This window comes from Magnetospirillum sp. LM-5 (genome assembly GCF_902729445.1).
GTDB lineage: Bacteria > Pseudomonadota > Alphaproteobacteria > Rhodospirillales > Magnetospirillaceae > Magnetospirillum.
In genome coordinates this window covers 1-48,253 of sequence record NZ_CACVCE010000017.1, presented here as the reverse complement: position 1 = coordinate 48,253, position 48,253 = coordinate 1, and the positions used below count along the sequence as shown (strand labels likewise).

Sequence of the window (48,253 nt, the reverse complement as noted above, 5' to 3'; positions counted from 1 at the left end):
TAGCTGTATAAGGCGGGGCTTCGGCCTCGCCGATCCGACACGCCGGCCCTTCGAAAGGGGGGCCGGCGGTTCGGTTGCAGGAGTGTAGCTCAACTGGTAGAGCACCGGTCTCCAAAACCGGGGGTTGGGGGTTCGAGCCCCTCCACTCCTGCCAAATTTTGAACAGGCGGCGTTTTGGACCCGCCTTAACCGAATTAAGAGAACGATGGCAAAAACGTCTCCAGGCCAATTCGTCAAGCAGGTGCGGCAGGAAGTGGCCAAGGTCACTTGGCCCAGCCGCAAGGAAACCAGCATCTCGACCATGATGGTGTTCGTCATGGTGGTGATCGCTGCCGTGTTCTTCCTGCTGGTCGATCAGGTGTTCGCCTGGATCGTCAAGCTGCTGTTCGGACTGGGAGGCTGAGATGGCGACCGCCCGCTGGTACGTGATCCACGTCTATTCCGGTTTCGAGAAGAAGGTCGCCCAGTCGATCCGCGAGCAGGCCGAGCAGAAGGCCATGGTCGATCTGTTCGAGCAGGTTCTGGTCCCCACCGAAGAGGTGGTCGAGGTCCGGCGCGGCTCGAAGGTCAATGCCGAGCGCAAGTTCTTCCCCGGCTACGTGCTGGTCAAGATGGTGCTGACCGACGACACCTGGCACCTGGTCAAGAACACCCCGAAGGTCACCGGCTTCCTGGGCGGCAAGGGCCGTCCGGTGCCGATCACCGAATCGGAAGCCGAACGCATCATCAAGCAGGTGCAGGAAGGCGTCGAGCGGCCCAAGCCCTCGATCGTGTTCGAGGTGGGCGAGCAGGTCCGCGTCGCCGACGGCCCCTTCACCTCGTTCAACGGCCTGGTCGAGGAAGTCGACGAGGAGCGCGCACGGCTCAAGGTCGCCGTGTCGATCTTCGGCCGCTCCACCCCGGTCGAGCTGGAATACTCGCAGGTCGAGAAACTGTAATCCCATTTGCCGGTTCGCCGGCGAAGCTTTGGGCGGGATGGTCCCGCCCGGGGCAAGAACGCGGAAGGCCAGCCATTGGCCGCACCGCGGGCTTCTGAACATCAGAGGTAAGAGATGGCAAAGAAAGTCATTGGCTATATCAAGCTGCAGGTGCCGGCCGGCAAGGCCAACCCGTCGCCGCCGATCGGTCCGGCGCTGGGTCAGCGCGGCCTGAACATCATGGAATTCTGCAAGGCGTTCAACGCCCAGACGCAGCAGCTGGAAGTCGGCATGCCGATTCCGGTGGTGATCACCGCCTATTCCGACCGCACCTTCACCTTCGTCACCAAGACGCCCCCGGTCACCTACTTCCTGAAGAAGGCCGCCGGCATCCAGAAGGGCACCACCACGCCGGGCAAGGCCACGGTGGGTCAGGTGACGATGGCGCAGATTCGCGAGATCGCCGAAAAGAAGATGGTCGATCTGAACGCCAACGACGTCGAAGGCGCGGCCAGCATGATCGTCGGCTCTGCCCGCTCGATGGGCCTCAAGGTGGTGGAGTAATCAAATGGCCAACCTCGGAAAGCGTCTGAAGGCCGGTTACGAAGGCATCGACCGCAACAAGTTCTATTCGATCGAAGACGCCGTCAAGATCATCAAAGGCGCCGCCAAGGCCAAGTTCGACGAGACCGTCGAGATCGCCTTGAACCTGGGCGTCGACCCCCGCCATGCCGACCAGATGGTCCGTGGCGTGATCGAGCTGCCGCACGGCACCGGCAAGACCGTTCGCGTCGCCGTGTTCGCCAAGGCCGACAAGGCCGAGGAAGCCCGCAAGGCCGGTGCCGACATCGTCGGCGCCGAAGACCTGGCGGAGCAGATCCAGGGCGGCATGATGGATTTCGAGCGCTGCATCGCCACCCCCGACATGATGGGTGTGGTCGGCCGCCTCGGTAAGGTCCTCGGCCCGCGCAACCTGATGCCCAACCCCAAGCTGGGCACCGTCACCCCGAACGTCACCGAAGCCATTCGCGCCGCCAAGGCCGGCCAGGTGCAGTTCCGTGTCGAGAAGGCCGGTATCGTCCATGCCGGCGTCGGCAAGGCCTCGTTCGACGAGACCAAGCTGGTGGCCAACATCAAGGCCTTCGTCGATGCCATCAACAAGGCCAAGCCGGCCGGCGCCAAGGGCACCTATCTGAAGAAGATCTCGCTGTCTTCGACGATGGGTCCGGGCGTCAAGCTGGACATCGCCAGCATCAGCGCGTAGAACTTAGCGCTTTTTCGAATTCCCCCATCCCGCAAGGGATGGGGGTACCGGAAGCTTCGCCGCAAGGCAGGCTTCCACCCTGTCCGAGACCGTAGGTGCCCGTTTGGGCTTGATGGGAGTTCCCGCCTGCGTAGACAGAAGAAGAATTCCGTTCGCTCCGGGTGATGCCCGGCGACGCGCGGCTTGAAGCTTCTGGGACAGGCCACCGGTCTTGGCCTTTGGTCGCAAGTGACCAAGGCAGGACCACTAGGGCAATGGACCGATGCCCGCCCCCCGCAAGGGAGCGTTCATCGGCTCGCTGTTTGGAGACGAACGTGGACCGGACACAAAAGAAGGAATGGGTCGGGTCGCTGCATGGAACGCTCGAAGGGGCGGGTCTGGTCGTCGTCACCCATTATTCGGGTCTGACGGTTGCCGAAATGACCAACCTTCGCGCCAAGATGCGTGCGGCTGGCGCCAGCTTCAAGGTGACCAAGAATCGTCTCACCAAGCTCGCCCTTGAGGGTACCGCTTACGAGAACATCGCCGACCTTTTCACCGGCCCCACCGCGATCGCCTATTCGGCGGACCCGGTTGCGGCCGCGAAGGTGGCGGCCGAATTCGCCAAGACCAACGACAAGCTCAAGATCCTGGGTGGTTCCCTGGGTGGCGAGCGTCTGGGCGAAGACGGTGTCAAGGCTCTGGCTACGCTGCCGTCGCTCGACGAACTGCGCGCCAAGCTGATCGGCATGATCTCGACCCCGGCTACCCGTATCGCCGGTGTGCTGCAAGCCCCCGCTGGCCAGTTGGCCCGGGTGCTCAAGGCCAAGGCGGACAAGGACGCTGCGTGAGCACGACTCGACTGTTAATCCCAGAACTCAAGCTTATCTAGGAGTACATTATGGCTGATCTCGCTAAGCTCGTTGACGAGCTCTCCGCTCTGACCGTTCTCGAAGCGGCCGAGCTGTCCAAGCTGCTGGAAGAGAAGTGGGGCGTTTCCGCCGCCGCTCCGGTTGCCGTCGCCGCCGTCGCCGCTGGCGCCGCTGCCCCGGCCGCTGAAGAGAAGACCGAATTCGACGTCGTCCTGACCGACGCCGGCGAAAAGAAGATCAACGTGATCAAGGAAGTCCGCGCCATCACCGGCCTGGGTCTGAAGGAAGCCAAGGACCTGGTCGAAGGCGCTCCGAAGACCGTCAAGGAAGCCGTGTCGAAGGACGAGGCCGAGAAGATCAAGAAGGTTCTCGAGGAAGCCGGCGCCAAGGTTGCCGTCAAGTAATCGAGACCCTTTGGGGTTTGCCCTGCGGGCCAGCAGCGGTGGCGGGAACGTCGCCGCTGCCTGGCCCAATGGTGCTTTCCCAAAGGGGTCGCGCTAAAGCCGGACCGGGCCATTTCGACCGGGCAGGGCTAGGAATGAAGTTTATTGGTTAGGTCATTTAACGGGGGACCTTTTCCGTCCCCCACCGGCCCGCAAGATCGCGGGCCGAAACCGAGATCGAGGACGAGGAGCGGCAATGGCTAAATCCTACACGGGTCGGAAGCGCGTTCGTAAGAGCTTCGGGCGTATCCCCACGGTGGCCCCGATGCCCAACCTGATCGAGGTGCAAAAGAGCTCCTACGATCATTTCCTTCAGATGGACGTCGCTTTCGAAAAGCGCGCCAATGTCGGCCTGCAGGAAGTCTTCAAGTCGGTGTTCCCGATCAAGGACTTCTCGGAGCGCGGCACCCTGGAGTTCGTGCGCTACGAGCTGGAGCAGCCCAAGTACGACGTCGAGGAATGCCAGCAGCGCGGCATGACCTTCGCGGCGCCCTTGAAGGTGACCCTGCGCCTGGTGGTGTGGGACATCGACGAGGACACCGGCGCCCGTTCGATCCGCGACATCAAGGAGCAGGACGTGTACATGGGCGACATGCCGCTCATGACCGCCAACGGCACCTTCGTCATCAACGGCACCGAACGCGTCATCGTTTCCCAGATGCACCGTTCGCCGGGCGTGTTCTTCGACCACGACAAGGGCAAGACCCATTCGTCGGGCAAGTACCTGTTCGCCGCCCGCGTCATCCCCTATCGCGGTTCCTGGCTGGACTTCGAATTCGACGCCAAGGATCTGGTCTATGTCCGCATCGACCGCCGCCGCAAGCTGCCGGTGACCACGCTGCTGTACGCGTTGGACAACAAGCCGACCGAAGCGCTGCGCGCTGCCCGCAAGGCCGACGGCCGCTCGGTCGAATTGTCCGAACTGAAGGGCATGAGCTCGGAAGACATCCTGTCGTACTTCTACGACAAGGTGGTCTATACCCGCGGCCCCAAGGGCTGGAAGACGGCCTTCGCGCCCGAGCGCATGAAGGGCGTCAAGCTGGTCTATGACCTGATCGATGCCAAGACCGGCGAGAAGGTCGCCGAGGCCGGCACCAAGATGACGCCGCGCCTGGGCAAGAAGCTGCGCGAGCAGGGCGTCGAGGACATCCTGGTCCTGCCCGAGGATCTGGTCGGCCAGTACGCCGCCGAGGACATCATCAACGAAGCCACCGGCGAGATTTATGTCGAAGCCGGCAACGAGCTGACCGTCGCCGTCCTGGCCGAACTGGAAAAGGCCGGCGTGACCGAGCTGCCGGCTTTGGCCATCGACCACATCAATGTCGGCCCGTACATCCGCAACACCCTGGCGGTCGATAAGAATTCCAGCCGCGAAGAAGCGCTGATCGACATCTACCGCGTCATGCGTCCCGGCGAGCCGCCGACCCTGGAGACCGCCGAAGCGCTGTTCCAGGGCCTGTTCTTCGACTCGGAACGCTATGACCTGTCGGCGGTCGGCCGCGTCAAGATGAACTCGCGCCTGAACTTCTCGGACAAGGAGGTGCCCGACACCACCCGCGTCCTGCGGCGCGACGACATCCTGGCCGTCATCAAGATCATGGTCGAGCTGAAGGACGGCAAGGGCGAGATCGACGATATCGATCACCTGGGCAACCGTCGTGTCCGCTCGGTCGGCGAGCTGATGGAAAATCAGTATCGCGTCGGCCTGCTGCGCATGGAGCGCGCCATCCGCGAGCGCATGAGCTCGGTGGATATCGACTCGGTGATGCCGCACGATCTGATCAACGCCAAGCCGGCCGCGGCGGCGGTGCGTGAATTCTTCGGCAGCTCGCAGCTGTCGCAGTTCATGGACCAGACCAACCCGCTGTCGGAAATCACCCACAAGCGCCGCCTGTCGGCGCTTGGCCCGGGCGGTCTGACCCGCGAGCGCGCCGGCTTCGAGGTGCGCGACGTGCACCCGACCCATTACGGCCGCATCTGCCCGATCGAGACGCCGGAAGGCCCGAATATCGGTCTGATCAACAGCCTTGCCACCTATGCCCGCGTCAACCAGTACGGCTTCATCGAGGCGCCCTATCGCCGCGTCGAGGCCGGCAAGGTCACCGACGACGTGCAGTACATGTCGGCGAACGAGGAAGGCCGCTACACCATCGCCCAGGCCAATTCGGAACTGGACGCGGAAGGCCGCTTCGTCCACGACCTGGTGTCGTGCCGTCAGGCCGGCGAATTCGTCATGGTTCCGCCCTCGGAAATCACCATGATCGACGTGTCGCCGAAGCAGCTGGTTTCGGTCGCCGCGGCGCTGATCCCGTTCCTGGAAAACGACGACGCCAACCGCGCCCTGATGGGGTCGAACATGCAGCGTCAGGCGGTTCCGCTGCTCAGGGCCGAGGCGCCGCTGGTCGGCACCGGCATGGAGCAGGCCGTCGCCCGTGACTCGGGTGCTGCCATCACCGCCAAGCGGACCGGCGTGGTCGATCAGGTCGACGCCACCCGCGTCGTGATCCGGGCCTCGGAAGACGTCGCCGCCCACGAATCGGGCGTCGATATCTACAATCTTCTGAAGTTCCAGCGTTCCAACCAGAACACCTGCATCACCCAGAAGCCGCTGGTGAAGGTGGGCGACCTGATCAAGAAGGGCGACATCATCGCCGACGGCCCGTCCACCCAGTTGGGCGAGCTGGCGTTGGGCCGCAACGTGCTGGTCGCCTTCATGCCGTGGAACGGCTACAACTTCGAAGATTCGATCCTGATCTCGGAACGCATCGTCCGCGACGACGTGTTCACCTCGATCCATATCGAAGAATTCGAGGTGATGGCCCGCGACACCAAGCTGGGTCAGGAAGAAATCACCCGCGACATCCCGAATGTCGGTGAAGAGGCCCTGAAGAACCTGGACGAGGCCGGCATCGTTTACATCGGTGCCGAGGTCAAGCCGGGCGACATCCTGGTCGGCAAGGTCACGCCCAAGGGCGAGTCCCCGATGACCCCGGAAGAGAAGCTGTTGCGCGCCATCTTCGGCGAAAAGGCCTCGGACGTTCGCGACACCAGCTTGCGTCTGCCCCCGGGCGTCGCCGGCACCATCGTCGAAGTTCGCGTCTTCTCGCGCCGTGGCGTCGAGAAGGACGAGCGCGCGCTGGCGATCGAGCGGGCCGAAATCGAGCGTCTGGCCAAGGACCGCGACGACGAGCGCGCCATCATCGAGCGGTCGTTCTATGCCCGTCTGAAGCAATTGCTGCTCGGCAAGAAGGTGGTTTCCGGTCCGAAGGGCCTGAAGTCCGGCGCCGTCCTGTCGGAAGAGATGTTCGCCGAGCTGCACAACAGCGCCTGGCGCAATGTCGCCGTCGATGACGATGCGGTGATGGGCGATGTCGAGCAGTTGAAGCGTGCCTTCGACGCCGCCGTCGAGCGTCTGCAGGACCGCTTCGAGAACAAGGTCGAGAAGCTGCAGCGCGGCGACGAGCTGCCGCCCGGCGTGATGAAGATGGTCAAGGTGTTCGTGGCGGTGAAGCGCAAGCTGCAGCCGGGCGACAAGATGGCCGGCCGTCACGGCAACAAGGGCGTCATTTCCCGCATCGTGCCGCTGGAAGACATGCCGTACCTGGAAGACGGCCAGCAGGTCGATATCGTGCTGAACCCGCTGGGCGTGCCCAGCCGCATGAATGTCGGTCAGATTCTGGAAACCCATCTGGGTTGGGCTTCGGCCGGCCTGGGTCAACAGATCGGCAAGCTGCTGGACGGCTATCGTCACAACACCGCGACCGTCGCCGACGTCCGCACCAAGCTGGCCGACTTCTATGGCCCCGAGGTGTTCCAGGACGAAATCGCCGATCTGGGCGACGGCGAGATCCTGGAACTGGCCGGCAATCTGCGCCCGGGCATTCCGTTCGCCTCGCCGGTGTTCGATGGTGCTCGTGAAAGCGACATCTGCGACATGCTGGAAAAGGCCGGCCGCCACCGTTCGGGTCAGGTCACCCTGTTCGACGGCCGCACCGGCGATCCGTTCGACCGCAAGGTCACCGTCGGCTACATCTACATGCTGAAGCTGCACCACCTGGTGGACGACAAGATCCACGCCCGCTCGATCGGCCCGTACTCGCTGGTCACCCAGCAGCCGCTGGGCGGTAAGGCGCAGTTCGGTGGTCAGCGCTTCGGTGAAATGGAAGTGTGGGCGCTGGAAGCTTACGGCGCGGCCTATACGCTGCAGGAAATGCTGACGGTGAAGTCGGACGACGTGTCCGGCCGCACCAAGGTCTACGAAGCGATCGTCCGCGGCGACGACAATTTCGAGGCCGGCATCCCCGAATCCTTCAACGTGCTGGTCAAGGAACTGCGCTCGCTCGGCCTCAATGTCGAGCTGACCCAGCGCAATTTCTAAGCCCTTTTGGTCAAGTGTGGCGGACGGGACCCATCCCGTCCGCCAAACCCCGAGATGATGCGGGAGCAGGTCATGAATGAATTGATGAAGATTTTCGGTCAGGCGAGCGGTACCCAGTCCTTCGACCAGATCCGGATTTCGATCGCCTCCCCCGAGCGGATCCGCTCGTGGTCGTATGGCGAGATCAAGAAGCCCGAAACCATCAACTACCGCACCTTCAAGCCGGAGCGCGACGGTCTGTTCTGCGCCCGCATCTTCGGCCCGATCAAGGATTACGAGTGCTTGTGCGGCAAGTACAAGCGCATGAAGTATCGCGGCATCATCTGCGAGAAGTGCGGCGTCGAAGTGACGCTGGCCAAGGTCCGGCGCGAGCGCATGGGCCATATCGAGCTGGCCAGCCCCGTCGCCCACATCTGGTTCCTGAAGTCGCTGCCCAGCCGTATCGGCCTCTTGTGCGACATGACGCTCAAGGACCTCGAGCGCATCTTGTATTTCGAGAACTACGTCGTGGTCGAGCCGGGCCTGACGCCTTTGAAGATCCGCGAACTGCTGACCGAAGAGCAGTATATGCGCGCGGTCGACGAGTATGGCGACGATGCCTTCACCGCCAAGATCGGCGCCGAGGCCATCCGTGACATGCTGGTCGCCATCGATCTGGAGTCCGAGAAGGACCGCCTGAAGATCGATTTGAAGGAAACCACCTCGGAAGCCAAGCGCAAGAAGCTGGTCAAGCGCATGAAGCTGGTCGAGGCCTTCCTCGAATCCGGCTCGCGTCCCGAATGGATGATCCTGGAAGTCATTCCGGTGATCCCGCCGGAACTGCGTCCGCTGGTGCCCCTGGATGGCGGCCGTTTCGCCACCTCGGACCTGAACGATCTGTATCGTCGCGTCATCAACCGTAACAACCGCCTGAAGCGGCTGATCGAACTGCGCGCCCCCGAGATCATCGTGCGCAACGAAAAGCGCATGCTGCAGGAGGCGGTCGACGCCCTGTTCGACAACGGCCGTCGCGGCCGCGCCATCACGGGTGCCAACAAGCGTCCGCTGAAGTCGCTGTCCGACATGCTGAAGGGCAAGCAGGGTCGCTTCCGTCAGAACCTGCTGGGCAAGCGCGTCGATTATTCCGGCCGTTCGGTCATCGTGGTCGGCCCGGAACTGAAGCTGCACCAGTGCGGCCTGCCCAAGAAGATGGCGCTCGAGCTGTTCAAGCCGTTCGTCTACGCCAAGCTGGAACTGTACGGCATGGCCACCACCATCAAGGCCGCCAAGCGGATGGTGGAAAAGGAGCGTCCCGAGGTGTGGGACATCCTGGAAGAGGTCATCCGCGAGCATCCGGTGATGCTGAACCGCGCGCCGACGCTGCACCGTCTGGGCATCCAGGCCTTCGAGCCGGTGCTGATCGAGGGTAAGGCCATCCAGCTGCACCCGCTGGTCTGCACCGCCTTCAACGCCGACTTCGACGGCGACCAGATGGCCGTGCACGTTCCGCTGAGCCTCGAGGCCCAGTTGGAAGCCCGCGTGCTGATGATGTCGACCAACAACATCCTGTCGCCCGCCAACGGCAAGCCGATCATCGTGCCCAGCCAGGACATCGTGCTGGGTATCTATTACATCACCATGGAACGCGACGAACTGCCGGGCATGGCCATGAAGGTCCACTCGGCCGACGAGCTGCGGACCGGCCTGGCCAACGGCACGCTGTTCCTTTACAACCGCACCAACCCGGCCCTGCCGATCGACACGTCCGACATGGAAGCGGTGGTCGATGCCCTGGTGCGCCGCGACATCACCGCCCACCGTGCCCTTCGGGTGTCCAGCCGCGAGGCGCTGGAAGCCGGTCTGGCCAAGGGCGAGATTCGGGTGTTCAACGTCGCCAAGCCCGGCACTCCGTTCGCCGCGACCGATGTCGCTTCGATCGAGAAGGCGGTCAAGGACGGTTCGGCCATCCTGTATCGCCTGCCGATCTTCCGCGACATGAACGAGATCAATGCCGCCCTGGCCGACAAGGTGCTGACGCTGCACCAGAAGATCAAGGCGCGGTACCACAATGTCGATAAGGACGGCCAGCCGATCATTGAGCTGCTGGAGACCACCGCCGGCCGCATGCTGCTGTCGGAAATCCTGCCGCGCAATCCGAACGTGCCGTTCGGTTCGATCAACCGCCTGCTGACCAAGAAGGATATCCAGAACGTCATCGATCTGGTCTATCGCCATTGCGGCCAGAAAGAGACGGTCATCTTCGCCGACCGCATCATGGGCCTGGGCTATTCCCACGCCTTCAAGGCCGGCATCTCGTTCGGCAAGGACGACATGGTCATCCCCGCCGCCAAGGACAAGCTGGTGGGCGAGACCGAAGAGAAGGCCAAGGAATACGAGCAGCAGTACCAGGACGGCCTGATCACCCAGGGCGAAAAGTACAACAAGGTGGTCGACGCCTGGTCGAAGTGCACCGACGACGTCGCCGACGCCATGATGAAGGAAATCAGCCGCGTCGAGCCCGGCATGCAGGTCAACTCGGTCTACATGATGGCCCACTCGGGCGCTCGTGGTTCGGCCGCCCAGATGAAGCAGCTGGCCGGCATGCGCGGCCTGATGGCCAAGCCGTCGGGCGAGATCATCGAGACCCCCATCATCTCGAACTTCAAGGAAGGCCTGACCGTGCTGGAGTACTTCAACTCCACCCACGGTGCCCGTAAGGGTCTGGCCGATACCGCGCTGAAGACCGCCAACTCGGGTTACCTGACCCGTCGTCTGGTCGACGTGGCGCAGGACGCCATCATCGTCGAGGAAGATTGCGGCACCATCAACGGCCTGACCGTCTCGGCGGTGGTCGAGGGCGGCGAAGTGATCAGCCCGCTGGCGGAACGCATCCTGGGCCGTTCGGCCGCCCGCGACATCACCCACCCGGTCACCGGCGAGGTCATCGTCGCCGCCGGCCACCTGATCTGCGAACCGGAAGTCGAGTTGATCGACGATGCCGGTATCGAGGTGGTGGCCATCCGGTCGGTGCTGACCTGCGAAGCCAAGGAAGGCGTGTGCGGCACCTGCTACGGCCGCGATCTGGCCCGCGGGACCCGCGTCAATGTCGGTGAAGCGGTCGGCGTCATCGCCGCCCAGTCGATCGGCGAGCCGGGCACCCAGCTGACCATGCGCACCTTCCACATCGGCGGCGCCGCCCAGCGTGGTGCGGAACAGTCGTCGATCGAAGCGGTCAGCGAGGCCACCGTCCAGCTGATCAACAAGAACGTCGTCACCAACTCGTCCGGCGCCAAGATCGTCATGAGCCGCAATTGCGAAGTGGCCCTGATCGACGGCAAGGGCCGCGAGCGCGCGCGTCACCGCGTGCCCTATGGTGCCAAGCTGCTGGTCGATGAAGGCCAGGCGGTCAACAAGGGCGTCAAGCTGGCCGAGTGGGACCCCTACACCCTGCCGATCATCACCGAGACCAACGGTGTCGCCCACTACATCGACCTGGTCGAAGGCCTGTCGATGCGCGAAGTGGTCGACGAGGCCACCGGCATCGCCAGCAAGGTGGTGGTCGATTGGAAGCAGCAGCCGCGCAGCTCGGAATTGCGTCCGCGCGTCGAACTGCGTGACGACAAGGGCCAGCCGGTGACCCTGCCCAACGGCATGGAAGCCCGCTATTTCCTGTCGGTGGACGCCATCTTGTCGGTCGAGAACCATTCGAAGCTGCATGCCGGCGACGTGTTGGCCCGCATCCCGCGCGAAGGGTCGAAGACCCGCGACATCACCGGCGGTCTGCCGCGTGTGGCGGAACTGTTCGAAGCCCGTAAGCCCAAGGATCACGCCATCATCGCCGACATCGACGGCCGCGTGGAATTCGGCAAGGACTACAAGTCCAAGCGCCGCATCCTGGTGGTCCCGGAAGATGGCGATCCGGTGGAATACCTGATCCCCAAGGGCAAGCACGTCTCGGTGCAGGAAGGCGACTATGTCCGCCGCGGCGATCCGCTGATGGACGGCAACCCGGTGCCGCACGACATCTTGCGCGTGCTGGGCGTCGAGGCGTTGTCCCAGTACCTGACCAACGAGATCCAGGAGGTCTATCGTCTGCAGGGCGTGAAGATCAACGACAAGCACATCGAGGTGATCGTTCGCCAGATGCTGCAGAAGGTCGAGATCACCGATCCCGGCGACACCACCTTCCTGGTCGGCGAGCAGATCGACCGTCAGGAGTTCGACCACGAGAACCGCAAGGCGATCCGCGAGCAGGGCCGCCCGGCTTCGGGCACCCCGGTCCTGCAGGGCATCACCAAGGCGTCGTTGCAGACCCACTCGTTCATCTCGGCGGCCTCGTTCCAGGAAACCACCCGCGTCCTGACCGAAGCTTCGGTGTCGGGCAAGGTGGACACCTTGCAGGGCCTGAAGGAGAACGTCATCGTCGGCCGTCTGATCCCCGCCGGTACCGGCGCGGTGATGAACCGCCTGCGCGAACTGGCCGCCAAGCGCGACCGCGAAATGCAGGTCGAGGATGGCGGTGGCGAAGCCGATACGCCGCCGGCACTGGAAGCCGGTGGCGACCAGCCTGCGGCCCCGGCCGAGTAAGCATAACAGCCCTCCGTCGGCAACGACGGAGGGCTTTTTTCTCTGTTTGGCTAGTTGCATGACTTTTCATGGTGTGCAACCCTGGCCTTGGGGATTGCGGAGTACGAGGATGGAACTCCTCCGAGTCGATTCGGAAGCTTCTCGGCTTGCGTCTTTCGAGGCGCCGCGCCGGTCGGTCGTCGTCATTCATCCCGACGCGCGCAGCCGCGACGCCGTCGGCCGGGAGCTCGCGTCCTTCTACGAAGTCTCGGATTACCCCGACATCGAATCGGCTGCGGTCCGCACCAAGGCGACGCCCGCCGCCGTGCTGGTCGCCGACACTGCCATCGCCAATTCCGACCGCCTGCAGGCCTTGCCGCGTCTGCGCGCCGAAAAGGTGTTTCATCAGGTTCCGATGATCCTGTGCACCTGGGCACAGAAGCAGGGGCGCCCCGGGGCGCCCATCGTTTCGGACGCCGATGCCGTGGTCGATTTCAACAACCGCGACCGCGACCTGATCGGCCTGATCTCCCGCCTGGTCGATCGCCGTGTCGAAGCCCGCTGGGAGGCTCTGGCCCCCTCGCCTCGCGAAGCGTTGAAGCGCACCCTGGTCGCCTTCGAGGGCATCACCGACCTGATCGCCACCGGCGACGCGCTGGATTTCCACAATATCGGCCAGGCCTGTGCCCCGGTTTTGGATGCGGTCAAGCAGAACGGCTACCACCAGATCTTCGAAGGCCTGGCCAACCACAACAGCTTCATCTACGTCCACTCGCTCCGCGTTTCGACCCTTTTGGTGCTGTTCGGCTACAAGCTCGGCTTGGGCGACGACGATCTGATGACGCTGGCGACCGCCGGATTGCTGCACGATATCGGCAAGACCGCCATGCCTCAGGCCCTGCTGAACAAGGTGTCGCCCCTGGATCCGACCGAGAAGATTCGCATGCGCGACCATGTCCTGCTGGGGGTGCGCTATCTGTCCAAGGCGCCGGACGTGCCATCCGGCGTCATGGCCATCGCCGGCCAGCACCACGAACGTCTGGACGGGACCGGCTATCCCGACGGATTGCAGGGCAGCCAGATCAACGATCTGGTCCGCATCGCCTCGGTGGTGGATGTCTTCGCCGCGCTCACCGAACGCCGGTCCTACCGCGCGCCCATGTCGGCGGCGCAGGCCCTGTCGGTGATGAGCAACAATATCCGCGAAAAGTTCGACCAGAAGTTCGTGGCGCTGTTCCGCGACATGCTCCTGAGCTCGGGGGGCTGATGAGGGCGGCCCCCGTTTGCACCCTGTCGGCTGACCAGGGGGCGCAGCCATGATCGGGCAAACACGGCCGCACCGGGTCTTGCTGGCGATGGCCAGCCTTTACGCCGTCCTGAGCGTGATCCTGGCGGCCCTGTTCATCTGGACAGACCATGACGAAAGCCTGAAGCGGATCGAGTCCGCCACCGCCGATATCGCCAATCTGCTGGACGAACACGCCTCGCGTACGCTCGACACCGCAGAGCTGGCCCTGGCCCGCGTCGCCGACCATGCCGGCGCCCTGGTTACACCCAACGCGAAGACCAGCGCCGAGGCGGCCAAGCCGCTGATCGACATGCTGGCCGGGTCGCCGCATTTGGGAAACATCTATATCGTCGATGCCGATGGCGCTTTGATTTCCGACCTTCGGGGGATGTTTCAGGCCGGCACCACCTTTCGCGACCGCGATTGGGTGAAGGCGCTGCGACGCGACGATGCCGGCAAGGTCTTCATCGGCCAGGCCGGCTTCGACGAAGCCACCCGTTCTTTCGTTTTCACCGTCGCCAGACGGCTGTATTCGGCCAATGGCGCCTGGATCGGCGCGGCTGCCGTGACCGTTCAGATCGACTATTTCAAGCGTTTCTATCAGAAGCTCGATTACGGTCCGGTCCCCGCCCTGGGCATCTATCGCCTGGATGGCGCCGTTCTGGTGCGCCAGCCGCTGAAGCCCGAGGATATCGGTCGCAACATGAGCGCCAACCCGATCTTCACCACCCATCTGCCGAATGCTCCGTCGGGGACCTATCAGGGCCGGTCCGCCGTGGATTCGGTGGTGCGGGTGGTGTCCTACCGGGTGGTCGAGCCGCGCTCGCTGGTGGTGTGGGTCAGCGTCGGCTCCCAAGAGGCTTTGGCGCAATGGCGCGAGCGGTCTTTCCGCATCGCCGCCTTGGTGGTGGTGTCTTGGCTGCTGATGGGGGCGCTGTGCGTCGTCTTGTACCGCGAATTGATGCGGGAGCACCGGATGACCGCCGACCTGGAGGCCGCCAACCGCGATCTGCAACGGTCCAACGCCGATCTTGAACAATTCGCCTATATCGCCTCGCACGACCTGAAGGAGCCGCTGCGCAATATCGCCAGCTATGTGCAATTGCTGCAACGGCGCTATCAGGGCCAGCTGGATTCCGACGCTGACGCCTTCATCGGTTATACCGTCGAAGGCGTCCAGCGCATGCAGACCATCATCAGCGAGCTTTTGTCCTATTCCCGTGTCGGCACCGGCGATCTGACCCCGGTCCCGGTGCAGGCCGGCATCCTGGTCAGCACCGCGCTCGCCCACCTGAAGGGCGTGATCAGCGAGGCGCAGGCGGTGGTCGAGGTCGATGGCCAATTGCCGGTGATCGAAGGGGACGCCGCCTTGCTGGGCAGCCTGTTCCAGAACCTGATCAGCAACGCCTTGAAGTACCGCCGCGAGGATGTCCGCGCCGAGGTGCGGGTGGGATGTCAGGATCGTGGCCGCGACTGGGCGTTCTATGTCGCCGACAACGGCATCGGCATCGAGACGGAATATCACCGCCAGATCTTCGACCTGTTCCGCCGCCTGCATCCCCGCGATCGCTTCGCCGGAACCGGCATCGGCCTGGCCATCTGCCAACGGGTGGTCGAGCGCCACGGCGGGCGCATTTGGGTCGAATCAGTGCCCGGCAAGGGCTCGACCTTCTGGTTCACCCTGCCGAAGCAGGCTTAGCCGCGACCTGAGTTGGCGGGATCGGAGTCTCCCATCGTCACCTTTGGGCACGGCAAAGGGTCCGACGGTGGTCTGGCAGGACACTTAAAGCGGGTCTGCCCCGGCTATCAGCGGATGACCGCGTAGATTCCGCGCTGCTCGGGCACCGGCTTGAACTTGTCGGAAATGCCCAACACCGTCTCGGCACCGCCCAGATACAGCAACCCATCGTCGGGCATGACCCGCGAGATGTTCTCCAGCACCCGGGTCTTGGTCGGCTGATCGAAATAGATCAAGACGTTGCGGCAGAACACCACGTCGAACTGGCCCAGCGTCTTCAAATCGTGCAGCAAATTGTATTCGCGGAACTGGACCATGGCACGGATCGAGGAATCGATCTGCCACATCTCGTTCGTCTTCTTGAAGTACTTGACCAGATACTGGATCGGCAGGCCACGCTGCACCTCGAATTGCGAGTAAAGGCCGGCCTTGGCCTTTTCCAGCATCTCGGTCGAAATGTCGGTTCCGACGATTTCGATTTTCCAGCCGGGCATCTTCGGCGCTTCTTCCTTCAGGATCATCGCCAGCGAATAGGCTTCCTGGCCCGAAGACGAGGCCGCCGACCAGACGCGGAAACTCTTTTTGGTCGCGCGCGAGGCCAACAATTGCGGCAGGACCAGCGCCTTGAACTGGTCAAACGGCTTGATGTCGCGGAAGAAGAACGATTCGTTGGTGGTCATCGCCTCGGTGACCTCGCGCAGGAGGTCCTCGCCCGAGGTGCGCAAGCTCGCCAGCAGGTCGTCCAACCCTTTCAGTCCGCGCTTGCGCGCCACCGGGGTCAGTCGGGATTCCAGCAGGTAAGCCTTGTCGCGCGTGATGACCAGACCGGAACGGTCTTTCAGCAACTTGGCAATGAAATCAAAATCCTCGGGCCGCATCCGTCAGCGCCTCGCTGCCAATTTCATCAGCCATGGGGCGATTTCCCCGATCGGCAGAATCGCCGAACAGATCCCAGCTTGCGCCGCTGCCCCCGGCATTCCCCACACCACGGAACTTGCCTCGTCCTGGGCAACCACGGTGCCGCCATTTTGTACAACCACCTGACCCCCTTTCGAGCCGTCGGCTCCCATTCCGGTCAGGATCGCCACCAGCACCCGCTTGCCATAGGCCGCCGAGATGCTGCGCAGCATCGGATCGACCGCAGGCCGGCAGAAATTTTCCGGCGCATCCTTGTTCAGGCGAATGATCTTGTCGGCACCACGGGTCTCGACCACCATGTGGAAGTCGCCCGGAGCGATATAGACCCGTCCGCCCTTGATCACTTCGCCGTCCTGGCCCTCGCGCGCGTCCCAGCCCGACACCCGGCTGATATGCTCGGCCAGGATGGTGGTGAAGGTCGCCGGCATATGCTGGGTGATCAGGATCGGCTGCTTGACGGTTCCGGCCCGCATGGTGCCCAGCAGGTTGAACAGCGCCTGCGGGCCGCCGGTCGACGAGCCGATGGCGATAATATCCGGCGGCTCGGGCGTATGGGTCCGCAAAGTCGGCGGTGTGGCAGGGTGCAGGGCGGAAATCTTCGGCGCGGCGGGCCGCGTCGGCGCCACCGTGCCCGATGGCGCGCGCAGCTTACGGTTCGGGTCGCGGCGCCGCGCATGTCCCAGGGCCTTGACCTTGCCCAGCAATTCGGTCTTGAAATCGACGCCGCCGGCCAGATCGCGGGTGGCGGTCGGCTTCGGAATGTAATCAGCCGCCCCCATTTCCAGGGCACGCAGGCTGATGGCCGCCCCCTTCGAGGTCAGCGTCGATTGCATGATCACCCGCACCGCCGGATCGACCTTCAGCAGCTTGGGCAGCGCGGTCATGCCGTCCATGACCGGCATTTCGATATCCAGCAAGATGACGTCGATGTCCTGGCGTTCCAACGCCGACAACGCCATCTGTCCGTTTCCGACCGAAACGACCACAGAGATATCCTGCTCCTCTTCGAGAATCCGAGTGACGAGACCACGCACGACCGCGGAATCGTCAACCAGCATCACCCGAATCCGATCGGCTGCGGTGGAGGCGGAAGAGGGGGTATCGGAAGCCATTAAACGGCGAGCCTTTTGAAAGGAGCAGCGATTACAGAAGGCCAACCTGGGAGAACTTGGCCTGCAGAATCTCGCTGTCGAACGGCTTCATGATGTACTCGTTGGCGCCGGCCGTGATCGCCTCCTGGATGTGCTCGATGTCATTTTCCGTGGTGCAGAAAACAACGACCGGCTTGTCGCCACCCGGCAGCTTGCGCAATTCCCGCAGGAAATCGATGCCGTTCATCACCGGCATATTCCAATCCAGCAGAACGGCGTCCGGCATGGTCGATTGGCAGTAGTTCAAAGCCTGCTGACCGTCTTCCGCTTCCGCGGTGGTGAAGGTCAACTCTTGCAGGATCTTCTTGGCCACCATGCGGATGACCTTCGAATCATCAACGATCAGACAGGACCTCATGCCCTTTCAAGCCTCCCCTAGGGTCGGGTGCGCCCTTGCACCCGCCTCTTATCATGCGGTGATACTATTCGTCTTTTTTGAAATCCAAAAGCTTGCCGACGTCCAGCACCACCATCAATTTGTCCTCGAGGCGATAAATTCCGGCCGAGAACTCGCGCCACATCGGGTCCAGCGTCGGCGGATTGCGTTCGAACTTGGCGGCGGGCAGGCTCAGGACTTCGCCGACCTGGTCGACCATCAGCGAATAGAGCTCGCCATTCTGATCGACGACCACGCTCATGCCCTTGTTATCCTCGGCGGCGTTGCGCAGGCCCAGACGCAGGCGCACATCGACGGCGGTGACGATGCGGCCACGCAGGTTCAGGCTGCCGGCCACCTCGCGCGGCGCCAACGGGATGCGGGTGATCTTCTGCGGTCCCAGCACGTCCTGGACGGTCAGCACCTGGATGCCGAACATCTGGCCGTCGATGAACATGGTGACGTAGTCCTGGGTCTCCGGCGCGGCCAACTCGGTGCCGGGACGCTTGCCGGCGGGTACGATCTGGTTCACTGCGTGACCCCCCTGTTCAGATGGATGTCGGTTGCTGCTGCGTGGTTGCTTCGAGTGGTCATGCGGCACCCTTCAGCGCGGCAAGCGTCGAAGCGATGGTGTTCAACAGCGAGTCGCGGTCGAACTTGGCGACGTAATCGTTGAAGCCGACCTGGCGGCCACGCTCGAAATCCTTTTCGGTGGCATGGCTCGACAGGGCGACCATCGGCAGGGTCTGCCAGCGGCCCTCGGCGCGCACCGCCTGGGCGAACTCGAACCCGCTCATCCCCGGCATTTCAATGTCGCTGATGATCATGTCGAAGTCGTGCCCCTGCTCGCGCAGGGCCAGGGCGCGATCCGGCCCCTCGACCGCGACCACGTCATAGCCGGCGACCGACAACAGCGGCGTCAGCAGATTGCGGAAGAACGGGCTGTCATCGACCAGCAGGATGCGCGGCGCGGCATGCTCGTCGGTGCCGTATTCCTTGTCGGCGCGGCCGAACCAATCGCCGAAGGCCTGCGGCAGGTAATAGCCGGCATCGATGATGGTGGTGGCCTTGCCGGCGATGACTGCGGTGCCGATGACGCCGGGATTGCTGGCCGACAGTTCGACCTTCAGGCGATCCTCGACGATATCGACGATTTCCTCGACGACCAGACCCATGGTGTGGTCGCGATCCGAGAACACCAGCACCGGCTGGCGACCCTCGGAACGGAAATCGGTGGCGCCGTCGATGGACACCAGCGGCATGAGGTGACCGCGATACTGCACCATCGGCTTGCCGTGGCTGTATTCGACGTCCTTGACGTCGATTTCTTCCAGACGGGCGACCAGGGCCAGCGGAACCGCCTTGAGGTCCTCGCTGCCGGCGCGGAACACCAGGAGGCTGGTCTTCGAGTCGCGGTGCAGATCGCGCACCACCTGGCCTTCGGTCGACTGACCGCCGCCCAGCATGCTCGATTCACCGGTGGCGCCGGCGATGCCGTTGGGATCCAGGATCATGATCACCGAACCGTCGCCCAGGATGGTGTTGCCCGAGAACATCGAGATGTGGCGCAGGATCGGCGCCACCGGCTTGACCACGATTTCTTCGGTGTCGAACACGCGATCGACGATGATGCCGAAGGTGTAGGTGCCGACTTGGGTGACGACGATGAAGGTTTCCTGGTCCTCGCCGTTATTGAGGCGCAGCAGCTTCTTCAAGGACACCAGCGGCAACAGGCGGTCGCGCAGGCGCAGCACCGGGGCGTTGTTGATGTTCTCGATGCCGTGCTCGGAATTGTTGGTGACACGCACCAGCTCCAGTACGCTGATCTGCGGAATGGCGAAGCGTTCGCCGGCGCATTCGACGATCAGCGCCGACACGATGGCCAGGGTCAGCGGGATCTTGATGACGAAGCTGGACCCCTTGCCCGGCTGGCTTTTCAGTTCGACGGTGCCGCCGATCTTTTCGATGTTGGTGCGCACCACGTCCATGCCGACGCCGCGGCCCGACACGCTGGTGACCTTCTCGGCGGTCGAGAAACCGGCCTTGAAGATGAACTGGTAGATCTGCTGCGGGTTCATCGTCTCAAGTTCGGACTCGCTGGCGAGCCCGCTGGAGATGGCCTTTTGCTTGATGCGGTCGAGGTTGAGGCCGCGCCCGTCGTCGGAAATCTCGATGATGATGTGACCGCCCTCGTGGTAGGCGTTCAGCACCACCTTGCCGATTTCCGGCTTGCCGGCCCGCTTGCGCTCTTCCGGGCCTTCCAGACCGTGGTCGGCCGAGTTGCGGACCATGTGGGTCAGCGGGTCCTTGATGAGTTCCAGGACCTGACGGTCCAACTCGGTCTCGGCGCCCAGCATCTGCAGGTCGACCTTCTTGTTCATTTCGACCGACAGATCGCGAACGATACGCGGCAGCTTGGCCCAGGCATTGCCGATCGGCTGCATGCGCGTCTTCATCACCCCTTCCTGCAGGTCGGTGGTGATGTGCGAGAGGCGCTGCAACGGCGCGGTGAATTCGGAATCGTCGCGCCCGCGCACCATCTGCAGCAGCTGGTTTCGGGTCAGCACCAGTTCCGACACCAGGGTCATCAGGTTTTCGAGAAGCTCGACATTGACGCGGATGGTCTGGGCGGCGACAGCCGATTCCTTGGGCTCGCCGGCCGCGTTGGTCAATTGCTCGGTCTGCTTGGTGACGGCCGGCGGCGAGGCGGCCGGAACCGGAACGGAAGGCGCCGGCTCGTGCTCGGGCTCGGGGTCGGCTTCGGGCGCGGCTGCCGCGGCGGCTTCCTTGGCGGCGGCGGCGGCGGCTTCCTTGGCGCGCTCCTTGGCCATCTCGGCCAGCACATCGGTGTCCGAGGCGGCCTTCTTGCCGGCGGCGTAGGCGGCCTCGACTTCGGCCAGCAGGTCGGCCGCGACCGGGAAGGATTGCTCGGCGGCGGGGGCAGCGGCGGCGGCGGGGGCAGCGACCGACGGGGTCTTGCCCTCGGCCATGTCGTTCAGCTTGGCGATCAGATCCTTGTCTTCGCCTTCCGGCTCGCACTCGTTCTGTTCGAGATGGCCCAGGATCAGCTTGATGCGGTCGATCGCCTGCAAGATCAGGGTCACCGCCGTCGGCGTCACTTCAAGTTCGCCGTCGCGGAACTTGCCCAGAACGTTTTCCGACGCATGGGCGACATGTTCCAGCCGGGGCAGACCAAGGAAGCCGCAGGTGCCCTTGATGGTATGCACCAACCGGAAGATGTTCTGCAGAATGCTCGGTTCCGGGTTCTGTTCCAGCTTCACCAGCTCGACGTCGAGAACGGAAAGGCTTTCCGAGGTCTCGGTCAAAAATTCGCTGAGGAGATCATCCATCTTCCGCTCCAGCTCCACGCCATCGAACCCACTGCCACGACGGGACAAATTCCCACCGTCCCCCAAATTTCTGGGGCGGCATTTCGAGTAATATCACGGCCGCGAGGGCTTTAGAAGAACCCTTGCCCCCAAAAAGTATTGGACACGAATCATTTGGAGGGCGCAACCGAGAAGCCAAGACCGCCGGGGAATAATTCGGCTTTCACCGCCAAGGTCATTTGATCCGCCAACAGTTGAGCGAGATAGGCCTGCGCCCCGCGCGGCGAGGTCGGAAAGGCACCGCCGTCAAGAATCGACCGGGCCTCGTCGGGCAGCGAGACAGGATCGCCCCACGCGGTGACACGCGGCCGGCCGGCACTGATCTCCACGGCGATGCGGCCGCCGCGCGGCAGGCTATCCTTGGCCAGCAGAACCAGATTGAGCAGCAGGCGCGCCGCCCCCCCGTCGATCGAGCCGTTCTCGCCGGTCCATTCCAGTCCCACCCCGGCCACCGCCGAGCTTTGGGTGTCGAGATAGGCCCGCACCTGGTCGCGCGTCGCCGCCACCGACACCAACCCGCCGACCGCCGGCCCCAGGGCCGAGCGGAAGAACTTCAGCCGCGCGGCGCCCGCCCCGGCACTGGCCGAAACCAGCGCCAAGGTCTCGGCATCGATGTCGCCCGCCATCTCGGCGATCAACTCGGCCCCGGCCGCCGCCGCCCCCACCGGCCCGGCCATGTCGTGACACAGCCTGGCACACAGCAATTCCGCCAAAACCAGCGAATCCATCCCCTACCCCCGGCTCTCGAACCACGCTTGGAACATCAGGGCGTGCCACAGTTCCGTCTGCCAATTCTTGGCGCCTAAGCGGTGGTCGCGCCAGCAGGCCGATACCATCGGGGCATTCAGCAGCCCCTGCGACCGAAGCCGCCCCTCGTCCAGCAGATCGTCGGCCCAGCCCTTCAAACGCCCGGTCAGCCAACGCCCGATCGGCACCTCGAACCCCATCTTGGGACGATCGACCAAGGCGCGCGGCACATAGCCGTACAACACGTCGCGCAACACCGCCTTGCCGATGTCGCCATCGATCTTGAGGCCCAAAGGCAGGCTCCAGGCAAATTCGACGATGGCATGGTCGAGGAACGGCAGACGCGCCTCGAGCGAATAGGCCATGGTGGCGCGATCGGTCTTGACGCACAGATCGTCGGGCAGATAGGTGCGGGCATCCATCACCATCACCGCCAGCGACGGATCGGCCAGCATGGCGGCAAGCCCGTCGTCGAAGGCCGTCATCGCCCGGCCAGCGCCCAGGACCGGGGCCGGCATGCCGCGCCAGCGGGCGTAATGCTGGCCGTGCAACTGGGCCAACGAGCCGGTCCGCACCTGTTCGAACGCCTTCTTGACGCGAAAGCCCGGATAGGACCGCCGCTTGCGCCCGACCAGATGGCCCAGACCGGCCGCGGCGTTCAGCATGGCCGACGGCATCAGGTCCAGCCCGCCGGCCAGTCGGCGCAGCCAGGCCGGAATGGCCTCCAGCCGGCGCCAGTCGGCGGGCAACGAGCGATAGATGCCGTAGCCGCCGAACAATTCGTCGGCGCCGTCGCCCGACAACGCCACGGTGACGTCTTGACGCGTCGCCCGCGCCAGCAGACAGGTCGGCAGTTGGGCCGGGTCGGCGAAAGGCTCGTCCCAGATCGACGGCAGGTCGGGGACCAGGGCCAGGGCGTCGTCGTCGGTGATCGGCACCTCGGTATGAACGCACCCCAGATGGTCCGCCACCGCCCGGGCGTGCGGGCTTTCGTCATAGCCCTTGTCGGCGAAGGCGATGGTGAAGGTGTGAACCGGCCGGGGCGACATATCCTGCATGATGGCGGCGGTGACCGAACTGTCGATGCCCCCCGACAGGAACACGCCGACCGGCACGTCGGCCTGCATGCGCAAGGACACCGAGGCCCGCAGCAACTGGTTCAGCCGCTCGGCCGCAGCGGCACGGCCGCCGCCGAAACTTCCCGCCACCGCCCGGGCCCGCTCGGCGGCCGACCAATAGGTCTGGCTGGCGACCTTGCCGCCACGCACCGACAAGATGGTGCCCGGCAACAGCTTGCGGGCGGCGCGGTAGATGGTATGCGGCGCGGCGATCCAGCCAAATTTCAGGAACAAGGCCAGGGCGTCGCGGTCGATGGAATCGTCGAAGGCCGGGTGGCGGACCAGCGCCTTCAATTCCGAGCCGAAACTGAACACCCCGCCGCATTCGGCCCAATAAAGCGGCTTTTCGCCGATCCGGTCGCGGGCCAGGTACAAGACCCGCTCGACCCGGTCCCACAGCGCGATGGCGAACATGCCGTCGCACTGGGCCAAGGCACGGTCCAGGCCCCAGCGGCTGATCGCTTCCAGCAGCACCTCGGTATCGGAATGGCCCAGCCAGTCGCTGCGCTCCAGGCGTCCGCGCAGGTCGGCATGGTTGTAGATCTCGCCGTTGAAAGCGATGGCCCAGCGGCCATCCTTGGACAGCATCGGCTGGTGCCCGTGGGGGCTGAGGTCCAGAATGGCCAGGCGCCGAAAGCCCAGCGCGATCCCGGCACGATCGTCGATCCACACGCCGCTGTCGTCCGGCCCGCGGTGGACCAAGGTGCCGGCCATGGCCGCGACGGTCGCCGCCCGGTCGGGCGTCTGGCTCGTCAGGTCAAGAAATCCGGCAAAGCCGCACATTCATCCACTCCGATCGACACACGATTCGACACAATCAGTAGCCCGGAATGGGAGCGCTGTCACGCAGCCGATGCGGCCGAAGGCTGGGCCTCGGGAACGGTGAAATGGAAGGTGACGCCCCGGCCCAGGCCTGCCGATTCCATCCAGATATTGCCGCCCATCTGGTCGACCAAACGACGGCACAGGGCCAGGCCAACCCCGGTTCCTTCATAAGCATCGGCGGGAACCAGGCGCTGGAAGACCTTGAACAGGCGCTCGCCGCCATCCTTGATGCCGATTCCGTCGTCGGCCACCGCGATGCACCACCCGGCCTGATGGCGCTCGGCGCGGATCTGGATGTTCGGGGTCCTCCCCTTCTGGCGATATTTGATGGCGTTGCCAATCAGGTTCAGCAGCACCCGCTCGAAGGCGTCGCGGGGCACCAGCAGGCGCGGCCAGGTGCCGGTGACCGATATCTTCGCCCCACACTCGGCAATCGCCGGTCCCAGGAACCGCAGAACCTGATCCAGCGAATCCTTGGATTCGATCCATTCACTGGCCTGCGCCTGATGGCCGACGCGGGAATATTTCAACAGCGACAGGATCATCCGATCCATTCGCTTGGCACCCTCGACGGCGAAGGCGACGAACGACCGGGCCTCGTCGTCCAGCCGGTCGCCCAATTGCCGGCCCAGCAGGGTGACGAAGTTGCTGACCATGCGCAAAGGCTGGCGCAGATCGTGCGAGATGGCATAGGCGAACTGTTCCAGCTCGGCGTTCGACGCCGCCAGTTCCTCGGTCCGTTCACGCACCCGGTCGGCCAGCATCGCCCGCTCGGCCGCCAACTCGGCCATCGCCCGCGCCCGAAGGCGGAGCGCCCGGGTCAGAAACGCCGACAGGATCGACAGCGCCAGGATGAACGACGCCACGACGGCGATATGCCAGCGGTACTGCTGCAATACACTGGGCTGACGGTTCAAGATCACCGCGTCGGGATTTTGCACCAGATCGCCCATCCCCCAGCGATCGACCTGACGCCAATCATAGGAAAAACGCTGCGCCGGCTTTTGCCCGGTCGGATGACCGGAACGTGCGATGGCCGCGGCGATGTTTTCGGCCAGGACTTCGACGCTGAGAACGTGGCCGCCGACGACACCGCTTCCCATCAGGGTTTCCCACGGCGAGAACACCGGCGCCGAACTTTTCTCGGTCAGCCGGCGGGCCAATTCGAACGGGGTTTGGCTGGCACCGTTCTCGTCGAAGAACAGCAGCAGATAAAAGAGCATGGTGTCTTTCGGCAGCGTCGCCGCCCGCTCGAGAACCTGGCCGAACGGCAGGTCGGCCCATTCCTCGATTTCGACCCTGGGGGCCACCTCTTTCATGCCCTGACGGAACCATTGCAAGCGGGTGGCGCCGATCGGGCTGGACTCGCCGACCGCCACCACCTTGGTTGCCTGGGTCAGGCGCAAGGCCTCGGCCAGCGAGGCGACGAAGTCGGCGGGAAAACCGTACCCGGTGGCATCCAGCAGGTTCAGCCGGCCCATCGCCGCCGGGGGCACCTCGGCCAGGTACAAAGCGGAATCGGCGAAACGGGGCCGAAGCGTCGATACCAGCGCCGCCGCCGGCTCGGCCCAGGCGACCACGGCGTCGAAGTGAATACCTTGATATTTGCCCTCGATCATTTGCGCCAGCGCCGGCTGGGATTGACCGAGCGGCAGACGCGGACTGTCGAGGAACTCGAAGAACACCCGGTTCTTGCCGGCACGGAAGGACAGCCCCTTGTCCAGCCCGCGCTCGAAGGCGGCTTGCGCCGGCAAGTCCTTGCCGAACGAGGAAATCACCAGCACCGTCCGCTCGAACGGATCGGCGGCGGCGGCCGGCCAAGCCCGCACCAAAGACACGGCCAGAAACAGCGCCAGCGCGGCCACCCGCGCCAGTCCCCTCGCCCACCCTGCTGAACCCGGCATCGCCTGCTCCGCCTTGGCCTTCCCGCCGACCGGCCCCCACCGATCCTATCTTGCTCAATATAGCCCCGATCCGACGAAGGAATAGAGGCCATTTCCGCCGTTTACGCCCGAAACGGCCCACTAACCGGTGGAGGGCGGCCTCATTCCAGCCGTTTTGGTCATGAGCCTTGTCACGCAACCGGCGGCAAGGCACCATCGCGCCAATCCGCGTCCGATCCATGGAACCGACGATGCCGCCGCCTAAAGGCCAACAGGAATTCTCGGACTGCACCGCCCTGGTGGTGGACGACACCCCGATCAATCGTGATCTGATGTCCGTCTTGCTGGAAACCCAGGGGATCGGCCACATCGACACCGCCGCCGACGGTGTGGAAGCACTGGACCGGGTGGCCCGGCAGATGCCGGACATCGTCTTGCTGGACATCATGATGCCACGCATGGACGGCTTCGAGTTCCTGACCCGCTTCCGCGCCAATCCAGACTGGGCCGACATTCCGGTGCTCGTCACCACCGCCTTGAATGATTCCGACGACCGGGCGCGGGCCTTCGATCGCGGCGCCACGGACTATGTCGCCAAACCCATCGACCGCCGCGAACTGACCGCCCGGGTCGGCGTGCATCTGCGCAACCGTCTCATGATGCAGAGCCTGAAGACCTATCGCGACCGCCTGCAGCAAGACCTTGCCATCGCCACCGCGATGCAGGCCGCCCTGCTGCCGACGGCCGACCAGCTGGAATCGTGCGTGCGTCGCTATGGCCGCCACCTTGCCGCCGTGACCCGCCCATCCTCGGAAGTCAGCGGCGATCTGTGGGGCTGGTTCCCGCTGGATTCCCAACGCTTCGCCGTGTGGTTGACCGACTTTTCCGGCCACGGCGTCGCCGCGGCCATCAATACCTTCCGCTTGCACGTCATCTTGGGCAGCGGCCCCGGCTCCGATCCGGCGGCGCTGCTGACCCGGCTGAACGAATCGCTGGTCGATGTCCTGCCGCGTGGCCAGTTCGCCACCATGCTGTACGCGGTGTGCGATACCGCGGCCGAGACTTTGGTCTTCAGTTCGGCCGGGGCCACCGCGCCGATCGTGACCACCCCCGACGGGCGCGCCCGCCTGCACCCGGCCTCGTCGCTGCCGCTGGGGGTGCGCCGGGCCACCGTTTACGGCAATGTCGACCTGGCCTTTCCGAAGGGCGCCGCCCTGATGCTGTACAGCGACGGACTGAGCGAGGCCGCCGACCCCACCGGCAAGCATCTGGGGGAAGACGGCGTGATGGAACTGGCCGCCGGATTGAAGACGGCCGGCGACGTTACGGGACTTCTGTCGGATCTGGCACAGCGCGGCGTCACCTTCGCCGACGACGTTTCCGCCCTGTGGCTGGGCGGCTGAGCCGCCGGATCAGTCCGGCCAGCGCTTGTGCAGCCACAGCCACTGTCCCGGATCGGCGCGGACCCAATCCTCGATGATGGCGTTGATGCGCGTCATGATCTCCAAGGTGTCGGCATGGGCGTCGCCACTGTCCGGCAGGTCCATCGGCGGCAGCACGATCAGGCGGAAATGGGCGCCGTCCAGGCGCTCGACCTTGGTCGGCACCACCGGGCATTTGAACTTCAGCGCGAAGCGGGCCACCGCCGAGGCGGTCATGGCGTCGCGTCCGAAGAACGGCACCTTGATGCCGTCATTCATCTTCTGATCGACCAGCATGGCGATATGGCCGCCGCCCTTCAGCACCGTCATGATCTCGCGCGCACCTTCCGACCCCTTCTGGATCTGGCCGGCCTGCGACGACACGGTGCGCCCCTTGCGATAGATGTCTTCCACCCACGGATTGTTGGCGGCGCGATAGACCAGGGTCAGCGGCAGACCCTGCCGGCCGGCGGCGCCGGTCCCCAGCTCCCAATTGCCGAAATGAGCTGAAAAGAACAGGCCGGGCAGGCCATCGTCGCGCCGTGCATGGATGTTCTCGACCCCGACGATTTCCAGGCGGTTGGCGATCAGATAATCGAGGTGGGGAAACTCTGCGGCAACCCGGCCCAGATTGTCCCATACCCGCACCACGGTCGCCTCGATGGCGGCCTGGTCCCAATCGGGGAAGGCCTGGGCCAGGTTGCGCCGGGCGATGTTGGAAACCTTGAGGCGCGGGCCGATCCAGCGCCCGACGGCGCCGCCGATCGCCGAGGCCGCATCGACCGGCAGCAGGCCGAACAGGGCGAAGACGAAACGGACCAGCAGCGCCTCGGCCCGCTGACGGGCGGTTTTCGATAACAATCTCACGATTGATGATCCAGCACGGGAGCCAACAGACGATCCACCGCCCCGGTATCGTACCAGACCAGCCGCACCGTCAACACCGTCAGCAAGGCGCGCAGATCTTCCGGCACCCGCACCGCATCCTTGGCGGTGGTTACCGCCAAGGCGTCCGCGGCCCGCGCGGCCTCCAACAATTCCTCGATGTCGGCGCGGCCATAGGGATGGTGGTCGGGGAAGGAATGGGCGGCGACGATCCGGCCGCCGCATCCTTCGACGGTGTCGAAGAACTTGTCGGGACGGCCGATGCCGGCAAAGGCGATCAGGTCGCGGCCGTGCAGCAGCGCCGCCTCGGGGCCGGGCACCAGCCGGGCACGCAGCAACGGCTTATCGCCCACCAGGCTGGCAGCGCCGGTGCGGTCGTCGCCGACCATCACCACGGCGTCGGCGCGGGCCAGGCCGGTGGCGATCGGCTCGCGGCAGGGGCCGGCCGGGATCACCCGGCGATTGCCGAAGCCATAGCCGCCATCGATCACCACCAAGGACAGATCCTTGACCAGCGTGCCGTTCTGGAAACCGTCATCCATCACCAGGATGTCGGCCCCCATGTCGGCGGCGGCGGCGGCGCCGTCTGGCCGCCACCGGGCCACCCAGGTCGGGGCCACACTCGATAGCAGCAGCGCCTCGTCGCCGACGCGGGTGGCGTCGTGACGCGTCGGATCGACGGCGCGCGGGCCGGCCTCGGTGCCGCCATAGCCGCGGGTCAGGATGTGGGGCCGGCGCCCGCGGGCCTTCAGCCGCTCGACCAGGGCGGCGACCACCGGGGTCTTGCCGGCCCCGCCGGCGACGATGTTGCCGACGCAGATCACCGGCATCTTGGCGCGCACCGGCTGGGCCCCGGCCAGCTTCTGGGCGCCGCCCCAGGCATAAACCGCCGACAGCGGCGACAACAATCGGGCCAGCGTCCCGTCGCGGTGCCAGAAATCAGGGGCGCGCATCGCCGGCCTCCACTGCCGCGATGAACGGCGCCAGGGCGCCCATCACCTGATCCAGGGAGCCGGCCTCGGCCTCGGCCCAGGCCAGGGCGCGCGCCCCCATCGCCCGCGCCGCCGCCGGGTCGGCCAGCAAGCGGCCGACCGCTTCGGCCAACTGGTCCTGGTCGGCGACCTGACAGGCCGCGTCGGCGGCCAGCATGGCCGGAGCCATGTCGGGAAAATTGCTCATGCGCGGGCCGAACAGCACCGCCGCCCCCAGCCTTGCCGGCTCGAACGGATTCTGGCCGCCCTCGACGGTCAGGCTTTTGCCCATGAACACCACCGGGGCCAGGCGGTAGAACAGCCCCAACTCGCCCATGGTGTCGGCGACCAGGATCGCCCGGTCGGGCGCCTCGCCGGCCGAGCGCAACGACGCCTGCAAACCCAGCGCCTTGACCTCGCCCAGCACCTCGGGGCCGCGCTCGGGGTGGCGCGGCACGATGATGGTCAACAGGCCGGGCAGCCGTTCGGCCAGCGTTCGGTGGACACGGGCGGCCACGGCTTCCTCGCCCGGATGGGTCGACGAGGCCAGCCACACCGGACGGTCGCCGATCTGGGCCTTCAGGGCGGCCAGTTCGGCGGGCTCGTACGGCAAGGGCGGCACGGCCAGCTTCAGGTTGCCCAGGCACCGGGCGTCGCGCGCTCCCAACTGAACCAGGCGCTGGACGTCGGCCGGGGTCTGGCCCAGGCAAAGGGTGAAGTCGGCCAAGACCCGGGCGATGAAGCCCGGCGCGCGGCTCCAGCCGGCGAAGGACCGTGCCGACATCCGGCCCTGGACCAGGATCAGCGGCACATGACGCTTGCCGATCTCGGCCAGCAGGTTCGGCCAGAAATCGGATTCGGCCCACAGCACCAGGCCGGGGCGCCAATGGTCGAGGAACCGGCGGACCCAGGCCGGGCGATCGACCGGGACGAACTGGTGAACGGCGCCGGCGGGCAGCCGCTCGGCCATCAGGCGGGCCGAGGTCACGGTGCCGGTGGTGACCAGCACCCTGAGACGGCCGCCATCCACAAGCCGCTCGATCAGCGGCAGCAAGGACAGTGATTCCCCGACCGAGGCGGCATGCAGCCACACCAACGGCCCGTCGGGACGATCCAGCGAGGCCAGGCCCCGTCGCTCGCCGGCCCGCGCCGGGTCTTCCTTGCCCCTCAACATCCGCCGCTTCAAGAAGACGTCGATCAGCGGGCCGCCGGCGATCGACAAGGCGCGGTAAAGGGCGTGGATCATGGCGCCGTCTCCGGCAACGGATCGGCGGGAGCCACCGGTTCGACGCCGGCCAGATGGTCGGCCTCGTCGGTCACCGCGATCATCCGGTCCTCCAGCAGGCGCCGACATTCCTCGATATCGGAATCGGCGGTGACATGCATCGGCTCGCCCCACACGAAGACACCGCCGGAAAACGGCCACGGAATCACAAAGCGGTCCCACGACCCTAGCAACTTGCGCCGCCTTGCCGAATAAGCGACCGGGATGATCGGACAGCCCGACAGCCGGGCGATGTTGATGAAGCCGGCACTGGCCCGCATGCGCGGCCCCTTGGGGCCATCGGGGGTGATGCCGATGCATTCGCCGCCCTTCAGCATCTTCAGCAGGCCGCGCAAAGCGTTGCCGCCGCCGCGCGTGGTCGAACCGGCCACGGTCTTGATGCCGAAATGGGCGACGGTGCGGGCGATCAGCAGCCCGTCGCGGTGCTGGCTGATCAGCATGCTGATGGGGACACCGGGCCGCCAGCACTTCATCATCATCAGGATGCGGCCGTGCCAGAAGGACAGGATGAACGGCTTGCCCTGGTCCCAGAAGGCGGCGGGGATATCGCCGCGAACCACCTGCCACGATCCCGAGGCATAGAGCAGACGGATGTAAAGCGAGACCAGCCAGCACAGTGTGCCGCGCAAGGTTTCGCTTTTCCCGATCTGCTTGGCCAGCCCCATCGCCGTCGCTCCCTAGGGCGTCCCGCCGCTATTTTCTTCGGCGAACTGCAGGGCGTAGAGCCGGGCATACAGGCCGCCCTGGGCCAACAGCGCGTTGTGGTCGCCGCTTTCCACCACCCGGCCGCGATCCATCACATGGATGACGTCGGCATTGACCACCGTCGACAGCCGATGGGCGATGACGATGGTGGTGCGCCCCTTCATCAGATGTTCCAGCGCCACCTGGACCTGGCGTTCGGATTCGGTGTCGAGCGCGCTGGTCGCCTCGTCCAGCAGCAGGATCGGCGCATTCTTCAGCATGGCGCGCGCGATGGCCAGACGCTGGCGCTGGCCGCCCGACAGATTCAGGCCGCGCTCGCCGACCACGGTATCGTAGCCGTCGGGCAGGGACAGGATGAAATCGTGGGCCGCCGCCGCCTTCGCCGCCGCCTCGATCTCCTCGTCGGTGGCGCCGAAGCGGCCATAGGCGATGTTGGCGCGGATCGAATCGTCGAACAGCACGATGTCCTGGCTGACCAGGGCGATCTTGGCCCGAAGCGAATCCATGCCGACCATGCGGATGTCCTGACCATCGACCAGGATGCGGCCGTCGGTGACGTCGTGGAAACGCGGCAGCAGGTTCAAGATGGTGGTCTTGCCGGCGCCCGACGGCCCGACCAGGGCCACCGTCTTGCCGCCCGGCACCTCGAGATCGACGCCGTCCAGCGCCGACTTGGCGCCGTCATAGGTGAAGAACACGCCTTCCAGCCGGACATTGCCTTCGCGCACCACCAGGTCGGTCGCATCCGGGCGGTCCTTGATGGCCGGCTCGGTGTCGATGATCTCGAAGCAGCGCGCGGCGGCGGCCAGGCCTTCCTGCAGATTGGTGTTCAGGCTGGCCAGCGCCTTCAAGGGCTTATAGGCCAGCATCAAGGCGGTGATGAACGAGAAGAAGGCGCCGGCCCGGTTGGGGTCGGCATCGGCCAGGGCGATGACCTGGCTGCCGCCATAGACGATCACCACGGTAATGGCGATGCCGCCCAGCATCTCCATGATCGGCGACGAGGCCGAGCGCACGCGGGCGGCACGATAGGTCAGCTCGTGCAGCGTCTCGACCAGATCGTGGACCTTGCGCTTCTCGTACTCCTCCATCCCATAGGCCTTGACCACGCGGATGCCCTGGATGGCCTGGTTCAGATAGGTCGACAGCAGGCCGTATTGTTCCTGGGTGTTGGCGGTGACCTTGCGCATGCGCTTGCCCAGCCGCGAGATCGGCAAGATCGCCAGCGGGAAGACAAAGAAGGTCAGGGATGACAGCACCCAGTCCTGGTAGAACATCAACCCGACCAGGAACAACACGCTGGACGCATCCTTGCCGGCGCCGGTCAGAGCGTTGGAGACGGCGAAGCGCATCGCCACCACGTCGTTGGTCATCCGGCTCATCAGCTTGCCGGTCTGGTTGACGCCGAAGAAGGCGACATCCAACGCCATCAGGCGCGAGAACAGGCGGTATTGCATGTCCGAGATGACCCGCAGGCCGACCCGGGACAGCAGCACCGCCTCGCCATAATCGGCCACCGCCTTGGCGGCGAAGGTGGTGATGATGGTGATGGCCAGGGGCCACAGATACTCGGCTTTGCGGGCGACGAAGATCTTGTTGATGATCGGGTCCATCAACCAGGCGTACATCGCGGTCGAGCCGGCCGACACCGCCATGCAGGCGACGGCGGCGATCACCATCCCCAGATAGGGGCGCATGCCTTCCTTCAGCAGGCGGCGCATCAGCGCAACCGTCGAATGATCCAGCGAAATCTTCTGTTTGCTCAAAGGTTTGCCCATGGTCTGGCGGTTTGGGCCGGGACCATAGCATGTGCGGATGTCCGGGCCAATGGCTTGCAAGGGGGCCGCCCCCTTCCAATATCCCTGCTTATCCCCACGCCAAGAGGGTCCTTTGCAGTTCGCCCGTTGCGCCCCCGCCCCCTTGACCGCTCGTTCGCGGCCCGTCGATCCGGTGACGGCGTGGCTGGCGGTCTGCGCGGCGATGGTGGCGGTGATGGTGGCGCTGGGCGGGTTGACCCGGCTGACCGGCTCGGGCCTGTCGATGGTGGAATGGAACCCGCACCACCTGCTGCCGCCCCTGTCGGCCGCCGAGTGGGAGGAAGCCTTCGCCCTGTATCGCGCCTCGCCGCAATTCCGTCTGGTCAACGCCACCATGGATCTGGCCGGCTTTCAGGGCATCTTCTGGCTGGAATACGTCCACCGCCTGTGGGGCCGGCTGATCGGCCTGGCCTTCGCGGCTCCGCTGGCCTGGTTCGCCTGGCGTGGTTTGCTGCCGGCACCCTTGACCCGCCGCCTGGCGCTGCTGCTGCTGCTGGGGGCGGCGCAAGGGGCCTTGGGCTGGTACATGGTGGCCAGCGGCCTGATCGACCGGCCCGAGGTCAGCCCGGCCCGGCTGGCCGCCCATCTGCTGCTGGCCCTGGCCCTGTTCGCCGCCCTGGTTTGGACCGTGCTGGACCGTCTGCCCGTGGCCGCCGCCGGGCCGGATCGGCGCACCGCCCGGCGCCTGGTGGGCGCCCTGACCATCCTGGCCGTCATCGTCGTCGGGTGGGGTGCGCTGGTGGCGGGACTGAAGGCCGGGCTGGTTCATCCGACCTTCCCGCTGATGGATGGCGGACTGTTTCCGTCCGATGGGCTGGTGCTGACCCCGGCCTGGGTCAACGCGGTGGAAAATCCGGCCGCCGTCCAATATGTCCACCGGGTGCTGGCGCTCACCTTGTTGGCCTGCCTGAACCTGGCGGCGGCCTGGGCCCACCTGGCGCGCCTGAGCCCCGCCGCCCGCCGCCCGATGTTCGCCGCCGCCGCCTGGGCCTGGGTCCAGGCCGGCCTGGGGATTTCGACGCTGCTGTCGGGGGTGGCGATTTCGCTGGCGGCACTGCATCAAACCGGCGCCCTTGTCCTGATCGGTCTGCTAACATGGTCGCTCCATCACTTGTCGGGCGAGCGTGAATGAAAGCGGTGTTTCTGGCGGCGGCCCTGGCCGTTTCCCTGCCGGCGGCGGCGGCGCACCTGAGCGGCCGCCTGGAACAAGGCGGCCTGGTGGTGGGGGTGACCCGTCCGGGCACCAAGGTCACCCTTGACGGCCGTCCGGTCCCGGTCGATGCCACCGGGCACTTCCTGTTGGGATTCGGCCGCGATGCCGCCCCCCACGCGATCCTGGCCGAGGACGGACGGACGCAAACCCTGTCCATCGCCAAGCGCGACTGGCCGGTCCAAAGGATCGACGGATTGCCGCCGGCCAAGGTCACCCCCGATCCGGCGCAACTGGCCCGCATCAAGGCGGAAAACCAATTGGTCGCAGACCGGCGCGCCATCATCGGGCCGCGGGCCGACTATCTGGGCGGCACGGTAGCCCCGGCCGAGGGCATCGTCTCGGGCGTCTTCGGCAGCCAGCGCATTCTGAACGGCGAGCCCCGCGCCCCCCATTCCGGCACCGACATCGCCGCCGGCATCGGCGCGCCGGTGCGCGCCGTCGCGGCAGGCCAGGTGTCGCTGGTCCATCCCGACATGTTCTTCACCGGCCAGACGGTGATGATCGACCACGGGTTGGGGCTGCAAAGCGTCTACGCCCACCTGTCGCGGGTGGACGTGGCGGAAGGCCAGATGATCGGGAAAGGGCAGTCGATCGGCGCCGTCGGCGCCTCGGGCCGGGCCACTGGACCGCACCTGCATTGGGGCGCGTCGTGGCTGGACGTCCGCCTGGACCCGGAAACGGTCCAGGCGGTCCTGGGAAGGAATTAGGCTTCGGCGGCCAGGGCGCGGGCCATCTGCGACAGCGCTTCCTGGTGCTTCTCGTTCTGGATGGCGGCGAAGTTGCGGGCCAGTTCCAGGCACATGCGCTGGCGCGCCGACAATTCCGGGCTGCGCTGGCTTTCCAGCCCCTCGAAGAAATAGCCGACAGGAACGCCCAGAACCAAGGATATCTCGTGCAGACGACCCGCCGAGATGCGGTTGATGCCGCGCTCGTACTTGTGGGCCTGCTGGTAGGTGACGCCGATCAAGTCCGCCATTTGCTGCTGGGACAAACCCAACATGATCCGGCGCTCGCGGATCCGCGCCCCGACATGGCGATCGGTATCGTTGGCACGATTGGCGGGCCGAGCAGGATTCGAATTTGATGTCATCGTTTTGGCACTCGGTTTCACTGAGATTGAACGGTCGTCGCGAACGGAAAGCGCTGTATACGAGCTGACTGCGCAGCCTTGTCCATAGTCCGGAACTGTTGCGGCAGCAACCACTTAATTGGTCCGCAGAATGAACACCGGTCCTCTTGTCATAAGCAGATAAATAAAGAGCACATGATCGCCCATGTATATTTCATCGCGCGGCTCGCAACCAGAGCGCTACCGCGTGCGCTATTGCTGTGCGGACCGACCGCAGCGCGTTCATTACATGAGGACATATGAGCGTCTGCGACTGGCATTACCACTGTGGATATCCGAAAGAGATAAGCACGGGGCAGCAAATCCAAGCCTTCGGGCGAAGGCAAGAATAACTCTAAGAAACAGCCCGGGGATTAGACGCTAAGATCGAGAACCCGCCCCGACGACAGGGTCGGCAGCGACGGCGTCATCACCTCGGGGGCGATCGTCGCTGTGTTCGGCTTCGCCCGCAGTGTGGCGACATCATAGGCACGCTGCCCGGCCAGGCGGGACGAGGCCGAGGCGCCCTCGCTCTCGCCCCTTTGGCCCAGAACCTTGGCGACGAAGGCGGTCAGCGCCCCGATCAGCCCGCCCTGTTCGCGCGATCCCTGCCTGGCGGAGACGCCCCCCTGGTCGGCGGGCAGGTCGTCATTGGCGGCCGGTTGACCTGAGGCCGGGCGGATGGTTTGCGGATCGGTCTGGGCGGCGCGCCCGCCCACTTCGAAGCGGGGACGGGCCGGGTCGGCGGGACGAATGGGCGACGCCTCGGGGGCAAGCGCCGCCGTGCGCGCGAATGCATTCGCTGCCCGCAATGCCGCCGAAGAGGTATCAATTTCGCGCAAGGCGCCCGTCCCAAGCGAAAGGCCCGATCGCCCATGCTACGCCCGCGAACCGACGCGATTCAACAAGACTCTGATATCTAGAGTCTGTCGGAGTTTGGTGGACGCGGATTTTCCTCTCGTCACCCTCGGGCTTGACCCGAGGGTCCACGCGTCTGGTCGCAAAAGTTATTGGAAACAATGGGATAGGCGGAGTCGCGTGGATGGCCGGGTCAAGCCCGGCCATGACGGGTCGAGGAATTGTGCTTCAGCCTAGACCAGACAGACCCTAGGTCTTTTTTGCCCAGCGCTCGGCGGCCAGATCGTCGGATTCCTTGGCCTCGACCCACACATCGCCACCCGTGGCATGTTCCAGCTTCCAGAACGGCGCCTTGGTCTTCAGCCAGTCGATCAGGAAGTGGCAGGCCTCGAAAGCCGCCTCGCGGTGGGCCGAGGCAGCCGCCACCAGCACGATGCGGTCTCCGGCCTCCAGACGACCGAAGCGGTGAATGATCAGCACCTCTTCCAGCGGCCAACGGTCGCGGGCCTGGGCCTCGATGGCGGCCAATTGCTTTTCGGTCATGCCGGGATAATGTTCCAGGGTCATGGCCGTGACCGGGGTCGCCCCGTCGGGTGCCGCCCCCAGGAAGTCGCGAACCAGTCCCAGGAACATGCAGATCCCGCCGACCTTGTGGTTGCCGGCCGCGAAGCCGGCCAACTCGGCGCCGGGATCGAAATCCTCGGCCTGGACGCGGATCACCGCCCGCCCCCGGTGACCGGCGGGAAGAAGGCCACCTCGTCATTGGGCCCGACCGGATGATCCAGCCCGACATGGTCCTGGTTGACCGCGACGCGGATCAGGCGCAGATCGGACAAGGCGTCGGCATGGCCGGCCGAGCGGCCCTTCAACCATTCCACCAGATCGGCGACGGTAGCGATGGCGGCCGGCGGAGATATCTCTTCCTCGGCCGTTCCGGTCTTGGTTTTCAGCCAGGCGAAATACAGGATCTTCATGGCAGGCCAACCTGTTTCAACAGGAAGTCGGCGATGGCGGCCACGTCGTCAAGGTCCAGCCGCGGACGATCCAGGCCTTGCGGGTGATCGGGGGTGGCCAAAGCCACCACCAGCGGGTCGTCGGGATAAAGCGGCGGCTTGCCGACCGCTTCGCGCCACACCTCGATGCGCGGATGCGGCCAGCGGCGGAACCCTTCGACCAGGATCAGGTCGACCGGGCTCATCCGGGCCAGCAACTCGGCCTCGGTGAATTCCGGCTGGTCGCGATATTCGTGCATCAGGGCCCAGCGTCGGCCGGACGCCACCATCACCTCGCCGGCGCCGGCGGCGCGGTGTTCGTACGAATCCTTGCCCGGCTTGTCGGCGTCGAACCCGGCATTGGCCTGCTTGATGGTCGAGACCGAAAGGCCGCGCGCGGTCAGCAGCGGGATCAGCTTGACCATCAGCGTGGTCTTGCCGCTGCCCGAATGCCCCGAAAAGCCGAACAGCCGCATCATTGTTCCTTCAGGTGGCGAAGGCCGGATTGCAGATAGTCCCAGCCGGTGACCAAGGTCAGCACGGCGGCGACCCACAGGGCCGCCTCGCCGATTTCACGCACCGCCAGCCAATGCGGCCCGGAATCGCCGACCAGCAGCAAGGCCAGCGCCACCATCTGGAAGCCGGTCTTCCATTTGGCCAGGCGGGTCACCGGCATGCCGACCCGGACCTCGGCCAGGAATTCGCGCAGGCCCGACACCAATATCTCGCGCAGCAAGATCACCAGGGCCGGCAACAGGCTGATCGGACCGACCCGGTCGAAGGCCACCAGCATGAACAAGACGGCCGCCACCAGCAGCTTGTCGGCGATGGGATCGAGAAATCGGCCGAAGGCCGAGACCTGGTTCCACTGGCGCGCCAGCCAGCCATCGAACCAGTCGGTGACGGCGGCGGCGACGAACAGACCGCAGGCGACCCAGCGGGCCCAGTCGCCCTCGACATAGAAGGCGGCCACCACCAGCGGGATGACGACGATCCGCGACAAGGTCAGCAGGTTGGGCAGGCTGGTCAGCATCGAATACCGCGAAGGAAATGGCCGGGCATCTTAGCCGTGCGGATGAAAATGGTCATAGATTTTTTTGGCGATCGCCTGCGAGATGCCGGGCACCGCCGACAGGTCGGCCAGGCCGGCGGCGGCAACCTCGCGGGCCGAGCCGAAATGGTGCAACAGCGCCTTCTTGCGCTTGGCCCCGATACCCGCGACCTCGTCCAAAGGCGAGGTCTGCAGGCCCTTGGCCCGGCGCGCCCGGTGGGTGCCGATGGCAAAGCGGTGCGCTTCGTCGCGCAGGCGCTGCAGGAAGTAAAGCACCGGGTCACGCGGCGGCAGCATGAACGGCGTCCGTCCTTCCATGAAGAACTGCTCGCGTCCGGCATTGCGGTCAGGGCCCTTGGCGATGGCCACCAGGGCCACGTCGTCCAGACCAAGCTCGGCGAACACCTCGACCGCCACCGCCAACTGGCCCTGGCCGCCGTCGATCAGCACCAGATCGGGCCACAATCCCTTGTCGCGGTCCGGGTCCTCCTTGCGAGCCCGTTGGAAGCGCCGGGTCAGCACTTCCCGCATCATCGCGTAATCGTCGCCGGGGGTCAGTTCGGTCGAACGGATGTTGAAGGTGCGATAGGCCGACTTCATCAGTCCGTCGGGACCGGCGACGATCATCGCGCCCACCGCGTTGGTGCCCTGGATGTGGCTGTTGTCATAGACCTCGATGCGCGCGGGCGGCCCGTCCAGGCCGAACAGCTCGGCTGCGCCGTCCAGCAGCTTGGCCTGGGCCGAGGATTCCGCCAGCCGCCGCCCCAGGGCTTCGCGGGCATTGTCGGCGACATGATCGACCAGCCGGCGCTTGTCGCCGCGCTGGGGCCACGCCACCACCACCTTGCGCCCGGCCTTGGCCGACAATGCGCTGGCGACGATGGCCTGCTCGGCCGGTTCGATATTGGTCAGCACCTCGGCCGGCGGCCGCTTGTCGGCGTAGAACTGGCCCAGGAAGGCGGCCATCACCTCGCCCGGTTCCTGGTCCTGGGCATGCTGGGGAAAATAGGCGCGGTTGCCGTAATTGCAGCCGCTTCGGAAGAAGAACACCTGCACGCAGGTCAGTCCGCCGCCCTGGAACATCGCCACCACGTCGGCCTCGACCACTCCGGCGGCATGGATGTCCTGGTGGGCCTGGATGCGGGTCAGCGCCCGGATGCGATCGCGAAAGACCGCCGCCTCTTCGTATTCCATCATGGCGCTGGCCGCTTCCATCCGCGCGACCAGACCCTGCTGGACGGCCTGGCTTTGCCCCGACAGGAAGGCCCGGGCCTCGGCCACCAATCCCTCATAGGTGTCCTTGTCGATGCGATCGGCGCACGGAGCCGCGCAGCGTTTGATCTGGAACAGCAGGCACGGCCGGGTGCGGGTGGCGAACACCTGGTCGGAACAGGAGCGAAGCAGAAAGGCCCGCTGCAGGGCGGCCAGGGTCTGGTTGACCGCGCCGGCCGAGGCGAACGGGCCGAAATATTCGCCCTTGCGGTTATGGGCGCCGCGATGCTTGACGATCTGCGGCCAGTCATGGTCGGCGGTGATCAGGATCTCGGGGAAGGACTTGTCGTCCTTCAAAAGGATGTTGTAGCGCGGCCCCAGCGTCTTGATCAGATTGCTTTCCAGCAGCAGCGCTTCCACCTCGGTATGGGTGGTGATCACCTCCATCGCCATGGTCTCGGCGATCATGCGCTGGATGCGCAGGGTCTGGCGCTCGGGCCGGGTATAGGCCACCACCCGCTTCTTCAGGTTCTTGGCCTTGCCGACGTAAAGCGGCTCGCCCTTGGCGTTGAGCATGCGGTACACCCCCGGCGACGACGGCATCGTCTCGAGGTTGCGGGCGATCACCGCCACGCCCTGGGCCAGCGGCCCGTCGGGCAAGGGGGATTCAACGGGGGGGATGATCGGTTCGCTCATGGTGTTTCATAGGTGGAACTGCGTAATACCGCGGAAACATTGCGATTCGCCGCACTGTGCGTTGGTGTGAAAACTCTATCCACGATTCCTGTGGATAAGTCTGTTAGCAAAACAGGGTAGAGGCAGGCTGGCCCCAGGACTCCTCTCACTGCCATCAAACTGCCCATTTTATGAGCATCCGAACACTATTGTTGTTTTTCAATTGGTTAGCACAAGTCAAGGGTAAATATTCCGTAAACTGGCTGGAATATCTCTGGACACCCCCCGCCCGACCCGCTACAGCCCCCCGCCCGACCGCTCTGTGCAAAACTCACGCACATCCCGACGTCCAAAGGCAAAATTTCGGCATATTTATCTACTCATCCAGCCCGGACGGCCCCGCCGCCCACTGGAGATGCTGGCCGCCATCCAGGGCCAGCATCTGGCCGGTGAAGGACGGCGAGGACAAGATGAAGCGCAAAGCGTGCACGATCTCGGCCGGGCTGGTCCCCTTCCCCAAAGGCGTGCTGGCACATTGCGCGGCGAATTGCTCGGGACTTTGGCGGACCGAGGCCAAGGCCGGGCCGGGGCCGATCCCGGCGACCCGGATGCGTGGGGCCAGGGCCAGGGCCAGGGTCTGGGTCAGGGTCCACAAGCCGGCCTTGCTGACGGTGTAGGTGACGAAGTGCGGCGTCAGGTTCCACACCCGCTGGTCAAGCAGGTTGACGATCACCCCTTCGGCATCCTTGGGCAAGGCGGCGGCGAAGGATTGCGACAGCACGAAAGGCGCGCGCAGGTTGACCTCGATATGCAGATCCCAGCTGGCCCGGGTGGCATCGTGGATTTCGTCGCGTTCGAAGGTCGAGGCGTTGTTGACCAGCAGCCCCAGCGGCCCCAATGCGGCGACGGCGCGGCCGACCAGGGGGGCGACCTCGGACTCGATCGCCAGGTCGGCCTTGAGCGGCACCGCCCGCCCGCCCCGTCCGGCGATCTCGGCCGCCAGGGCGCCGACCTCGTCGGCCGAGCGGGAATAGTGCAAGGCGACGGCGAAGCCGGCCTGGGCCAGGTCGAGGGCGATGGCTCGGCCGATGCGCCGGCCGGCGCCGGTCACCAGGGCGGCACGGGGGATGTGAGAGGAAATCCGGTTCATCGGCCAAGGATGGCCGAGCCCACCCGCCGACGCAAGATCAGCTTGCCGTCGGCGCCTTCTTGGGGATGACCATCGATTTGCGCAGCGGCACCACCGACACTTTCGGCTTGGTGACCGCCTCGGTCGGAACCTTGGCCAGTTCCTGCAGGAAAACGCCGGCATGGGCCGGGCGCTTGGCCGGATCGGGGTCGGTGGCCTGGGCCACCAGATCGACCAGCACCTCGGGATGCTTGGCCGGCAACTCGACCGAACCGTCGGCCAACACCGGAAGGGCTCCGGTCAGCAGGCGGTAAGTCAGCACACCCAGCGAGAACACGTCTGCCTGGGGTCCGACCGCGGTGGCGGCCTCGCGTTGTTCCGGCGCGCAATACTCGGTCCCGCCGATCCAGTGGTCGGGCATCGGCGCGTTGCGTTCCGGCAGCTTGATGGTGCTGAAATCGGCGATGCGGACCTGACCGTTCTCGCGCGCGGTCAGCAACAGATTGGACGGCTGGATCGACCGGTGCACCATGCCGCGCCGGTGGATCGCCATCAGACCGGCCGAGGCCTGGCGCAGCACCGCCAAGGCGCGGACCAGCGCCAAGCGGCGCGGCACGTCTTGTTCGGCCGCCCCCTCGACCATGGAATCCTTGCCGATCTCGAAGGTCAGGCCGGCCGGCATGTAGGGCATGACGAAGAACGGCCGGCCGTCGGCCAGGACTTCCATCGCCTTGACCGCGACGATGTGCGGGTGGTCGAACGCAGCCAGCGAGCGCGCTTCGACCTGGAAGCGGGCCAGCAATTGCGGCGCGCTCATGGCGCCATCCTCGGCGGCGCGCGGATTGAAAAGCTTCACCGCGACCGGTATCTGCAAATCCGGGTCGTGGCAGAAGAACACCTTGGCATAACCGGTCGATATGGCCGCCTTATGCACCACGTACTTGCCGATTCGCTCCATGTTTCCCCGACCCCCGCTGGCGGATGCTTTTGCTCCGGCTCTTTTAACGCCGGAAACCTTAACATCGTGTACCATTCCCCCCCCTACTCATTATCTCTGTCTAGAGCTGCAGACGGTGCAGCTGGGCGGCCAATTCCACCGCCGTCGGCCGGTCGGCCGGTCGCGGCGCCATGGCGCCGCGGATGATCTGATCGAAGGCAGCATGCCCCACCGGCGCGAAGGCCCCGACCGGCAAGGCGCCGGTCAGCAGCCGATAGGCCAGAACGCCGACGGCGTAGATGTCGGCGCGATCGGTCACGCGTGAGGCATCCTCGCGCTGCTCGGGCGCGCAATAATCGGGCGTGCCGATCCACACCCCGGCGCGCGAGGCGGCGCCGGACCCCGGCCGCCGGGCGAAGCCCAGGTCGCATAAGCGCACGTCGCCATTCTCGCGCGCGGTCAGCAAAAGATTGGTCGGCTTGACGTCACGATGAACCAGGTCGCGGGCGTGCAGGGCGGCGAGACCCAGGCATAATTGCCTGATCACCGACCGCGTCCGCTCGGGCGTCAGGCTTCGCGGGCGCTCAGGCTCGGGCAGCGCCGCCGCGCGGTCCGGATCGTTGGCGTCACGGCCGATCTCGCGACGAAGATTGGCGACGTACCACGGCATCACCATGTAGGGGGTGCCGTCGGAAAGATAGCCCAGCGCATCGACCCGGATCACGTTGGGATGATCGATCTGCGCCAGCAGACGGGCCTCGGCGACGAAACGGCGACGCCATTCGTCGCGATCATAGGGCAGGCGCTCCTCCTTGGCCTCGCTCAAGGTGAACACCTTGATCGCCACCGGGCGTCCGAGCAACCGGTCGCGCCCGCGAAAAACCCGGGAAAAGGCGCTGGTCACCACCAATTCCTCGACGGCATAGACGCCAAGAGTCGGAGGGACCTCGGGAATGACGGGTTCGTTCATGCTCTGACCCGACAAGGGCCTGTCCACAGGTGATGTGGACAGGCCCTCGCCGGTGAACTCCCTCTGTTCAGACTACCACTTGATCTGTTCCAGATTGTCGAAGTCGACAACGGTTTCACCGTTGGCGGTGGTCAGGTGCACCTCGCCATCGACGTCCTGGCCGATGTTCAGCTGACCATGATTTTCGCCATCGACGGTGATGGTCCAGCTATGACCGTCATCGGCGGTGACCACGAAGGTCTGGCCGACCGCGTCGGACAGGTCCAGCGTGTCCGCCCAGCCCGAGCCGGTGCCGCCATTGACGGTGTCGTGGCCGTCGCCGAAATCGAACAGGAAGGTGTCGGCCCCGTCGCCGCCCATCAGGGTGTCGTCGCCGGTGCCACCGATCAAGGTGTCGTTGCCGGCATTGCCCGACAGGTAGTCGTTGCCCGAACCACCCATCAAGGTGTCGTTGCCGTCATTGGCGAAGACATAGTCGTTGCCCGAACCCGCATCGACCGTCACCGAGCCATAGGTGGTGCCGTTCGAGTAGTTGAGGTCAACCACGTCGTTGCCGGCACCGGCGTCGAACACTTCGATCGAGTTGACGTCGCTGATATGAACGGCGTCGTTGCCGTCGCTCATGACCAGGGTGTCGGAACCCGAGCCACCGATGAAGCTGTCATTGGTGTCGTTCAGGCCGTTGCTGTCGACGATCTTGTCGGTGCCGTCATGGTTGACGCCGCCCTGATCCTGGTAATCGGCATCGTTGCGGTCGCTGACGAAGTCGGCGTTGTAGGTGAAGACGTCGTCGCCCGAGCCGCCATTCAGCACGTCGGAGCCGTCACCACCCGAGATGGTGTCGTTGCCGCCGCCGCCATAGACGGTGTCGTTGCCCGCGCCGCCGTCGATGACGTCGGCGCCGTCGCCCGAGCCCATGCCCGCATAGGCGTCCATGTCGAAGGTGACGCTGTCCGAGGCCATGACGTTGCCGGCGGCGTCCTTGACGCTGACGGTGAAGTCGACGTCGTGCAGGCTGCCGGTATCCGGAACCTTGAGCTGCAGACCCGCGGTCGAGGACAGCGAGTATTCGCCCGAGGCGTTGGGGGTCAGCGCGACGCCGTTTTGCAGCAATTGCACCCCGGATTCGTTCAGGCCGGCGATGGAGTAGGTGACAGACGAGCCGTCCGACGCGCCGCCCGAGATGTCGATGTCGGCATAGACATAGCCGCCACTGCCCTCGGTCGCGTTGTCGCCGTACAGCACGTCGTTGCCGCTGCCGCCTTCGATGGTGTCGTTGCCCGAACCGCCATACATGGTGTCGTTGCTGCCACCGGCCGAGCCGCCGGAACCGCCCGAGCTGCCGCCATGGCTGTGACCGCCGGAATGACCACCGGAATGACCGCCCGAGTGACCGCCATGGCCGCCGGAGCGACCGCCGGAGCGACCGCCGGAATGACCGCCGGAGCGACCGCCCGAACCCGAGCCCGAACCGCCGGTGCCGGCGCTGTCGGACAGATGGTCGTTACCCGAACCGCCGAACAAGGTGTCGGTGCCTTCGCCACCATCGACCGAGTCGTTGCCCGAACCGCCATACAGCTTGTCGTTGCCGTCAAGGCCGTTGACGCTGTCGTTGCCGGCGCCGCCATACAGCGTGTTGCCGCTGCCGGTGCCGGTCACGGTGCTGCTGGTCGAGCTGCCCGAACTGTCATAGTCCGAACCGGTGTTGGTGCCGCCCGCAACGTCGCCGATGCCGGCATCGATGGTGTAGGTGACGTTCTCGTTGATGCCGTCGCTATCGACGTTCAGCGTCACCGTCGCCGTGTCGGTGCCACCCTGGCCGTCGCTGACGGTGTAGGTGAAGGTGGCGGTGCCGTTGTAATTGGCATCCGGGGTGAAGGTGATGGTGCCGTCGTTGTTCAGCGTCACCGCACCGTGGCTGGCGTTGCCGACACCGGTGATCGACAAGGTGCCACCGTCGGCGTCGCTGTCGTTGGACAGCAGGTCGGCGGCATTCAGGCTGATCGAGCCGTCCTCGGCGACATGGATGCTTTCATCCGCCGTCGCCTCGCCGGCATTGGTGCCCTCGCCGGTGACCGTGGTGGTGGCGGTGTCGCCGCCATTTTCCTCGGTCGAGGTGACCGAGGAGGTCATGCCGGACAGATCCAGCGGGCCGTCGGACACGAAGGTCAGCTCGACCGACTGGCCCGAGGTCACTTCGACCGAATAGGTGCCGTCGGGGTTGGCGGTCAGTTCGACGTCGCCCATCATCACCGTCGCGCCGTCCGGCACGTTGTCCAGCGTCACCACCGACAGGCTTTCCGAGCCATCGGTGTCGTTGACGGAGGCGGTGATGGTGACCGGGTATTCGTAGACGTCGGCGCTGCCGGCACCGCCGTTGTCGAACGCCGAGGCGTCGCCGATGACCTGGCCGTCCGAGAACTTGATGTTCTCGAAGTTCTTGACGTAACCCTGCACGCCGTTGGCGTTGGCATCCCACTGCGCCTTGGTCACGCCGGTCAGTTCGATCGAGTCGGTGCCCGAACCGCCGTCCACCGTGGCCCACAGATTCTGACCGGTGATGGTCAGGTGGTCGTCGCCCGATCCCATATCGACCTTGGCCGAGATGTCGCCGCCGATCTGGACGGTGTCGTTGCCCGAGCCGGCATCGATGCTGGCCCAGCTGTCGTCGGTGACCGTCAAGGTGTCGTCGCCGGCATCCAGGCTGATCTTGGCCGACACGTCGTCACCCACCAGGATGTTGTCGTTGCCCGAGCCGGCATCGATCGAGGCGTTGACGTCGCCGCCGATCTGGATGTCGTCATTGCCGGAACCGGAAGCCAGGCTGGCATTCAGCGTGCCGCCGATCTTGATGTCGTCCTCGCCCGAGCCGGTGCTGATCGAGGCGTTGGCATCGCCGCCGACCTGCAGGCGGTTGTCGCCGTTGCTGAGGTCGAGCTTGGCATTGACGTCGCCGCCGACCCGCACGGTGTCGTTGCCGGAACCGCCCAGGACCGTCTGGTTGACGTCGTCGCCAACATCCAGGGCGTTGGTGCCGTTGCCCAGATCGACCTTGGCATTGACGTCGCCGCCGATGGTCACCTGATCGTCGCCGTTGCCGGTGCTGATGCTGGAATTGTTGTCGACCCCGACGGTCACGACGTCGGCATTGTTGGTGCCGTTGAACGCCGAATTCAGGCTGCCGCTATAGCTGTTGGTCGCGGCGGCGGTGGTCGGGTCGGCCATGTCGGCGATGCCGGTGAAGCCCGACGGCGCGGCCGGCTCGCCCTCGGTGATCTGGGCGTCGCCGATATTGACCGTCAGGGACGGACCCTGGGCCACCATGTCGACCGCATTGTCGTCACCGGCCACCGGGCCCTGGTTGTCGCTGACATCGGCCAGGTCCATGGTGGCGGAACCGGACACCGTGCCGCCATTGCCGTCGGCCACCGTGTAGTTGAAGGTGACCTCGCCATGATAGTCGGCGGCAGGGGTGAAGGTGATGGTGCCGTTGCCGTTATCGACGATGGTGCCATGATCGACGCTGATGTTGGCCACCGACAGGGTGTCGCCATCGACGTCACCGGCATTGGCCATCAGGTCGGCCTTCGAGATGGTCACGGACTGGTCTTCCAGCCCATCGCCCAGATCGACCGGACCGCTGTTGGTCGGGCCGTCATTGACCGCGGTCACGTCCAGCGAGGCGGTGCCGGTGACCGTGCCGCCCTGGCCGTCCGAGACGGTGTAGGTGAAGTCCACCTCGCCATTGTAATTGGCGTCCGGGGTGAAGGTGATGGTGCCGTCGCCGTTATCGACCACGGTGCCGTGATTGGCGCTGATGCTGGCCGCGCTCAAGGAACCGCCATCGATGTCCGACGCGTTCTCCAGCAACTCGGCCTTGGTGATGGTGATCGAGTTGTCCTCGGCCACCCGGCCCAGATCGACGTCCGAGGTGGTCGGGCCGTCATTGACCGCGCTGACGTCCAGATGGGCGGTTCCCGCGGTGGTGCCGCCATTGCCGTCCGAGACGGTGTAGGTCAGGTTGACCGAGCCGTTATAGTTGGCGTCAGGGGTGAAGGTCAGGGTGCCATCGCCATTGTCGGTGATGGTGCCATGCTCGGCCGCGATGTTGCTGACCGACAAGCTGTCGCCATCGACGTCGCTGGCATTGCTCAGCAGGTCGGCCTTCGAGAAGGTCACCGACCGGTCCTCGGCGGTGTCGGTCAGTTCGACCGTGCTGGTCACCGGCCCGTCATTGGTCGGGCTGACGGTGATGGTCAGATTCTGGGTGGTGACGTTGCCTTCGCCGTCGGTCAGCTGCACCTGGAAGGTGTCGGTGCCGTTCCAGTTGGAATCGCTGGCGGTGAAGGTGAAGCTGCCGTCCTCGGCCAGTTCCAGCGTGCCGTGATGGCTGCCGCCCTCGACCAGATTCATCGAAACGATGCCGCCATCGGCGTCGGCCGCGTTGATCTGGCCTTCGACCACGGTGGCCGCATTGGTGGTGCTTTCCGCACCCGTCCCGCCATCGACCGACATGGTGGTGGCGTCGTTGACCGCGCCCACGTCCAGGCTGGCCGTACCTTCGACCGTGCCGCCATTGCCGTCGGACACGGTGTAGGTCAGGTTGACCTCGCCATGGTAATTGGCGTCGGGGGTGAAGGTGAAGGTACCGTTGTCGTTGGCCGTGATGGTGCCGTGGTCGGCGCTGACATTGGCCACCGACAAGGTGTCGCCATCGACATCGTCGGCATTGGCCAGCAGATCGGCGGCCGAGAAGGTCACCGAGCGATCCTCGGCGGTATCGGCCAGATTGACTTCGCTGGTGGTCGGGCCGTCATTGACCGCGCCGACATCCACGGTGATGGTCTGTTCGGTGGTGCCGCCATTGGCGTCGGTCACGACAACGGTGAAGCTGTCGGTGCCGTTCCAGTTCTCATCCGGGGTGAAGGAATAGGTGCCGTCGGGGTTCAGCTCGACGCTGCCGTGGGCGGCATCGCCCACCAGCTCGATGCTGACCACGCCGCCATCGACGTCGGTGGCGCTGATGCTGCCGGTGACGACGTTGTCTTCGGTGCCGGCGCCACCCTCGGCGGTGACCACCGCTTCGTCCTCGACCGCGCCGACATTGACGGTGATGGTCTGCTCGGTGGTGCCGCCATTGGCGTCGGTCACGACAACGGTGAAGCTGTCGGTACCGTTCCAGTTGGCGTCGGG

General features: G+C 65.3%; 37 protein-coding genes and 1 tRNA gene. 14 read left to right on the top strand and 24 right to left on the bottom strand.

Going from position 1 to position 48,253, the window contains the following annotated elements; genetic code table 11:
* Positions 1-78: 78 nt before the first annotated feature.
* The 11 genes from MTBLM5_RS08465 (at position 79) to MTBLM5_RS08415 (ending at position 15,385) form a co-directional block, all read left to right on the top strand.
* Positions 79-154, top strand: a tRNA-Trp gene (locus tag MTBLM5_RS08465).
* A 51-nt stretch (positions 155-205) separates the two neighbouring features.
* Positions 206-403 (top strand): preprotein translocase subunit SecE, encoded by a 198-nt coding sequence (gene secE, locus MTBLM5_RS08460; RefSeq protein ID WP_068503602.1) that lies wholly within the window; start codon positions 206-208, stop codon positions 401-403.
* Between the two features lies 1 nt (position 404).
* The gene (nusG, locus tag MTBLM5_RS08455) at positions 405-938 is read left to right on the top strand and encodes a transcription termination/antitermination protein NusG (RefSeq protein WP_173975577.1); all 534 of its coding nucleotides are present in this window, start codon (positions 405-407) and stop codon (positions 936-938) included.
* Positions 939-1,052: 114 nt separating this feature from the next.
* Positions 1,053-1,481 (top strand): 50S ribosomal protein L11, encoded by a 429-nt coding sequence (rplK, locus tag MTBLM5_RS08450; RefSeq protein ID WP_173975575.1) that lies wholly within the window; start codon positions 1,053-1,055, stop codon positions 1,479-1,481.
* 4 nt (positions 1,482-1,485) lie between these two features.
* Positions 1,486-2,181, top strand: coding sequence for a 50S ribosomal protein L1 (gene rplA, locus MTBLM5_RS08445; RefSeq protein WP_173975574.1), 696 nt, complete (start codon positions 1,486-1,488; stop codon positions 2,179-2,181).
* A 314-nt stretch (positions 2,182-2,495) separates the two neighbouring features.
* Positions 2,496-3,011, top strand: coding sequence for a 50S ribosomal protein L10 (gene rplJ / locus MTBLM5_RS08440; protein WP_173975584.1), 516 nt, complete (start codon positions 2,496-2,498; stop codon positions 3,009-3,011).
* Positions 3,012-3,061: 50 nt separating this feature from the next.
* A complete protein-coding gene (gene rplL, locus MTBLM5_RS08435) occupies positions 3,062-3,436 on the top strand; it encodes a 50S ribosomal protein L7/L12 (RefSeq protein ID WP_173975572.1) in 375 nt (124 codons plus the stop codon).
* A 235-nt stretch (positions 3,437-3,671) separates the two neighbouring features.
* Positions 3,672-7,853 carry a DNA-directed RNA polymerase subunit beta gene (gene rpoB / locus MTBLM5_RS08430; protein ID WP_173975570.1) on the top strand — a complete coding sequence of 1,394 codons (4,182 nt, stop codon included), beginning with the start codon at positions 3,672-3,674 and terminating at the stop codon, positions 7,851-7,853.
* A gap of 72 nt (positions 7,854-7,925) precedes the next feature.
* Entirely contained in the window at positions 7,926-12,419 is a 4,494-nt protein-coding gene (locus MTBLM5_RS08425; protein ID WP_173975567.1) for a DNA-directed RNA polymerase subunit beta', read from the top strand.
* Positions 12,420-12,528: 109 nt separating this feature from the next.
* Positions 12,529-13,665: an HD-GYP domain-containing protein gene (locus tag MTBLM5_RS08420; protein ID WP_173975565.1), complete on the top strand. Its 1,137-nt coding sequence runs from the start codon at positions 12,529-12,531 to the stop codon at positions 13,663-13,665.
* 49 nt (positions 13,666-13,714) lie between these two features.
* Complete coding sequence (locus tag MTBLM5_RS08415; protein ID WP_173975563.1) at positions 13,715-15,385, top strand: ATP-binding protein; 1,671 nt, start codon at positions 13,715-13,717, stop codon at positions 15,383-15,385.
* 107 nt (positions 15,386-15,492) lie between these two features.
* Here the strand turns inward: MTBLM5_RS08415 and MTBLM5_RS08410 are convergent, their stop codons facing one another.
* From MTBLM5_RS08410 to MTBLM5_RS08375, 8 genes are all read right to left on the bottom strand, one after another.
* Entirely contained in the window at positions 15,493-16,302 is an 810-nt protein-coding gene (locus MTBLM5_RS08410) for a protein-glutamate O-methyltransferase CheR (protein ID WP_068498895.1), read from the bottom strand.
* Between the two features lie 3 nt (positions 16,303-16,305).
* Positions 16,306-17,454, bottom strand: a complete 1,149-nt coding sequence (locus MTBLM5_RS08405; protein ID WP_173975561.1) for a chemotaxis response regulator protein-glutamate methylesterase — start codon at positions 17,452-17,454, stop codon at positions 16,306-16,308.
* A gap of 31 nt (positions 17,455-17,485) precedes the next feature.
* Positions 17,486-17,851, bottom strand: coding sequence for a PleD family two-component system response regulator (locus MTBLM5_RS08400; RefSeq protein ID WP_068498891.1), 366 nt, complete (start codon positions 17,849-17,851; stop codon positions 17,486-17,488).
* Between the two features lie 64 nt (positions 17,852-17,915).
* Positions 17,916-18,401 (bottom strand): chemotaxis protein CheW, encoded by a 486-nt coding sequence (locus MTBLM5_RS08395; protein ID WP_068498889.1) that lies wholly within the window; start codon positions 18,399-18,401, stop codon positions 17,916-17,918.
* A 58-nt stretch (positions 18,402-18,459) separates the two neighbouring features.
* Complete coding sequence (locus tag MTBLM5_RS08390) at positions 18,460-21,219, bottom strand: chemotaxis protein CheW (protein WP_173975559.1); 2,760 nt, start codon at positions 21,217-21,219, stop codon at positions 18,460-18,462.
* Positions 21,220-21,368: 149 nt separating this feature from the next.
* A complete protein-coding gene (locus MTBLM5_RS08385) occupies positions 21,369-21,986 on the bottom strand; it encodes a histidine phosphotransferase family protein (RefSeq protein WP_173975557.1) in 618 nt (205 codons plus the stop codon).
* Between the two features lie 3 nt (positions 21,987-21,989).
* Entirely contained in the window at positions 21,990-23,906 is a 1,917-nt protein-coding gene (gene asnB, locus MTBLM5_RS08380; RefSeq protein WP_173975555.1) for an asparagine synthase (glutamine-hydrolyzing), read from the bottom strand.
* Positions 23,907-23,965: 59 nt separating this feature from the next.
* Positions 23,966-25,852, bottom strand: a complete 1,887-nt coding sequence (locus tag MTBLM5_RS08375) for an ATP-binding protein (RefSeq protein ID WP_173975553.1) — start codon at positions 25,850-25,852, stop codon at positions 23,966-23,968.
* Between the two features lie 230 nt (positions 25,853-26,082).
* Here MTBLM5_RS08375 and MTBLM5_RS08370 point away from each other — a divergent pair, with 230 nt between their 5' ends.
* On the top strand, positions 26,083-27,234 hold the full coding sequence (locus tag MTBLM5_RS08370) for a PP2C family protein-serine/threonine phosphatase (protein ID WP_173975552.1): 1,152 nt from the start codon (positions 26,083-26,085) through the stop codon (positions 27,232-27,234).
* 9 nt (positions 27,235-27,243) lie between these two features.
* Here MTBLM5_RS08370 and MTBLM5_RS08365 read toward each other — a convergent pair whose 3' ends face one another.
* The 5 genes from MTBLM5_RS08365 to MTBLM5_RS08345 are packed head-to-tail and all read right to left on the bottom strand — an operon-like array spanning position 27,244 to position 32,876.
* Positions 27,244-28,119 (bottom strand): lysophospholipid acyltransferase family protein, encoded by an 876-nt coding sequence (locus MTBLM5_RS08365; protein WP_254430961.1) that lies wholly within the window; start codon positions 28,117-28,119, stop codon positions 27,244-27,246.
* Positions 28,116-29,090 carry a tetraacyldisaccharide 4'-kinase gene (gene lpxK, locus MTBLM5_RS08360; RefSeq protein WP_173975550.1) on the bottom strand — a complete coding sequence of 325 codons (975 nt, stop codon included), beginning with the start codon at positions 29,088-29,090 and terminating at the stop codon, positions 28,116-28,118. The genes MTBLM5_RS08365 and lpxK overlap by 4 nt, the downstream gene beginning before the upstream one ends.
* A complete protein-coding gene (locus MTBLM5_RS08355) occupies positions 29,077-30,354 on the bottom strand; it encodes a 3-deoxy-D-manno-octulosonic acid transferase (protein WP_173975548.1) in 1,278 nt (425 codons plus the stop codon). Before MTBLM5_RS08355 ends, lpxK begins: the two co-directional genes overlap by 14 nt.
* Positions 30,351-31,058 (bottom strand): lysophospholipid acyltransferase family protein, encoded by a 708-nt coding sequence (locus tag MTBLM5_RS08350; RefSeq protein WP_173975546.1) that lies wholly within the window; start codon positions 31,056-31,058, stop codon positions 30,351-30,353. The genes MTBLM5_RS08355 and MTBLM5_RS08350 overlap by 4 nt, the downstream gene beginning before the upstream one ends.
* A gap of 12 nt (positions 31,059-31,070) precedes the next feature.
* On the bottom strand, positions 31,071-32,876 hold the full coding sequence (locus tag MTBLM5_RS08345) for an ABC transporter ATP-binding protein (protein WP_173975544.1): 1,806 nt from the start codon (positions 32,874-32,876) through the stop codon (positions 31,071-31,073).
* Between the two features lie 112 nt (positions 32,877-32,988).
* Between MTBLM5_RS08345 and MTBLM5_RS08340 the strand changes: the two genes are divergently transcribed.
* Together MTBLM5_RS08340 and MTBLM5_RS08335 are read left to right on the top strand one after the other, a co-directional pair.
* Positions 32,989-34,047 carry a COX15/CtaA family protein gene (locus MTBLM5_RS08340; protein WP_217425000.1) on the top strand — a complete coding sequence of 353 codons (1,059 nt, stop codon included), beginning with the start codon at positions 32,989-32,991 and terminating at the stop codon, positions 34,045-34,047.
* Complete coding sequence (locus tag MTBLM5_RS08335) at positions 34,044-34,835, top strand: M23 family metallopeptidase (RefSeq protein ID WP_173975540.1); 792 nt, start codon at positions 34,044-34,046, stop codon at positions 34,833-34,835. Before MTBLM5_RS08340 ends, MTBLM5_RS08335 begins: the two co-directional genes overlap by 4 nt.
* Here MTBLM5_RS08335 and MTBLM5_RS08330 read toward each other — a convergent pair.
* The 11 genes from MTBLM5_RS08330 to MTBLM5_RS19120 form a co-directional block, all read right to left on the bottom strand.
* Positions 34,832-35,218 carry a helix-turn-helix domain-containing protein gene (locus MTBLM5_RS08330; protein ID WP_173975537.1) on the bottom strand — a complete coding sequence of 129 codons (387 nt, stop codon included), beginning with the start codon at positions 35,216-35,218 and terminating at the stop codon, positions 34,832-34,834. The genes MTBLM5_RS08335 and MTBLM5_RS08330 overlap by 4 nt on opposite strands.
* Positions 35,219-35,610: 392 nt before the next feature.
* A complete protein-coding gene (locus tag MTBLM5_RS08325) occupies positions 35,611-36,078 on the bottom strand; it encodes a hypothetical protein (protein WP_173975536.1) in 468 nt (155 codons plus the stop codon).
* 265 nt (positions 36,079-36,343) lie between these two features.
* A complete protein-coding gene (locus MTBLM5_RS08320) occupies positions 36,344-36,814 on the bottom strand; it encodes a molybdenum cofactor biosynthesis protein MoaE (protein WP_173975534.1) in 471 nt (156 codons plus the stop codon).
* On the bottom strand, positions 36,811-37,068 hold the full coding sequence (gene moaD, locus MTBLM5_RS08315) for a molybdopterin converting factor subunit 1 (protein WP_173975532.1): 258 nt from the start codon (positions 37,066-37,068) through the stop codon (positions 36,811-36,813). The genes MTBLM5_RS08320 and moaD overlap by 4 nt, the downstream gene beginning before the upstream one ends.
* Positions 37,065-37,562, bottom strand: a complete 498-nt coding sequence (gene mobB / locus MTBLM5_RS08310) for a molybdopterin-guanine dinucleotide biosynthesis protein B (protein ID WP_173975579.1) — start codon at positions 37,560-37,562, stop codon at positions 37,065-37,067. The genes moaD and mobB overlap by 4 nt, the downstream gene beginning before the upstream one ends.
* Positions 37,562-38,119 carry a CDP-diacylglycerol--glycerol-3-phosphate 3-phosphatidyltransferase gene (gene pgsA, locus MTBLM5_RS08305; protein WP_173975530.1) on the bottom strand — a complete coding sequence of 186 codons (558 nt, stop codon included), beginning with the start codon at positions 38,117-38,119 and terminating at the stop codon, positions 37,562-37,564. Before pgsA ends, mobB begins: the two co-directional genes overlap by 1 nt.
* A gap of 30 nt (positions 38,120-38,149) precedes the next feature.
* Entirely contained in the window at positions 38,150-40,045 is a 1,896-nt protein-coding gene (gene uvrC, locus MTBLM5_RS08300; RefSeq protein ID WP_173975528.1) for an excinuclease ABC subunit UvrC, read from the bottom strand.
* Positions 40,046-40,400: 355 nt separating this feature from the next.
* Positions 40,401-41,174, bottom strand: a complete 774-nt coding sequence (locus MTBLM5_RS08295) for an SDR family oxidoreductase (RefSeq protein ID WP_173975526.1) — start codon at positions 41,172-41,174, stop codon at positions 40,401-40,403.
* Positions 41,175-41,211: 37 nt separating this feature from the next.
* Positions 41,212-42,111 carry a serine/threonine-protein kinase gene (locus MTBLM5_RS08290; protein ID WP_173975524.1) on the bottom strand — a complete coding sequence of 300 codons (900 nt, stop codon included), beginning with the start codon at positions 42,109-42,111 and terminating at the stop codon, positions 41,212-41,214.
* Between the two features lie 100 nt (positions 42,112-42,211).
* A complete protein-coding gene (locus tag MTBLM5_RS08285) occupies positions 42,212-43,060 on the bottom strand; it encodes a serine/threonine-protein kinase (RefSeq protein ID WP_173975522.1) in 849 nt (282 codons plus the stop codon).
* Between the two features lie 72 nt (positions 43,061-43,132).
* Positions 43,133-48,253, bottom strand: a 5,121-nt coding sequence (locus MTBLM5_RS19120; protein ID WP_173975520.1) for a cadherin-like domain-containing protein, incomplete at its 5' end; no start/stop codon positions are given.

What these genes read in the sequence shown, in the direction of transcription:
- MTBLM5_RS08335 (WP_173975540.1), top strand. Translation starts at nt 34,044, where the DNA reads ATGAAAGCGGTGTTTCTGGCGGCGGCCCTGGCCGTTTCCCTGCCGGCG.
- MTBLM5_RS08330 (WP_173975537.1), bottom strand. Translation starts at nt 35,218, where the DNA reads ATGACATCAAATTCGAATCCTGCTCGGCCCGCCAATCGTGCCAACGAT.
- pgsA (WP_173975530.1), bottom strand. Translation starts at nt 38,119, where the DNA reads ATGCTGACCAGCCTGCCCAACCTGCTGACCTTGTCGCGGATCGTCGTC.
- rplA (WP_173975574.1), top strand. Translation starts at nt 1,486, where the DNA reads ATGGCCAACCTCGGAAAGCGTCTGAAGGCCGGTTACGAAGGCATCGAC.
- MTBLM5_RS08410 (WP_068498895.1), bottom strand. Translation starts at nt 16,302, where the DNA reads ATGCGGCCCGAGGATTTTGATTTCATTGCCAAGTTGCTGAAAGACCGT.
- rpoB (WP_173975570.1), top strand. Translation starts at nt 3,672, where the DNA reads ATGGCTAAATCCTACACGGGTCGGAAGCGCGTTCGTAAGAGCTTCGGG.
- secE (WP_068503602.1), top strand. Translation starts at nt 206, where the DNA reads ATGGCAAAAACGTCTCCAGGCCAATTCGTCAAGCAGGTGCGGCAGGAA.
- moaD (WP_173975532.1), bottom strand. Translation starts at nt 37,068, where the DNA reads ATGAAGATCCTGTATTTCGCCTGGCTGAAAACCAAGACCGGAACGGCC.
- MTBLM5_RS08400 (WP_068498891.1), bottom strand. Translation starts at nt 17,851, where the DNA reads ATGAGGTCCTGTCTGATCGTTGATGATTCGAAGGTCATCCGCATGGTG.
- MTBLM5_RS08285 (WP_173975522.1), bottom strand. Translation starts at nt 43,060, where the DNA reads ATGAACGAACCCGTCATTCCCGAGGTCCCTCCGACTCTTGGCGTCTAT.
- MTBLM5_RS08370 (WP_173975552.1), top strand. Translation starts at nt 26,083, where the DNA reads ATGCCGCCGCCTAAAGGCCAACAGGAATTCTCGGACTGCACCGCCCTG.
- MTBLM5_RS08345 (WP_173975544.1), bottom strand. Translation starts at nt 32,876, where the DNA reads ATGGGCAAACCTTTGAGCAAACAGAAGATTTCGCTGGATCATTCGACG.
- mobB (WP_173975579.1), bottom strand. Translation starts at nt 37,562, where the DNA reads ATGCGGCTGTTCGGCTTTTCGGGGCATTCGGGCAGCGGCAAGACCACG.
- MTBLM5_RS08405 (WP_173975561.1), bottom strand. Translation starts at nt 17,454, where the DNA reads ATGGCTTCCGATACCCCCTCTTCCGCCTCCACCGCAGCCGATCGGATT.
- MTBLM5_RS08390 (WP_173975559.1), bottom strand. Translation starts at nt 21,219, where the DNA reads ATGGATGATCTCCTCAGCGAATTTTTGACCGAGACCTCGGAAAGCCTT.
- rplK (WP_173975575.1), top strand. Translation starts at nt 1,053, where the DNA reads ATGGCAAAGAAAGTCATTGGCTATATCAAGCTGCAGGTGCCGGCCGGC.
- uvrC (WP_173975528.1), bottom strand. Translation starts at nt 40,045, where the DNA reads ATGAGCGAACCGATCATCCCCCCCGTTGAATCCCCCTTGCCCGACGGG.
- MTBLM5_RS08425 (WP_173975567.1), top strand. Translation starts at nt 7,926, where the DNA reads ATGAATGAATTGATGAAGATTTTCGGTCAGGCGAGCGGTACCCAGTCC.
- lpxK (WP_173975550.1), bottom strand. Translation starts at nt 29,090, where the DNA reads ATGCGCGCCCCTGATTTCTGGCACCGCGACGGGACGCTGGCCCGATTG.
- MTBLM5_RS08290 (WP_173975524.1), bottom strand. Translation starts at nt 42,111, where the DNA reads ATGGAGCGAATCGGCAAGTACGTGGTGCATAAGGCGGCCATATCGACC.
- nusG (WP_173975577.1), top strand. Translation starts at nt 405, where the DNA reads ATGGCGACCGCCCGCTGGTACGTGATCCACGTCTATTCCGGTTTCGAG.
- MTBLM5_RS08415 (WP_173975563.1), top strand. Translation starts at nt 13,715, where the DNA reads ATGATCGGGCAAACACGGCCGCACCGGGTCTTGCTGGCGATGGCCAGC.
- asnB (WP_173975555.1), bottom strand. Translation starts at nt 23,906, where the DNA reads ATGTGCGGCTTTGCCGGATTTCTTGACCTGACGAGCCAGACGCCCGAC.
- MTBLM5_RS08385 (WP_173975557.1), bottom strand. Translation starts at nt 21,986, where the DNA reads ATGGATTCGCTGGTTTTGGCGGAATTGCTGTGTGCCAGGCTGTGTCAC.
- MTBLM5_RS08350 (WP_173975546.1), bottom strand. Translation starts at nt 31,058, where the DNA reads ATGGGGCTGGCCAAGCAGATCGGGAAAAGCGAAACCTTGCGCGGCACA.
- MTBLM5_RS08420 (WP_173975565.1), top strand. Translation starts at nt 12,529, where the DNA reads ATGGAACTCCTCCGAGTCGATTCGGAAGCTTCTCGGCTTGCGTCTTTC.
- MTBLM5_RS08355 (WP_173975548.1), bottom strand. Translation starts at nt 30,354, where the DNA reads ATGATCCACGCCCTTTACCGCGCCTTGTCGATCGCCGGCGGCCCGCTG.
- MTBLM5_RS08295 (WP_173975526.1), bottom strand. Translation starts at nt 41,174, where the DNA reads ATGAACCGGATTTCCTCTCACATCCCCCGTGCCGCCCTGGTGACCGGC.
- rplL (WP_173975572.1), top strand. Translation starts at nt 3,062, where the DNA reads ATGGCTGATCTCGCTAAGCTCGTTGACGAGCTCTCCGCTCTGACCGTT.
- MTBLM5_RS08375 (WP_173975553.1), bottom strand. Translation starts at nt 25,852, where the DNA reads ATGCCGGGTTCAGCAGGGTGGGCGAGGGGACTGGCGCGGGTGGCCGCG.